The organism is uncultured Sulfitobacter sp. (assembly GCF_947497275.1).
GTDB lineage: Bacteria > Pseudomonadota > Alphaproteobacteria > Rhodobacterales > Rhodobacteraceae > Sulfitobacter.
This window is the reverse complement of the sequence record NZ_CANMFS010000002.1, coordinates 1-55,777: the sequence shown is the minus strand read 5'-3', so window position 1 is coordinate 55,777 and position 55,777 is coordinate 1. Positions and strand designations below refer to the sequence as shown.

Sequence of the window (55,777 nt, the reverse complement as noted above, 5' to 3'; positions counted from 1 at the left end):
AAAAGAGAAGCAGATTATTGTGCATCCTGCACCGTGCAATCCGTCTGTGCAGCGTTCAGATCGACAACCGTGCGGCGTGGCTGCCGCGTTCGCGGTAGGGTGTTGTTTCGTAATGCGCGCGGTAGCATTTCGAAAAGTGCGAGGGCGACGCAAATCCGCAGGCGAGGGCGACGTTGATCACGCTCATATCCGTCTGCATCAACAGGTTGCGCGCTTTTTGCAGGCGCAGTTCCATATAGTACCGCTTGGGGCTGCGGTTGAGATAGCGGCGGAACAGGCGTTCGAGTTGCCGTGTCGACATGCCGACATCCTGTGCGAGCGTCGCCGGGCTGATCGGTTCCTCGATGTTGTTCTCCATGATCTGGATGACCTGGCTCAACTTGGGATGCCGCACCCCGATGCGTGTCGGCACGCTGAGCCGCTGGGTGTCCTGATCGGTGCGGATCGAGGAATAGATAAGCTGGTCGGCGACCGCATTGGCAAGATCCTCGCCCCGATCGTCCGCGATAATCTTGAGCATCAGGTCGATCGAAGAGGTGCCGCCGGCCGTCGTCATCCGGTTGTTGTCCACGACGAACACCGATTTGGTCAGGATGACTTCCTCGAACTCCTCGGCAAAGCTGTCCTGATTTTCCCAGTGGATCGTCGCGCGCTTGCCGTCAAGCAGACCCGCCTTGGCCAAGGTATAGGCGCCGGTACACAGTCCGCCCACGACAAGGCCCTTGCGGGCCTCGCGGCGGAGCCACGACAACATCTTTTTCGTCGTCGCCGCCTGCACATCGAGGCCCGAGCAGACCATTACGGTATCGTCACGGCCAAGCTCGCACAAATCGTCGTCAAGCTGGAATACCGTGCCCGCCGAACAAGCGGCCTGCGCGCCGCCTTCGCCAATGACAGTCCACTCGTAGAGTTTCTTTCCCGCCATCCGGTTGGCGATCCGCAGGCTTTCGAGAGCTGTGGCAAAGCAAAGCAGGCTGAAATTATCGAGCAATACAAAAACGAAGCGGCGCGGCTTGTCCGCGGCGCGTGGGTTGCGCTGAGCGTGGGGAGCATTGCCCATTGCGTCGTATTCCGATCCGGTTGGCAGAACTGTGTTTCAAGGTATCAGAAACGTAAGCTCAAGACACGCGAGTTTTCCCCGAGGCACGCGGGGAGGTCAAGCGACCAAATTCAGTTATGGTCACATCGCCAGAGTTTTTGTATACGGGCGTCCAGACCTGCGTTTGCGCTACCGTTGCGGGCGCGACGCCTTGACCGGAGATCGAAGACCATGACCCATTGGACCAAATCAAGCTGGCGCAGCAAGCCACGGATCCAGATGCCTGATTATCCCGATCAGGCCGCACTCAACGGTGTCGAGGCGCAGCTTGCGCGCTATCCGGTCCTGGTCTTTGCGGGAGAGGCGCGGCGCCTGCGCAAACAGCTCGCGGCTGCGGGGCGGGGCGACGCGTTTTTGCTACAGGGCGGTGATTGTGCCGAAAGTTTCGAGCAATTCTCGTCCGACATGATCCGCGATACCTTCAAGGTGATGTTGCAGATGGCGATCGTGCTGACGCATGGCGCCAAGGTGCCGGTGATCAAGGTCGGGCGGATGGCGGGGCAATTCGCCAAGCCACGTTCGGCGCCTATGGAAACGGTCGACGGGGTCGAGCTGCCCAGCTACCGGGGCGATATCATCAACGATCTGGCGTTCACGCCGGAATCGCGTATCCCCAATCCTGACAACATGCTGCGCGCCTACACCCAATCGGCGGCGACGCTGAACCTGTTGCGCGCCTTTTCGACTGGTGGTTACGCGGATATTCACAAGGTGCACGGCTGGACGCTGGGTTTCACAGATGGCGAGAAGGCGGAAAAATATCGCGACATCGCCGCACGTATCTCGGACACGCTTGACTTCATGGCCGCTGCCGGTGTGACATCCGATACCGCGCATTCGCTGCAATCGGTCAATTTCTACACCAGTCACGAGGCGTTGCTGCTCGAATACGAAGAGGCGCTTTGCCGTCAGGAAGCCGAGACCGGCAAATGGCTTGCGGGTTCCGGTCACATGATCTGGATCGGCGATCGCACACGGCAGCCCGACGGCGCCCATGTGGAATTTGCCAGTGGAGTGCAAAACCCCATCGGCCTGAAATGCGGCCCCACGATGGAGGCGGATGACCTCAAGAAGCTCATGACAAAGCTCAACCCCGACAACGAAGAAGGGCGTCTGACGCTCATCGCGCGGTTCGGGGCGGGTTCGGTGGGTGATCATCTGTCGCGTTTGATCCGGACCGTCAAGGAAGAGGGCGCGAATGTCGTGTGGACCTGCGATCCCATGCACGGGAACACCATCAAATCCTCGAGTGGCTACAAGACCCGACCATTTGATTCAGTCCTGCGCGAAGTGCGCGAATTTTTCGAAGTACACAGCGCCGAAAACACCGTGCCCGGTGGCGTGCACTTCGAGATGACCGGTCAGGATGTCACGGAATGCACCGGCGGCGTGCGGGCAGTATCGGACGAGGATCTCTCGGACCGGTATCACACGGCCTGCGATCCACGGCTCAACGCAAGCCAGTCGCTCGAACTGGCGTTTCTGGTGGCCGAAGAGCTGTCGGCGCGCCGCACGTCCAACACTGTTCAGGCGGCAGGCTGAACTGAATGGCGCATGGCGGGCGTTTTCAGCCTCGCCCTGCGCTTATCCGCCTAATCGCTCGATTTGATCAGGCGTAGGTAGGGAGGGCGCTTCTTCGTTGTATCCGCATGGCCGAACGGCGACGCGGAGTCTTCGAAACCGCTGTGTTGCTTGGAATCTGTGTCCGCCGCCGGCAATAGGCGACGCGGTGCGGTGTCCAGCGCACGCACGGTGGCGCTGCGCAGGGTCAGCCGCCGTGGTGCCTGCCCGATGTCACCCTTGCTCATCAGACAGCCCAGTATCCTGCTCACGTCGCCAAGGTCGCTTTTGAGCGGCAGGAGGATCATCCGCGCGTCAAGCGGGGACCCCGCGCCGCCTGTCATGGAAAGCTGGGCCGTGGCGGGCGTTTGAAAAACTTCTTCGAGCATGTCGCTGATGCGCTGGCGGTCATCGGACCGAAAGAACGAGGTCAGCGGCATGCCGCGCGCCTCCATCCCCATCAGCATGTGCAGATGATGTCCCGCGATCCGCATGCGGGCCACACCCGGTGCCACCCGTTCGAGAATGAATGCGAATTCCAATGCGCTCTCGATCCCGCGCGGATCGATGTCGGCGCGTCTGGGCATGTCACGCCCCGCGCGCAGGGCTTCCCAATAGGCCTCCACCTGAGCCAGCGGAGCGTGCCCGCTATGGGTTTGATAATCTGACATGGTTAAAACATTCTGGTTGGTTTTATGCATCTTGTCCATCAAAGCTCTCGTCGAATGCGATGCCCGACTGCGCTGCAGCGGCGGAAATCCGCGCGGCGCCCGGAGGGGCAGAGGCTGGTTGAAGGGAAAGGCGCGTTCTGCTGCACGTGGCGAATATGTGTTCAATTTATCAGATCGCAACACAATGTGGCCTCTTTTCGGGCCATTTGGTTAATGCGCTCATGGGGGTACAGCACGGGCTTTTCACTTGCAGCACCGGTGGGAAAAACCCTATCCCACTGGCAGGCATGGCATGGTGCGGTCGGGGTGAGGGTCCAGGTATGATCAGATCAATGACAGGGTTCGCGACGCGCAGCGGGGCTTTGGGGCCCCATAGCTGGACCTGGGAGTTGCGGGCGGTCAACGGCAAGGGGCTTGATCTGCGGATCCGGGTGCCGGACTGGATCCCCGGTCTTGAGGCGAATTTGCGCAAGAACCTCGCGGCCAGCGTCGCGCGCGGCAACATAACCCTAGGCCTGCGCGTGATACGCGAAGAGGGCGGCGGCGCGTTGGCGGTGAACGCGGCGCAGCTGGCGACCGTGCTGGACGCGCTTGGCCAGATCGAAGCGGCAGCGATGGATGCGGGGGTCTCACTCGCGCCCTCCAAGGCGACCGATATCGTGACAATGCGCGGGGTGCTGGAGCAATCCGTGCAAGAGGATGACAACGCGGCGTTGGCGCAGGCACTGGTCGCCGAATTCGGCGCGGTTCTGGCGGAGTTCAATGTGATGCGCACGGCAGAAGGGGCAGCATTGCATACCGTCGTGATCACGCAGCTGGACAGGATCGCCGAGTTGACGAAAGAGGCATCCGTGCAGGCAGAGGCCCGCCGCGTCGATGCCGCTGCTGCCCTGCGCCGCAATCTGGCGAAAGTGGTGGAGACCGTAGACGATGTAGATGAGACCCGGATCGCACAGGAGCTTGCCCTGATCGCCGTGAAATCCGACATCACCGAAGAAATCGACCGCCTGCACGCCCATGTCGACGCGGCGCGCGCGCTGGTGCAAGGGGACGGCCCGGTCGGGCGCAAGCTGGATTTCCTGATGCAGGAGTTCAACCGCGAAGCGAATACGCTGTGCTCAAAAGCGCAAAGCGTCGATTTGACGCGAACCGGTCTGGCGCTGAAAGCGGTGATCGACCAGCTGCGCGAGCAGATCCAGAATGTGGAGTGACGGATGAATACGGCAGACAGACGCGGGCTTTTGATCATTCTATCCTCGCCCTCGGGTGCCGGGAAAAGCACGTTGGCAAAACGATTGATGACGTGGGATCCGAGCCTTCAGTTCAGCGTTTCCGCCACGACGCGGCCCGCGCGGGCGGGTGAGGTCGATGGCAAGGATTACCTTTTTGTCACCGAAGAGAAGTTTCGCGGCTGGGTCAAGGACGGCGATATGTTGGAGCACGCCCATGTGTTCGGCAACTTCTATGGCTCGCCCAAAGCGCCGGTACAGCAGGCGATCGACGCAGGCCGTGACGTGATTTTTGACATCGACTGGCAGGGTGCGCAGCAGATCCGCAATTCGGCCCTGGGCCGCTATACCCTGTCGATTTTCATCCTGCCGCCCTCGATCCCGGAGCTGCGCCGCCGACTGGTGTCACGCGGTCAGGACGATGACGAGACGATCGCCAAGCGGATGCAGAAAAGCTGGGACGAGATCAGCCACTGGGACGGGTATGATTATGTATTGATCAACGATGACCTGAACGTGACCGAAGAACGGTTGAAGACGATCATCATGGCCGAGAGGCTGAAGTTTCACCAGCAACCGGGCCTGAGCGCCCAGGTTCGCCGACTGCAAAACGAATTCGAGGATTTATCATGACCATCTATGCACTTGCGGACAAGGCACCCGAAATTGATCCAACAGCCTGGGTCGCGCCCGACGCCAACGTCATCGGCACGGTCGCACTTTATGCCAAAAGCTCGGTCTGGTTCGGTACCACGCTGCGCGGCGATAACGAGATGATCACCGTGGGCGCGGGATCTAACGTGCAGGAGAACTGTGTGTTCCACACCGATCTGGGCTTTCCGCTGACAATCGGCGTGAACTGCACCATCGGTCACAAGGTCATGCTGCACGGCTGCACGATCGGCGACAATTCACTTGTGGGTATGGGTGCTACGATTCTCAATGGTGCAAAGATCGGAAAGAACTGCCTGATCGGGGCAGGGGCTCTGATCACAGAGAACAAGGTGATCCCGGACGGAAGTTTGGTGATGGGGGCTCCCGGCAAGGTTGTCCGCGACCTGGACGCACCGGCCATCGCACGGCTAGAAGCCAGCGCGCGCCTGTATCAGGACAATGCCGCGCGTTTTGCCAAAGACCTCTCGGAAATCTGAACCGGTGAATCCGCTGCTGCCGGTTTCCGAGATGATCGCGGCGCTGCCGTTGGCCGCGCTGGCCGTCGGACCTACCGAGCAGGTGATTGCGATCAATGGGGCGGGCTGCAAACTTTTCGGAGACGGCGTCGTCGGACGGCATTTCATCACCGTTTTGCGCCAGCCCTCCGTTGCCGAAGCAATAGAGACTTGCCTGGGCGGCGGCCCGCCGACAACTGCAAGGTATCTTGCCCGCGAGAACGGGCAGGACGTTGACTATGATGTCTCCGCGGGTTGCATCGGAAGCTCGGGCATCGTGCTGCTGACGTTCGTGGACGTGACGGACGTAACAGCCGCAGGGCAGATGCGCCGGGACTTTGTTGCGAATGTCAGCCATGAATTGCGCACGCCGCTTACCGCGTTGATGGGCTTCATCGAAACGCTGCAGGGCCCTGCGCGCGATGATGCCGTCGCGCGCGCGCGTTTCCTGTCGATCATGAGGGATGAGGCAGAGCGGATGAACCGCCTTGTCGGCGAGCTGCTGACCCTGAGCCGGGTAGAGGCGTCGCAAAGGGTGCGCCCGAAAGACACTGTCGATCTGGGTGCCGTGCTGGGCACCACCGTGCGTACCCTCGACGCAATCGCGCAGGCCGCGAACGTGACTCTGGCGATCGAGACGCCGGATGAGGCGTTGACGGTTCTGGCGGACAAGGATCAGCTGGTACAGGTTTTCACGAACCTCATCGAGAACGCGATAAAATACGGGGGCAGGGATCGCACCGTCCATGTCGATCTGACGCGGACCACTGACGGCACCGTATCGCGCGGTCCGTACGCTCAGGTACGGGTCCGTGACGAGGGGCCGGGTATCGATCCCGTGCACCTGCCGCGCCTGACAGAGCGTTTCTACCGCGTCGACAGTCACCGCAGCCGGGCTTTGGGCGGGACGGGGCTTGGCCTCGCGATAGCGAAACACATACTGAACAGGCACCGCGGATATCTGAAAATTGCTTCCAGATTGGGAGAGGGTGCTGAATTCACCGTGTTTATCCCCGTCGCTGAGGAATAGAACCTGCAGGCCGCTCCGATTTACTTACGAAAACACCGGATGTCATGAAACTGTAACGTAACTGTCACAAAAGCACAGCAGGCCCGCCCTAGACCATGCGGGAGATCACCATGGGGGTGGTTTCAAATGACTGCTGACAGGAGACTTCGATGTCTTTCGTAAAACTCACGACTTCCGCGCTGGCGATCGCCGCCGTGTCTGCAACTGCCGCTGCCGCGCGCGATCAGGTACAGGTCGCTGGTTCCTCAACCGTGCTGCCTTATGCGTCCATCGTCGCCGAAGCCTTTGGCGAGAATTTCGACTATCCCACGCCGGTCGTCGAATCCGGTGGCTCCTCTGCGGGTCTGAAGCGTTTCTGCGAAGGCGTGGGCGAAAACACGATCGACATCGCCAATGCCTCGCGCCAGATCAAATCCTCCGAAGTTAACGCATGTGCGGCCAATGGTGTGACCGACATCATCGAGGTGCGGATCGGATACGACGGGATCGTCTTCGCCTCGGACATCGATGGCGAGACATTTCAATTTACGCCTGTCGACTGGTACCGCGCGCTTTCCGAGCAGGTCATGGTGGACGGTGAGATCGTGAACAACCCGTTTGCTACATGGAACGAAGTGAACCCCGATTTGCCCGCTCAGCCGATCCAGGCATTCGTTCCGGGCACCAAGCACGGGACACGGGAGGTTTTCGAGGAAAAGGTGATCTTGGCGGGGTGTGAGGAAGCCGGCGATTTCGAGGCGTACCTGGCGGCCAACAACGACGACAAGAAGGCCGCGGAAAAGGCCTGCATCGCGCTGCGTACCGATGGCAAGTCCGTGGACATTGATGGCGACTACACGGAAACCCTCGCACGCATCGAAAGCAACGACGACGGCATCGGCGTGTTCGGCCTCGCCTTTTACGAGAACAACACCGACAAACTGCAGGTAGCGGACATGTCCGGTGTCGTGCCCTCGACCGAAACCATCGCGTCAGGCGAATATCCGGTGTCACGCCCGCTGTTCTTCTACGTCAAGAAAGCGCACATCGGCGTAATCCCGGGCCTCAAGGAATACGCGGAGTTCTTTGTCATGGATGAAATCGCCGGCCCCGACGGCCCCTTGGCCGAGTACGGTCTGGTAGCCGACCCTGAGCTTACGGAAACACAGACCGTCGTGGCGGACGAATCGGTGCTCGGTGGCGGCTCCTGATCCGTTCGGACTGAGACTGAATACATGGGGCCGCTCGGTGCAGCGGCCCCTCATTCTTGACGCCAGAGCGAAGTCGATACTTCTATGAACCTCTCTTTTCTGCAAAACCCGCTTGTGCTGGTGGCGCTCGTCCTGATCAACGCCGCAGTCGGGTACGTCCTGGCACGCAGGCATGCGATGGCGCGGGCCGGCGGCGATGCGCGCAAACTGCATTCGCTGCCCAATTATTACGGAATGACGGCGGCAATGGCGGCGGGCATCCCTGCGTTGGGGGTGCTGGCGATCTGGCTGCTGGCACAACCGATGCTGATCCAGAGCGCGCTGCTGCCGCTGTTGCCCGCAGATGTGGTTGCGGACAGCGGGCGTACCAGTCTCGTGCTCAGTGATGTTTCGAGGGTCGCGGACGGGTTGGACCGGGCCGTCGCGGCAGGTGTGCTGGACGCACAACGCATCGCGGCGCTGCACACCGATCCCGCCGGCCTGCGCGATACGTTGGGAGATGTCGGCGTGGCGCTTGGCGCCGAGGTCGAGGTTTATGTGCTGGCGGCGGCGGAAAAGTCGCGCAGTCTGGACGCCCGCGCGGATCTCCTGCGTGCGGGGGTCGTTTTGATTGTTGCACTCGCCGGTATGGCTCTGGCTGTGCGTGCGGCTTCTCCGACCTTCCGGGCGCGCAACGTGGTCGAGCGCGGAATGCTCGCGCTGTTGATCTTCGCGGCATCTTTGGCGATCCTCACGACCGTCGGCATCGTGTTTTCGATGCTGTTCGAGTCACTCAATTTCTTCCGGCTGCATCCGTGGCAGGACTTCTTTCTGGGGGCAAGCTGGTCTCCGAACTTTCGCGGTGACAGCGATCTGTCGATCCTGCCGCTCTTGTGGGGCACTTTGTATATCTCGTTCATCGCCTTGCTTGTGGCGGTGCCGATCGGGTTGTTCGCGGCAATCTATCTGAGCGAATACGCAGGTCCGAGATTGCGCGCCGTTGCGAAGCCGCTGCTCGAAATCCTCGCAGGGATCCCGACGATCGTTTACGGTCTGTTCGCGCTGCTGACGGTCGGGCCGTTTCTGGTCGACGTGTTCGGGGCCGGTGGGCCCCTCAGCATGGAGGGGCTGCGCGGCGGGGATCCCCTAATGGCGGGGGCGACGGCGGTGATGACGGCGGGTCTGGTGATGGGCATCATGCTGATCCCCTTCGTGTCATCATTGTCCGACGACATCATCAACGCGGTTCCGCAAAGCTTGCGCGACGGCTCCTACGGGCTGGGTGCGACGCCTTCCGAGACCATTCGTCAGGTGGTCTTGCCGGCCGCCTTGCCGGGTATTGTGGGTGCGATCCTTTTAGCGGCATCTCGCGCCATCGGGGAGACGATGATCGTGGTGCTGGGGGCAGGGGCCATTGCCCGCTTTTCCGGCAATCCATTCGAGGCGATGACGACCATCACCACCCGCATCGTCAGCCAGCTGACCGGTGACACCGATTTCGCCAGCCCCGAGACGCTGGTCGCCTTTGCTCTGGGACTGACCCTCTTTGTCCTTACACTGGGGCTTAATGTTCTGGCGCTTTATATCGTGCGCCGATACCGGGAGCAGTACGAATGACAGACACCCGCCACATGTCCTTGCTGGTGCGTGACACCCGCACCGCCCGTCGCAACCGTGCCGAGACGCGTTTTCGGATCTACGGGCTTGCCGCCATTGCCATCGGGTTGACGATGCTCGTCATCCTCCTGGTCACCATCGTCGGCAGGGGCAGCGGTGCCTTCCAGCAAACCTACCTGTCAGTGCCTGTCACCTTGATCGAGGCCAAACTCGACAAGAACGGCAACCGCGATCCAGCCGATCTCAAGAAGGTGACCACATTCGGTTATGGACCTTTGCTGCGCTCCGCGTTCGAGCAGATGGTCGATGATGGTACGATCCGCACCGATCTTCCGGCAAAGAAGATCGCGGGCATCGTGTCGGATGGCGCCGAGGCGCAGGTGCGCGATGCTGTTCTGGCGGACCCCTCTCTGATCGGTCAGACGGTCACGTTCGAATTCCTCGCCTCCGGCAGGGTCGATGGCTATCTCAAGGGACGCGTAAGCCGCGAGAGCATCGCGAACGACAAGAATATCAGTGCCGAACAGCTCGATATCGTGGATCAATTGCGCACCGCCGGGCTTTTGGAGAAACGCTTCAATCTTGCCTTCATCACCGGTGCGGATGCATCAGACGCGCGCCCCGAAGCGGCGGGGATGGGCGTATCGATGGTCGGATCCCTGTTCATGATGCTGGTGGTGCTTGTGCTGGCGCTTCCCATCGGCGTCGCGGCCTCGATCTATCTTGAGGAATTCGCGCCCAAGAACTGGATCACCGACATCATCGAGGTCAATATTTCTAACCTCGCTGCGGTGCCGTCAATCGTGTTCGGCATCCTCGGCCTTGCGGTGTTCATCAATTACATGCACTTGCCCAACTCCGCGCCGCTGGTGGGGGGGCTCGTGCTGACCCTGATGACGCTGCCGACGATCATCATCTCCACCCGTGCCTCGCTCAAATCCGTGCCGCCTTCGATCCGCGATGCGGCCTTGGGGGTCGGGGCCTCGAAGATGCAGTCGGTGTTTCATCATGTATTGCCACTGGCCGCACCCGGCATTTTGACCGGCACCATCATCGGTCTCGCACAGGCGCTCGGCGAGACGGCGCCCCTGCTGCTCATCGGGATGGTCGGTTTTATTGCGTCCAACGGCCCCGACAGCCTCGGCGAGGGGCTGCTCAGCCCCAACTCCGCCATGCCCGCACAAATCTATGAATGGGCCAAGCGGGCCGATCCCGCCTTTTACGAGCGGGCCTGGGGGGGCATCATCATCTTGCTGGTGTTCCTGATCACGATGAATGCCGTCGCCGTCCTTTTGCGACGCCGGTTCGAACGGCGCTGGTAGGGGGGGCAGGAATATGTTCGACAACACAACCAAACCGGAGGCACTCGTGTCCAAGACTTCGAAAATCTCGACCCGCAATGTGCAGGTCTATTACGGTGAGACCCACGCCATCAAGGACGTGAACGTCGAGATCGAGGACAAGACCGTTACCGCCTTCATCGGGCCGTCGGGCTGTGGAAAATCCACCTTTCTGCGCTGCATCAACCGGATGAACGACACCATCGAAAGTTGCCGTGTCAAAGGCGATATCCGGATCGACGGCGAGGACATCTATGATCCAAAGGTCGATCCGGTGCAGCTGCGCGCCAAGGTCGGCATGGTATTTCAAAAGCCCAATCCATTCCCGAAATCCATCTATGACAACGTGGCCTACGGCCCGCGCATCCATGGCCTCTCGCGCAACAAGGCCGAGTTGGATGGGATCGTGGAGCGCGCGCTGCGCCGCGCTGCGATCTGGAACGAGGTCAAGGACCGGCTGCAGGCCCCCGGAACGGGTCTGTCGGGCGGGCAGCAGCAGCGGCTATGCATCGCGCGGGCCGTCGCGACAGAGCCGGAAGTGCTCTTGATGGACGAGCCGTGTTCGGCGCTCGACCCGATTGCGACCGCTCAGGTTGAAGAACTGATCGACGAGTTGCGCCAGCAGTATTCCGTGGTGATCGTCACCCACTCGATGCAGCAGGCCGCACGGGTGAGCCAGCGAACCGCGTTTTTTCACCTCGGCCATCTGGTCGAATTCGGCGACACGGACAGGATCTTCACGTCGCCCGAGGACCCCCGCACGGAAAGCTACATAACCGGAAGGATCGGTTGATATCATGGAAGAACAACACCACATCGCATCGGCGTTCGACCGTGACCTTGAAAAGGTACAGGCGCAGATCATAAAGATGGGCGGCTTGGTCGAAGAGGCAATCTTGCTTGCCGCCAAAAGTCTCGAAACCCGTGACGAAGAGTTGGCCGAGAAAGTGCGGGCGGCCGACCGGGTGATCGACACACTGGAAAGCGACATCAATGAACAGGCTGCCCGCGTCATCGCCCTGCGCGCGCCTACCGCGATCGACCTTCGAGTGATCCTCAGCGTGATCAAGATCTCCGCCAATCTGGAGCGGATCGGCGACTATGCCAAGAACATGGCGAAACGCACCAGCGTGTTGGCGCAGATGTCGCCGGTAAACGACAGCGCCGGGGGCATCCGGCGGATGGCGCGGCAGGCCGAGGAAATGCTCAGGGATGCGCTGGACGCCTACATCCGGCGCGATGTGCCGCTGGCGGCGCAGGTCATCGCGCGCGATGAGGACCTGGACCAGATGTACAATGCGTTGTTTCGCGAGTTTCTGACCTTCATGCTCGAGGACCCGCGCAACATCACCGCCTGTATGCACCTGCATTTCATAGCCAAGAACATCGAAAGGATGGGTGATCTGTGCACGGCAATGGCAGAGCAGGTCATCTATCTGGTAACGGGCGAGCACCCGGAGGATAACCGGCCAAAGGCGGACGAAACATCGCTCGCCGTCGATCCGTAACCTGCCTGAAGGGGAGCTGAGAGATGTCGATACAACCGGTGCAGGTTTTGCTGGTCGAGGATGAACCCGCGCAGCGCGAAGTGTTGGCCTATAATCTGGAGGCGGAGGGGTATGTCGTGCGCCGTGCCGAAAACGGGGAGGAGGCGATGATGATGGTTCGCGAAGCCGCGCCGGACATCATCATCCTCGACTGGATGATGCCCTTGCTTTCCGGTATCGAAGTCTGTCGACAGGTCAAGTCCGCAGCGCAGACGCGCGAGATTCCTGTGATCATGCTGAGCGCGCGGTCCGAAGAGGTGGACGCGATCCGCGGGTTGGACACCGGTGCGGATGACTATGTCACCAAACCGTACAATCTGCGCGAGCTGATGGCGCGGGTGCGTGGGCAGTTACGACGGACCCGCCCGACGGCGTCGGGTGAAGAGGTGGCATTCGAGGATATTGTTTTGAATTCCGCCACGCACCGCGTTACCCGCGACGGGACCGAGATCAAACTTGGCCCGACCGAATACAGGTTGCTTCTGACCCTGATGGAAAAGCCCGGGCGCGTGTTCACCCGCGACCAGCTTCTTGATCATGTCTGGGGGCGCGACATCTACGTCGACACCCGTACCGTGGACGTTCATGTCGCGCGGCTGCGCAAGGCATTGACCGGGCAGGGGGGCGCCGACCCCATCCGCACCGTGCGCGGTACTGGCTACGCCCTCGGCTGAACGTGTTTGCTTTCGTAACTCTTGCCCCCTTTTTCTTAGGGTTTGTTACCCGGCTATCCCTGATGTGAAATGGTAGAGCAGCGGCGGGCTTGGACCTCTGTCCTGTTTAATCAGTGATGGATCGTGTTCAATCCAATGCGGCGGCTCTTTGGGAAGTGTTTAGCGATATCATCGGCTATCTGATCATAGGGAAGACAGTCGATGCGGTCGAGGACAAAGGCGCCCAGCATGGTATCAAGGATGGACGCGCGGTTATGGTCATGTCGGCCCATTTTAGCGCCTCATATAGCTGCTTGAGGGATCGTTGCGACCGTCACGTCCGTGATCCACATGCGTCGCGTTGTGGCGGCAACCTATATGCCCTGTGCATAAAGGCACTTCGCCAGCTATGCATTTGCCCGCGGGACGCGATACATCATGGGCAGTGTCCGAGCCAGCGCCGCCGCGTGTTTGGTGTCTAGGTGTTGAGTCCCGCCATTTGGTGTATCGAATCTAAGCTGAATCGATCTGGTTCTGAAGTCCAGATTTTGCAGATGTATTCGTAGGGCCTGAGACCGTTGAGGATCTTTGGTCTGCGTGTGAAGTTTTTTGCGTCCATGAAGTCGGTGAGGTGCGTGCGTATGGGGTATCGCTTGAACTTCTGTCGCTTCGGCTTGCCCATTGCCCGGCAACACCTGCCTGCACGTGTGAGAGGGGCCATCGACATCTGGCAAGCGAGAGATGCCATGCCTGTAAATGCGCCGATGTAGTGCCGACCGGGCCAGATGTGGGATCGACGGTTGAAGGCATAGAGGCAGTCGTCCAGCGGTAAGAGCGTGTGCCGTCGGAACCCCACGATCGTGGCGTCCTCTTCTTCGTTGAGACACGTTGAGCACGGCTCCTTTAGACCGGTCTTGTGATCCTCGACCGTCCGGCGCTTGCGCCACTTGGCGGCTGTCTTGGGATCAAAGACCTAGCAGATCACAAATGACGTCGACTGGGATCGAAAAACTGTTCTGGACTGGAGGGTTGTATGCGATCGGACAAGAAAACAGCGCATGAGATACTACCGCGTATTATCGAGCAGCATGCGCCCGCAGCCTTGCACCAATAGGCCGCCCGATGAAAGACACGCTCGTTCTTGAAGCGAAGACACCTGCGGATCTGATGGATGCACGACGGCTGCTCGAGCCACAGGTCGCGACAGCCGCAGCGATGCAACGCATTCAGGATGACATTGTCCTTCTACGCCGTCGGGTAATTGAGGGCCGCGCGGCACGCCATCGCGCAGCGTGCGGACGACGCCTTTCACCAAGCAATCGCGCAACCCACTCCTGATCGCCCTTCTGCACCATTTCTCCGGCGCCCACTGCCGTGCGGATTGGCAAAGGAAATGGGATCGCAGCTACCGCCGTATGGGTGTGAAGGAGTTCACGAAGGTGCATAGCGATTATCACGCACAAGTCGTGGACGCGATCGCAAAGGGCGACGGTCCTGCCGCGCGCTGTGTGATGGACTGTCACCTTGAGCGGTCAGCATCGACATGGGTGTCCTGGGATCAGAGACGCTGTCCTGATCGCCCAATCACCGTGGCCGTATTCGGCGACTTCTGTGGCCCATCGGTTCCAAGGATGCTGGCGCGCGTGATCGCTCGCGCAGGACGACGTAGAGACCGGAGGTGAGAATGATCGCAATTCCGGTCCAGGTCATTGCATCAGGAAAATCTCCGAAGACCAGGAAGCCGGCAGCGGTGGCGCCGATGATCTCGAGATACTGAAACGGGGCAAGCAGGCTCGCTTCGGCACGGCGGAAGGCCTCGGCGATCAACACATAGCTTGCCGCAGCAAAGGCTCCGCTTCCCAGCATGAGTGCCCAGGCTGACGCGGGAAGGGTGTCAGGGTCCGGTGTGACGACGCCTGTCTCCCGAAGTCCGAACGACAACACGATCATGCCGATGCTGGCATAGATCGTGGCACCGCACTGGATGGTAAGACCGGACCGAGTGCGCGAGGCGCGGCGCAGAACGATCATATTGAGCGCATAGGAGGCGGCTGCGAGAAGCGGCAATAGTGCTGCAATCTCAAACTCTGCCCCCGGCCGGATCACGATCAACGCGCCCACCAACCCCACTCCAACGGCAGCGAGACGTCGCGGCCCTACGGTCTCACCGAGCAAAGGACCGGCCAGCACTGTGAGGAACAGCGGTTCGACGAAGAAGATGGCAATCGCCGTGGCAATCGGCATGACCGCAAACGCGCCGATCAGGCAGATCAGCGTAATCACGACAAGTAGACCCGACAGCGCCACGACTGGCGAGAACATCGCTCCTCTGAGGCGTTTTCGCAGCAACGCCGCCGCAGGCAGCAGGAAGGCCGCCTGCGCAAGCACGCGCCCGGTTGTCACCTCGATCGGGTTCAGATTCTCGGTCAGCAGCTTCGACAGCGTATCGCCAAGTGGCAGCAAAACCATCGCTGCGGCCATGGCGCTCATTCCCGCGAGCGAACCGGTCCAGATGGCGCGCGGCTTGTAGGGCAAGGTAAAGGTCATGACACCTCCTCATAACTTCAGAACCCGCATTGATCGTGCGGAGGAAGTCCGGGCGTCCAGGACAGTGGTTGCGAGTTTGGAACAGCGACAGCGGGAAATGCGACGCCATCGCGCGCTGCCCTGCACTCCCACATAAGAGCGTCGGGCGGTTTCGTCCAACCGCCGCGATAATGTCGCATCCCGATACCTGGATCGCATTGAATTGCCAGGCTACGCGGATGCCGAACCTTCAACGGCGTCCTGTGCCACTCGCAAAACGGTGAGCACACGCCTCTGCCCGTCTCGGGTATCCCAATCGAGTGAGGCACCCTCGGCCAGACCGATCAGCGCGACGCCGATGGGAGTCAGGATCGAAATCCGACCGTCTGCGATGTCGGCGTCCTCGGGAAAGACCGGGATCACGGTCTTCTCCTGCTTTGTGGTCTCGTCGCGATAGGTGACCGCCCGGCCAATCGCCACCACGTTCGCGGGCAGCTTTGCCATCGGGACGATGCGGGCCCGTCCGATCTCGCCCAGCAACCTGTCGGCGAGGTCCGGATTGCGTCGCATTGCGCCCTCTGCGAGGGCTTCGAGCCTGGTCAGGCATTCGGTGCTGATGACCATCTTGGGTCGCCTGCCTGTTGCGCGCGGGATGGATTGGTGCTTGTTCATCTGGTTCTCCGTTCCGCCTTCTTGGGGCGTGACTGCAAAGTGGGTCTGAAACTCTCCTGTTTCATCAGGACGAGATGACGGTCAGGCCGCATCGTGGGCGGGCGTAGGGCTTACATCCAGAACGACGAGCGTGTCGATCTGCCCGTCGTCCCGCAATAGCGGTACTTTCTGAAGCTTGCGCATCCCGATGAGGGTTGCGCCGAGCAGCGATGCAACGAGAATGTGGCCGGGGATCGGAGCCGGGTTCATCGTCAGCACGCCCGCACGCGTCCCTTCGCCACTGATCATGTAGGAGACATGGGACCCGGCTACGACAATTTCGGACGTGGCCGGTTCGGGGACGCCGCGGGAAATCCGCAGCTTGTGGCGCAGAAGTCCGTTCAGAAGTGGCGGATTCGGCGCATAATCGATCACGCGCCGCCGCAGCAAACGCTCGATGCCGACCCTATCCTCAACTGTGAGGACGAAGCCGGTCTGCATGGCAGATCGTTCGAACAGCGATCGAAAGTCACTGCCCGCAGGCAGAGGAGTGATTCTGGTGATGGTCATGATGGTTCTCCCGGGGCGGCGAAGCCCTCGTTCTCAATGCAAGGATGTGAGAGGCCCCGGGTGGTCGAAGACGCGGTTAAGCGCAGACCGCCCGGGGCGCCGGGCGGTTCAGAAGCAGAAACCGGAATAAGTTTTCATTTGTGACCATCAGGCGAGCGTAGCCATTGGGGCAATGCTGTCAATCTCAAATAATAACACCGATCTGGAACAGCGGGAGATAGCCCGGTGTTGAAAAGAGAAAGGAGACTGACAGATGGCAAAATATTCGAAAGGCGATCACGTAAGCTGGAATTCCGAAGCCGGTCGCGTCAGCGGCCACATCGTGAAGATCCATGAGACGGATTTCGACTACAAGGGCCACCGCCGACGCGCGTCGAAGGACGCGCCGCAATACGAAATCGAAAGTGACAAGACCGACCACATCGCGGCGCACAAGGAGGATGCGTTGACCAAGCTCAAGTCATGAGCGGCGGGTTCGCGACAATCGGATATTCGAACCGGCCGTCGCAGACGGTCATCGACATGCTGCTGGAGGCCGGGATCGGAGTGGTAGTAGACGTTCGGTCCTTCCCCAAGTCAAAAAACAATCCCGAATTCAATGTCGACGTATTCCCCGAAAGGCTGGCCGAGCATCAGATCGCCTACCGGCACGTTTTGGCGCTCGGGGGGCGTCGTTCGAAGCAACCCGGTGTCGATGACGATCTGAACGCTTTCTGGCGGGTGCAAAGCTTCCACAATTACGCCGACTATACCCAAGGCTCCGACTTCCGGGTCGCCTTCGAAGAGTTGGTTGTTCTTGGCCGGGAACGGTCTTTGGCCATGATGTGCTCGGAAGCCGTCTGGTGGCGCTGTCATCGCCGGATCATCACCGACTGGCTGCTGCTCCGCGGCCATGAAGTGCGGCATCTGATGGCGCTAGGTCGCATAGACAAGAATGCGGGAGCTTTAATAGCGACGATCAATCGCAACCTCACCGCATCAAAAAGCTGGGATGGATCGAAATGAATCCAGTTTTGCAAATAGAGAAGACCGGAATGAAGGAAAGCCTGCCGGACATCGTCCTCCCCACAGATGAGGCTATCCAAATGCTGGAACGGCGCGCACCGGGCACCCTCTGCTTCTTCCGGGTCTTCCTCGACGCAACCGGAGGCCGGGTTGCAGAGATGGCGATGACCCAATGGGCGGATTTGAAAGGCATCGGCAATGTTGGTTTTTGACCCAAACTGACCCCGGCCGATGAAAGCCCTATCCGAAACGGCGCGGCTATTGTCGTTCGGGGAAGGGCGCAACGGGCATTGGCCAAGCGAAATTTGGCAGTGTCACGGTTTAATCGGTGCATGCGGTGACGCAACAACACGGCAAAGCATGCCGACTTTGGGTCTTTTCACGACACCCGCCCGGCATGTTAGCGAAGCTAATTAGGTAGGTATCATCATCTGAATTCAGTAGCTTAGTGGCGGAGAGACAGGGATTCGAACCCTGGGAAGGCTTGCACCCTCAACGGTTTTCGAGACCGCCCCGTTCGACCACTCCGGCACCTCTCCGCGGGGGTCTGGTGCGCTCGTTTAGTCGGGATCGCGGTTAAGAACAAGCCCTGCCGCGCGCATCTTTGCCACGCTGCTGATTTTCCATTGCAGCGGCAGGGAGAAGGCTTAGGTTATTGGCCACAGCCCGAAAGGAATTCCAATGCGATTGATACAGCAGCTTCTCGTCGTACCTGCCATCGTGGTGATGGCGGCAGTGCCTGCCAAGGCGGCCGAACGCGCGAATGTCGAAGCGTTTCTGGAGGTGACCGGTTTCGACGTCGCGCTTGAGAGTATCCGGCTATCGGCGGATGCGGCGCCCCAGATGCTGGGCATCGCGGCTGAGGATTTCGGATCGGAATGGCAGCGTCTGGTACGCGAGGTTTTCGATACGGATCTCATGCACGACATGGCCATCGATATCCTGCAAGAGGCGCTCGACTCGACGCTTCTTGAACATGCGGCAGATTTCTATGCCACGGACCTTGGCCAGCGATTGGTCGAGGCCGAGAACCGCTCACACATGATCGAGGAAGAAGGGCTGAAATCCGACAGTGGCGGCCAGATCATTGAGGGTCTGCACAGTATCTCTTCTCCACGCATCGCGATTCTGGAGCGTCTGAACACCGCCAGCGGAAGCGAGGACGCCTCTGTGCAGGCCATACAGGAGGTGCAGATCCGCTTTCTCACGGCGGCTGCCGCGGCGGGGGTGATCGAGATGCAGATGGACGAGCCGGACCTGCGTGAAGCGTTGCGGACACAGGAAGCGGAACTGCGCGCCAGCCTGCGGCAAAGCGCGCTGGAAGGCTCCGCCTATACCTATCAGGCGTTTTCCGATGACGAATTGGTAACTTACGCCGAGGCGCTCGAAGATCCCAGGATGCAGAAGGTCTATGCGCTGATGAATGCGGTGCAATATGAAATAATGGCAAACCGGTACGAAGCCGTGGCCGACCGGCTCAGGGACATGCAGCCGAGTCAGGATTTGTGATGCGCCGTGTCGTCGCCGCCTGCCTGATGGTACTGATCGCGCTGCCGGTGTGGGCCAACGCGCGCCATACGGTGCTGATGGATGTGCTCGAGATACGCCAGTTGAGCGGGATCCTGCACACCGAAGGGCTGAACTTTGGCGCGACGCTCGACCGGGAATGGCTGGACGGGCAGGGCGGAGCCGCCTGGCAGCAACAGGTGGCCCGAATCTATGACGCGGAACGCATCCATGAAGCGATCCGCGCAGGAGTGGAGCCTGCCTTGCAAGGCGATCTGCTCGAAGAGACGATTACGTTCTTCGCAACCGATGCGGGCCGGCGGATCATCATGCTCGAAAACTCCGCCCGCGCGGCGCTGGCCGATCCTGACGTAGAACAGGCAGCCCGCGACAGGTTTGCCGCGTTGCAAGGCAGCGACCCCCGCCTTGCCCGGATCGAGCGAATGATCGACGCGGGTGATTTGATCAACCGCAACGTCACCTCGGCGCTCAATTCCAACTACCAGTTCCTGCGCGCCCTGGTTGATGGCGGCGTCTACGATATGACCGACACCGAAATCCTCGACGATGTGATGTCCGAGCGCGAAAACATTGCGCTCGACACCGAGGCGTGGTTGGGAGCCTTCATGCTGTTGGCCTATAGTCCGCTGGACGCTGACGCGCTGGAGACCTACGTGAGGTTCTCGGAAAGCAGTGCAGGTACCGCGCTCAACGCCGGTCTCTTTGCCGGTTTCGATCCGCTTTACGAAGACATTTCTTATGCGTTAGGGCGCGCGATGGCTCTGAACATGGCGGCGGAGGAGCTTTAGCGCAGGGGACGCAAGATCAGTTGCACGCTTGCGCTTGACTTGCCCATACGATGCAGACATAAGCCCCCCACTGCACGGGAATCTTCCCGGCGCAGAGATATGTCAATGACGCCCAAGGGCGCGCTGTTCGACGGTGAAGCACGGCTTCGCGAACGCCCGGAAACCGGGGGCCACAGGACGCGGAAAATGTGAAGGAAGACCTATGTTTGCGGTCCTGAAAACAGGCGGTAAGCAATATAAAGTACATGCCGGCGATATGCTGCGCGTGGAACGTATTGCGGCATCTGCCGGTGAAACCGTTCAATTCAACGATGTTCTGATGCTGGGCGGCGACGATCCGAAGGTCGGCGCGCCTCTGATTGAAGATGCTGGTGTTCAGGCGGAAGTCGTCGACCAGATCAAGGGCGAAAAAGTCATCCACTTCGTCAAGCGCCGGCGCAAGCACTCGTCCAAGCGCACCAAAGGCCACCGCCAGAAGCTGACTCTGGTCAAGATTACCGAAATCATGGCGTCGGGCGCGGGCAAATCCGGTGTAACGGCGGCTGTCGGCACGGGATCCGTCAGTTCCGCAGCGGTTGCGGCGATCGAAGAGCGTTACACCTTCAACAAGGGTGAGCAGGCCGAGATGGCCAAACGCGTGAACGAAGGCGAGGCAAAGGCAAAATCCGCCAAGCCCGCGAAGAAAGCCGAAGCCGGAAACGCCGCCGGCAAGGACGTGACGAAGAAAGAAGACAAACCAGCAGCGGCTACATCTGATGACAAGGCTGCCAAAGGCGAAAGCGATGATCTGAGCAAGATTTCCGGGATTGGCCCGGTGATCGTCGGCAAGCTGAACGACGTGGGCATCACCACATTCGCGCAGATCGCGGCATGGACCGAAGCGGACGTCGAAGAGATCGAAGAGAAACTGTCGTTCAAGGGTCGTGTCGGTCGTGAAGACTGGATCGCACAGGCCAAAGAACTGGCTAAAGGCTAAGGAGAGACCAGATGGCACATAAAAAAGCAGGCGGTTCATCCCGTAACGGGCGCGACTCGGCTGGTCGTCGCCTTGGCGTGAAGAAATACGGCGGCGAAGTCGTTGTTCCCGGCAACATCATCGTGCGCCAGCGCGGGACCAAGTTCTGGCCCGGCGAAGGCGTGGGCATGGGTAAGGATCACACCATCTTTGCGACAGTCGACGGCAATGTATCGTTCCACAAGGGGCTGAAAAAGCGCACGTTCATCTCGATCGTCCCGGCAGCGGAAGCCGCCGAGTAAGCCGTACCCGAAGATAAAGCACTTTCAGGGACCGGCGGAAACGCCGGTCCTTTTTTTTGGCTCTTGCCTTGTCGCCACAACTCCGAAAAGGAGTGGCCCTTTGAATCTTTCCAGTGCAAGCGTGCGCTACGCATGAGCGTCGCGATAGTTCCTCTCACCATCTTCGCCGCCAGTCAGGTGGGGACACCGGGACCGGCGAACATGGCCCTTCTGGCCACCGGCGCACGCTTCGGCTTTCGCGCGGCGTTGCCGTTCGTGGCCGGTGTCGCCTTGGGCAAGCAGTTCATCATCTGGCCGGTCGGATTCGGATTGATGGAGCTTGCGCAATCGGCACCGCAGGTCTTCGCGATCCTCAAATACGCGTCGGCGGCGTATATCATCTGGCTTGCCTGGAAGGTGGCAAACCTGCGCCTCGACGGGCATGATGCGGAAGCTGTAGCGCCCGGTTTTCTCGCCGGTTTGATTGTGCACCTACTTAACCCAAAGGCCTGGGCGATGATCGTCGGCAGCTTCACGGCCTTTGTCGGGCCGGGCACCTCGCCCTTTGCCGCAACCGCCATTGTCGCTGCGATTCTGCTTATATGCCAGCTTGTCATGCATCCGCTCTGGACTTTGGGCGGGCAGGCGATCGCAAGCACCGTTGCGGGCACCCGTGCGGAACCCTATCTGATGTGGACACTTGCCGCCTTGACTGTGGCGTCGGTGCTGTTTGTTCTTTTCGCGGGTGGGTCACTATAATGCAGCAGATTTTTCGTCAGCCAACACTGACAACCGACCGTTTCGTACTGCGCCCCGTGCGCCGCTCCGACCTGACGCGGATCGAATATTACGCGGCCGACATCCGCGTCGCCGCCAGCACGGTACGGATCCCGCATCCGTTGCCCCCAGGGGTAATCGAAGGGTTCATCGAACGCGCGATGAAGTCCGAACGCGAAGAAGACGTATGGGTGATGGACGGCGGCGGTCCAAACGGGTCGGAGGTGATGGGGGTGATCAGCTTGGTCCGGCTGGACCGCAACCAGTGCGAAGTCGGCTATTGGGTGGCACCGCCGTTCTGGGGCACGCATGTCGCCTCCGATGCGGTCCATGCGCTAGTTACGCGAAACCCGCTGGGGCACGACACAATGTTCGCATCTGTCTTCCATGATAATCCCGCTTCTGCAAAAGTACTGATCAACGCGGGGTTTCACTATCTGGGGGATGCCGAGACATTTTGCCTTGCGCGCGATACAACCGTACCCACCTGGACCTATAGCAGAAAACTGCTGCGCTAGAATACTTTAGGATTAATTATGAAATTTCTCGACCTTGCCAAAGTCTATATCCGCTCCGGTGCCGGCGGCGGCGGCTGTGTGTCGTTTCGCCGCGAGAAATATATCGAGTTCGGGGGCCCCGACGGCGGCGACGGCGGCGGCGGCGGCTCCGTCTGGGCCGAGGCCGTCGATGGACTGAACACGCTGATCGATTTCCGCTATCAGCAGCACTTTTTCGCCAAGAATGGCCAGCCCGGTATGGGCAAGCAACGGACCGGCAAGGACGGAGAAGACATCGTCCTGCGCGTGCCCGTCGGCACAGAGATCCTCGACGAGGATCAGGAGACCGTGATCGCGGACATGACCGAGCTGGGCCAACGGGTTGAACTTGCTCGCGGCGGCAATGGTGGTTGGGGCAATCTGCATTTCAAGTCCGCGACAAATCAGGCGCCGCGCCGCTCGAACCCCGGTCAGGACGGGGTCGAACGGACGCTCTGGCTGCGGCTCAAGCTGATCGCGGACGTCGGCCTATTGGGCCTGCCGAATGCGGGCAAGTCGACGTTTCTGACGGCCACATCGAATGCGCGGCCAAAGATCGCCGATTACCCATTCACGACATTGCACCCGAACCTCGGTGTTGTGGGCGTCGACAATACCGAATTTGTCGTGGCGGATATACCTGGTTTGATCGCCGGTGCCCATGAAGGGCGCGGAATTGGTGACCGGTTTCTCGGCCACGTCGAGCGCTGCGCAGTTCTGCTGCATCTCGTCGATGGCACCTCGGAAAAGGTGGCGCAGGACTATCAAACCATTATCACGGAGCTTGAAGCCTACGGCGGAGAGCTTGCCGACAAACCGCGGATCACAGTGCTCAACAAGATTGACGCATTGGATGAAGAGGAGCTTGCAAGTGCTCGATCTGAATTGGAAAATTCCTGCGGCGAAGAGGTGATGCTGATGTCGGGGGTGGCCGGGACCAACACCACCGAGGTGCTGCGCGCGTTGCGTGCCCAGATCGACGATGACCGTATCCGTCACAAGCCCGCTGCGGAAGACGTGCCTTGGCAACCCTGACGGACGCAGGACGCCTCGTCATCAAGATCGGCTCTGCGCTGCTGGTGGACCGGACAACGGGTGCGCTGCGGGCGGCGTGGCTGGGATCATTGGCGCAGGATGTCGCATGGCTCAAAGGGCAGGGGGTTGATGTGGTGCTTGTGTCCTCTGGCTCCATCGCCCTGGGCCGGGAGGTGCTTGGCCTCGGACGCGGTCCTTTGGCGCTGGAACAGTCGCAGGCTGCCGCCGCCGTCGGCCAGATCCGGCTGGCGCGCGCCTATGAGGAGGTATTGGCCCCTCATGGCATTACGACCGCGCAGGTACTTGTGACGCTTGAGGACAGTGCGAACCGGCGCCGGTACCTCAACAGCCGCGCGACACTTGAAACGCTGATCGGTCTCGGTGCCGTACCGATCGTCAACGAGAACGACACAGTGGCCACCGATGAGATCCGGTTTGGCGACAATGACCGGCTTGCGGCTCAGATCGCGGTAACGGTCGGCGCAGATCAGTTGATTCTGCTGTCCGATGTAGATGGATTTTATTCGGCTAACCCGTCGTGTGATCCCGACGCGAAACGGTTCGAGGTGATCGACCGTGTCACACCGCAGATCGAGGCGATGGCGGGAGACGCGGGTTCCGGGCTGAGCAAGGGCGGCATGAAAACCAAGTTGATGGCCGCGAAGACCGCTGTATCCGCGGGATGCGCAATGGCGATCACGGAAGGCTCTGTAATGCGTCCGCTGCTCGCGCTTGCGGCGGGGGCCAACGCGACCTGGTTTACGCCACACACGGACCCGCAAGCCGCACGCAAAAGATGGATTGCGGCGATGAAACCGATTGGTACAGTTACGCTGGACGCGGGGGCGGTGATGGCACTTGGACGCGGGAACAGCCTGTTGCCTGCCGGTATCACCGCTGTCACGGGCCCTTTCGAGCGTGGGGATGCCATCGCTCTGCTCGGTCCCAACGGCGCCACGATCGGCTCCGGCCTGAGCAGATACAACGCTGAAGAGGCCACTCGGATCAAGGGCCACAAAAGCACTGAAATCGAAGCTTTGCTTGGCTACCCCGGCCGGGCCGCATTTGTGCACCGCGATGATATGGCGCTTTAGGATCGGCAGATAGGCCGCTGATAATCATGGATATAATTAAATTCATGGAGCTCAATACCACGACCACTACGGGCAATGGCACCGCTTGAAAGCAGCAAAGGATGAACCTCGCACTGCCAGCCGGCGCAGCACCCGGCAGTATCAGATCGTGATCACGATCCTCGTCTCCTCACTCGACACGCGAACCTTGCGCCCTTCGTCCGATGCGATCACCGGCAGCAGACCGAACTGAACATGTGCGGGAACGAGCGCCGCACCCTCCGGACCACCGCTGAGCCGCGTCCAAAGAGCTTCATCGATGTTAAGTTTGTCCGCATGTCCGGTAAGAATGACGGTTTCCTGTTGCAGCGTGATTTCCACGCGCCCGCCATACGGCATCCCCGTTTCGAGACAGAGCAGCGCAAGGAACGCCAGTTTGACGTATGTGCGTTGCAAACCGTCAGACGGCTGCCAGACAATTTTCAGGCGGCCGCTTGCGTACACGTCTTCGAGGATCGACACGACTTCGGCACGGCTGACCATCTGTTCGCCTGCCGCGCCGAAAGCGATACGGAAAAACCGGATACGCGCGCTGGCACTGCTGACGCTTTCGCTGATCAAGGCGAGTTCCGGGCTTCCCGCCGGATTGCTCATTTCGATCAATTCCAGACCATTGTTGATCGCGCCAATGGGCGATATCAGATCATGGCAGATGCGGCTTCCGATGAGAGTGGCAAAAGCTGTATCTCGGTCCATATTCTGAACTCCTTGAGGCGAAGGGAACGACAGTGGATGATCTGAACGCGATTTTGACTCCCGGCATGCTGGTCAAGCATCCCGGTCAACCCGATTGGGGCGTCGGCCAAGTTCAAAGCAACATTGGCGGGAAGGTCACTGTGAATTTCCGCGATTGTGGCAAGATGGTCATTGATAGCTCCCGTGTGGCACTTCTTCCTGTGTTTGAGGGTTAAGCATCCCACAATACTTGTTAATAAATGGTAACGCGCTGATTTAATCCGATTGGATAACCATAGGTAGTATGCGTCAAGGGTCGAGCGTTGCTTTTATACGGTGCGCGGCGTAACTGTCGCACCGGGACATGGCGGAAGGTCCGATGGCACATCACAGCAGAGCAGATTTTGCGGTCAAACTTGCCGAAACGGATGCCGAACTGCATGCCGCCCAACGCCTGCGATACGCCGTTTTCATCCGCGAGCTGGGTGGCACCGGCGATATGGTCGATCACGCAGACCAGCTTGAACAGGACAGGTTTGATCCGTTTTTCGATCATCTGATCCTGACCGAGCGCGGCAGCAGCGATGTGATTGGCGTGTATCGTTTGCTGCGCGCGGACCGCGCGGTCGCGGCAGGGGGCTTCTATTCGGAAGGCGAATATGACCTCGGTCCGTTAAAATCGTCCGGTCGCCGGTTGCTCGAGCTTGGCCGCTCGTGTCTGCATCCTGCGTACCGCGGCGGTTCGGCCATGCACGCGCTTTGGTCCGGATTGGCCGATTATGCGGCGCAGTACCGGATCGAGGTGCTTTTCGGAGTGGCCAGTTTTCACGGAACCGATGCTGCTGCTTTGGCCGCGCCACTGTCGCTCTTGCATCACCGCTATCTCGCGCCTCCTGCCCTGAGGGTGCGGGCGTCCGAAAAATCCTTCCAAAGAATGGACTTGATCGACGAAGCTCATCTGGAACGCCGCGCCGCGATGGTCCAGATCCCAAGCCTGATCAAAGCCTATCTGCGGCTCGGTGGATGCGTGGGCGAAGGTGCGTTCATTGATCATGCCTTCAATACCACCGACGTATGCCTTTTGATGGACACCGCCATGTTGAACGAGCGCCAGTCGAAGATTTACACGCGCGGTGCGTCTTGAGCACGCCTTGGCACGCCGCCTCCTATCCACCGCGTCCAAAGCTGACGGGCGCCGCTTTTGTTCTCGTGCCCATGCGAGCCCTTGCATTGTCCATTCTGGTCTTTGGATGTCTCGTGCTTTTGCTATTGATCCGTGCGGTCGAACGGCCCGTCTACGGCATGGCGCGGCCAATAACCCCGCATATCACGCGGTTTGTCTGCCGAAACGCGCTGCGCATTCTCGGGCTTCGTCTGCGGCAAACTGGATCCCCGATGACACATAACGGTGCGATTGTCGCAAATCACAGCAGTTGGCTCGACATCTTCACGCTGAATGCGCGCCAGTCCTTCTATTTCGTGTCGAAGTCCGAAGTCGCGCGCTGGCCCGGCATCGGGTGGCTGGCCCGAGCCACAGGCACCGTATTTATTGAACGCAATCCGGCGCGCGCGCGCGCGCAGACGCTTCTGTTTCAGGAACGGCTCATGGCAGGCCATCGGCTCTTGTTCTTTCCCGAAGGAACGAGCACGGATGGAATGCAGGTTCTTCCATTTAAAACAACGCTCTTTGAGGCATTCTTTGCACCTCAGATCAAGGATGATATCTGGATCCAGCCTGTCGCCGTCGTCTACCATCCACCTGCGCGACAGGACCGGCGGTTCTACGGCTGGTGGGGCGACATGGATTTCGCAAGCCACCTTTTGACAACGCTGATGCCGGTGCGGCAAGGTTCGGTCGAAACGATCTTCTGCGCGCCTGTCCGTGTTAGCGGCACCGCCCACCGCAAGGATCTTGCCGCTACCTGTGAACGATCCATTCGGGAGGCACACCGCGCGGCCCTTGATCCAACCGACCGGCATCGCTGACACACCAACCGGCCGGGCAGGGCGCATGGTTTGCGCTTTCGTGCTTGCAGTAAGGCGCGCTTCGGTGTATCCGCGCCCCACTTAATCCCGCAGTCGGGGATTGGGACACGCGGGAGAGACATCCCCGCTGTTCCGCCGGTTGGCCCGCATTCCGCAGGTCAGACCCCCGACGAGGCTAAACCGGAAAGGTATAACGACATGGCTCTTCCAGAGTTCTCCATGCGCCAGTTGCTCGAAGCAGGCGTACACTTCGGCCACCAGACGCAGCGTTGGAACCCCCGTATGGGTCCCTACATCTATGGCGCGCGCAACGGCATTCACATCATGGATCTGACGCAGACCGTTCCGATGCTGGACGAGGCACTGAAGATCATCCGTGACACCGTCGCCAAGGGCGGCAGTATTCTTTTCGTCGGCACCAAGCGTCAGGCGGCACAGCCCGTCGCGGATGCGGCCGAGAAATGCGCACAGTATTACATGAACCACCGCTGGCTTGGCGGCACGCTGACCAACTGGCAGACCGTGTCGAAGTCCATCCAGCGCCTCAAGCACATCGACGAGCAGTCCGAGCAGGGCTTTGGCGGTCTGACCAAGAAAGAGCGCCTGGGCATGGAGCGTGACCAGATGAAACTGGAAGCATCGCTCGGCGGTATCCGTGAAATGGGCGGCCGTCCCGACCTGTTGTTCGTCATCGACGTGCGCAAGGAACAATTGGCGATTGCCGAAGCGAACAAGCTGGGCATTCCGGTTGTTGCTGTCGTGGACACCAACTGCTCGCCGGACGGCATCGACTATATCATCCCCGGAAACGATGACGCGGCCCGTGCGATCGCGCTCTATTGCGATCTGGCATCGCGCGCCGCACTCGACGGTATGTCAGCCCAGCTGGGTGCCGCTGGCGTCGACATCGGTGCGATGGAAGAATCGCCCGAGGAAGAGGCCGTTTCGACCGGCGTCGAAATCGGCAATGCGTCCGACGAAACCGTTTCCAACGACGCAATGTCCAAGGATGCGCCGCTGGACATCGAGTCCAAGCAGGAAACAGTTGAAAAAGCGAACAATTGATCGCTATGGCGGCGGGGATTCCCTGCCGCCAGTCACACTGCCGATACTTGCGGGGCGCATGGTCGCGCCCAGTTGACCCTATATTTTTGAGGAGAACCAGAGCGATGGCAATCACAGCATCCATGGTCAAAGAACTGCGCGACACGACCGGCGCGGGCATGATGGACGCCAAGAAGGCGCTGACAGAAACAGACGGCGACATGGAAGCAGCCGTTGACTGGCTGCGCACCAAAGGCCTCGCGAAGGCAGCCAAGAAATCCGGCCGCACCGCAGCCGAGGGCCTTGTCGCCGTCAAGGTCGATGGCGGTCGTGGTGTTGCAGTCGAGGTGAATTCCGAAACCGATTTCGTTGGCAAGAACGCGGATTTCCAGAAAATGGTCGCCGGCATCGCGGATGTTGCGGTCACTCAGCGTGACATCGAAACGCTTAAGACAGCGGACATGGGCGGCAAAACCGTCGAGCAGACCGTGACAGACGCGGTCGCAGTGATCGGTGAAAACATGTCCGTCCGGCGGATGCAGGCGCTCGAAGGGGAGACCGTTGTATCCTACGTTCACAACGCAGCAGCACCGGGCATGGGCAAGATCGGCGTTTTGGTCGCTATGACCGGTGGCGACGAAGCGTTTGGCAAGCAGGTCGCGATGCACATCGCAGCCGTGAATCCTGCGTCGCTTTCCGAAGACGACCTTGATCCAGCTGTCGTAGACAAGGAAAAGCAGGTCCAGATGGACATCGCGCGTGAATCCGGCAAACCCGAAGGCGTGATCGAGAAAATGATTACCGGTCGCATGCAGAAGTACATGTCCGAAGTGACGTTGCTGAACCAGTCGTTCGTGATCAATCCAGATCTTACCGTCGGCGCCGCTGCAAAAGAAGCGGGCGCTACGATCACCGGATTCGTTCGCCTCGAAGTGGGCGAAGGCATCGAGGTGGTAAAGGAAGATTTTGCCGCTGAAGTCGCGAAGGCCGCAAAAGGCTGAACCGGCTACGGTTCCGATGTAGAAAACGGCGTTGTCTCGGCAGCGCCGTTTTTGTTTGCGCATCGGTGCTCGATCGAGCGTCGGAGCGGCCGCCGGGACAGCGACCGCTCCGGATCTGGATCCACATTGGTTGCACGACACCATCCGGGGAGAACGTGGACCCGGAATAGGCCCGGTCAGCAAGGTTTAATATTGGACCTTCTGGATCCGGCGATCTGGCAGAGCTCTGAAATCTCGGAGTTTTCCAAACCGTTTGCCAGATCAGCTTAGCCTTAAGACCCGACCTGAACAGCATGCAGCGAATGGGTCTTTCTGAAAAGTATGGGATTCCTTACCTAAGGTCACTTCCTGGCCGATCCCGGGCATCCAGAACGAACATCTGATTGGCGAAAGCCGCCTTCAAAACCGCTTGCGCCGTGGTCTCGACCTGCAACGCATCACGGGCCAACCGCAGGTGCTTTTCCACTGTCGGGACTGTCAGCCCCATCAGCATCGCGATATCGCTGGAGTTCTTGCCGTCGCCGACCCATTCCAAAGCCTCGCGTTGCCTATGTGTAAGCGCGCGGGTGCTCGTGGCATAGGGCAGGGTGATGATCTTCAGGTGGACGATGTTATTGATCAGGTAGATGTCGTCGCCATGTTCGGACCAGATCTCGTCAATGTCCGACTGTTCGACGCCGGCGGCCCCGGTCAAGGCAATCGCCCCCTTCGTGCGCGAAGAAACGGACCGAAAACTAATGGTATAGCCCGCAGTCACACCCTTGTCGCGATTGAATTCAAGAACCTGCCGGGCTTGCGGGCTCAGCTCTTTCTCGCGCTCCATCTCATAAATCATACGCCAGCTTTTGGCGCCATCGTTCTCGAGCGCCCATTGAACCATTGGCGCATGCAACAACAGACCGCCACCGAGAAAGAAATCGGTATAGCTCCGATCATGGTTCGTCAGCACGACGAAATCGTCGGGATCGCCAAGCGATGTAGCGGTCCGGTAGCGTGTGTAGCCGTACAGCAGCCGGTCAAACCCATACTCAGCCATCTTCGACACATGCCCATCCCAGAGTTCTTCAAGGCTCTGGCAATCGACCACGGCCAAGAGATATTCTCTCAGGCTCATTTTGGATTAATCCGCAGTGCCAGCGCATCAAGCGCCATCATATAGCCGTGTGCACCAAACCCGCAGATCTGACCTATGGCCACGGGTGCGATGTAGGAGACATGGCGGAAAGGTTCACGCGCATGAATGTTGCTCAGGTGGATTTCCACAGTCGGCAGTTCGACGGACGCGATCGCGTCCATCAGAGCAATGGAGGTGTGCGTGTAGGCACCGGCGTTGATCACGATCCCCGCGTGCGTTTCCCTGGCCTCATGAACGGCCTCAATCAACGCGCCCTCGTAATTGGACTGAACAAACACAACGTCGATCCCGATTTTCGAAGCGTGAACGCGACACATGTCTTCGATATCGCGAAGCGTTGTCGTCCCGTAGACATCGGGCTGACGGGTGCCGAGCAGATTGAGATTGGGACCGTTCAACACGAGAACCGAAGCCATGGCGCACCTTGATAACTTGTCTGTACTTTTTGGCATCCATGCGTCGTTGTGTCCACCGCGGTGCGGACCATAACACGCCACAAGACGCAAAGCGCGATTATCCTGCATCACTCGGGCGGCGCTGGCTGAATAGTATTCCTACAGATCCGGATCAACTTGGCGGTTCAAACCGTTGCTCTTATGGTATTTAACCTTCTGGGATAGCTCGCGCCGCGCCTCACTATTTATAACATAATACTGATTATAATACTAACCTTCGTTCACAAGGATTGATCGTTAGTCCTGATACCGCCAGCGCACGGCGCTCCGCCGCTATTGCCATTGACCCCATTGCACAGACGTTGAAACTTGGGACGTGTCCAACCATTCCAACGTCCGGAGCTTTCAATGGATCGCGCAGCAATCGTACACGAGAATTTCCTGCGACGCATGCGCGCCGATGATCTGCCGGATGGCGCGCCAGCAGACGCTGCGATCCAACCGTCGAAACTTGTCGAGATGTTTCGCAGTCAAACCCTCAGCCGCCACCTCGACCGCACCAGTCGCGCGATGCAAAAGCTAGGTAAAGGCTTCTACACCATCGGCTCGTCGGGCCACGAAGGCATGGCCGCCGTAGCCGAAGCGTTGCGTCCGTCCGACATGGCGTTTCTGCATTACCGCGATGCCGCGTTCCAGATCCAGCGCGCCGCCCAAGTGCCTGGCCATCAACCAGTTTGGGACATGTTGCTTAGCTTTCGCGCTGCGGCAAGTGATCCTATTTCGGGCGGACGCCACAAGGTACTGGGGTCGCGCGCTTTGAACATCCCGCCGCAAACCTCGACAATCGCCAGCCATTTGCCCAAGGCCGTTGGTGCTGCCTACTCTCTCGGCCTCGCGCGCCGTTGTCCGCCGGAGCATCAGTGTCTGCCTCCCGACAGCATCGTGATCTGCAGTTTCGGGGACGCCTCATCCAATCATTCCACCGCCCAAGGCGCATTCAACACCGCCTGTTGGACCAGCTATCAATCGGTGCCGATGCCCATTCTTTTCGTGTGCGAAGACAATGGTATAGGGATTTCTGTTCCCACCCCGCGCGGTTGGGTCGCGGCGAATTTTGCGGCGCGTCCGGGGCTGAAATACTTCGCCTGTGACGGTCTGGATATGGCGCAGACGCTGCGCGTTTCGCAAGTCGCCGCCGATTACGTCCGAAGCACGCGCAAACCCGCGTTTCTCCACATTACAACTGTGCGTCTTTATGGCCATGCTGGCTCGGACGTGGAACTTACCTATCGCGACAAGACCGCCGTCGAAGCCGGTGAAGCAAACGATCCTCTTTTGCACTCGGTGCGCCTGATGCGCGACGCTGGCGCGTGTTCTTCAGAAGAAGCGCTTGATATCTATACGGAAACCGAAGCCACCTGCCTGCGTGTCGCGCAGCAGGTCATGCAACAACCGACGCTTGTCACCGCCTCCGATGTGATGACGAGCATCGTGCCGCCTGCCCGCAAGTCCGCGCCCTCAAACGGACCGTCGCAAGAGGTGCGTGCAGATATCTTTGGTAATGACATCAAACAGATGGATCAACCGCAACCGATGAGCCGGCTGATCGGCTGGGCGTTGGCAGATCTAATGCTGACGCACCCCGAAGTGGTCGTCGCCGGTGAGGATGTAGGCCGCAAGGGTGGCGTTTACGGTGTCACGCAAAAGCTGCTCAATCGGTTCGGTCCCTCGCGGGTGGTCGATACCCTGCTGGATGAACAGTCCATCCTCGGCCTCGCAATCGGCATGGCGCATAACGGTTTTGTACCGGTGCCGGAAATCCAGTTTCTGGCCTATCTGCACAACGCAGAAGACCAGTTGCGCGGAGAGGCGGCGACACTGAGCTTTTTCTCAAACGGCCAGTATACCAATCCGATGGTGCTGCGCATTGCGGGGCTTGGATATCAGAAGGGTTTTGGCGGTCATTTCCACAACGACAATTCGCTAGCGGTGCTGCGCGACATTCCGGGGCTCGTCATCGCGTGCCCGTCGAACGGCGCAGATGCCGCGATGATGTTGCGCGAGGCAGTGCGCCTTGCGCGCGAGGAACAGCGCGTCGTGGTATTCATCGAACCGATCGCGCTATACCCTATGCGTGATCTACATACGGAGGGCGACGGTGAATGGCTGCACAGCTACCCTGCCCCCGACAAGACCGTTTCTCTCGGAGAGATCAACGTAGAAGGCTCCGGTACCGATCTCGCCATCATCAGCTATGCCAACGGGTATTACCTTTCGACACAGGCTGCCAAGACGTTGAAAGAAGGTGGAATGGCCCTGCGGGTAATTGACATGAGATGGCTCGCACCCCTGCCATCCGATACCTTGCTCGATGCCACAAAAGACTGCCGCAACATCCTGATCGTCGACGAATGCCGGCGCACCGGCAGCCAGTCTGAGGCGTTGATGTCGCTCTTTACCGAAGCCGGGCGGGATAGAATCGCACGCGTGACGGCCGAGGACAGCTTTATCGCCACCGGTCCCGCTTACGCCGCCACCCTGCCCTCGTCCGACGGCATCGTTGCAGCGGCACGTGCGTTGGTGGGCCGGTCATGACGCTGCGCCCCACAGCCGTTCTTATCTGCCCCGGACGCGGCACTTACAACAAGGCCGAGCTTGGCACCCTTGGCCGTTTCCATGCCGGCAATCCGCTGATCGCCACATGGGACGCAATGCGGGCGGATGCGGGCCAGCAGACACTGACGGCGCTGGACAGTGCCCAGCACTTTGCGCCCGGGCGCCACACGACGGGTGACAACGCATCGGCGCTGATCTACGCCTGCAGCTATCTTGATGCCCAAGCGGCGCTACAAAGCCATGACGTCAAGGCTGTCACCGGCAATTCGCTGGGTTGGTACATCGCCCTGGCGGCGGGGGGCAGCACGGATGCGATCGGAGGCCTCACCATCGTGAACACGATGGGAACGCTCATGCACCGGCATGGCGCGGGCGGGCAGATCCTCTATCCATTTGTCGACGAGGACTGGCGCCCGATTGGGGAAACCGAAGCGGAAATCATGGATTTGATCGCGCGCATTGACGGGCGCCCAGATCATCGGCTCGCCCTGTCAATCCATTTGGGGGGTATGCTGGTCGTAGCTGGCAATGATGCAGGTCTCGATGCTTTCGCAGACTCGGTGCCATCAAAGGACGGACGCTACCCCCTGCGCCTGCCCAACCATGCCGCCTTTCATACGGATATGCTTGCGCAGGTGGCCGAAATGGGCCGCGCGGCGTTGGGACCTGATCTGTTTTGTGACCCGCACCTGCCGCTGATCGACGGGCGCGGTTCAGTCTGGTGGCCGAAATCAAGCGACATCGGCGCGCTCCGCGGCTACACTTTGGACACGCAGATCACGCGAACTTGTGATTTTACCGCTGCGATACAGTCCGCCGCACGCAATTTCGCGCCCTACCGTTTCATCGTCACCGGTCCCGGTACGACGTTGGGCAGCGCCGTGGCCCAATCCCTGATCGCGATCAATTGGCAAGGCATCGACAGCAAGGCCGCGTTCATGGCCCGTCAGGCGCGCGATCCGCTGGTCGTCAGCATGGGTCGCCCCGATCAGCGCCCGCTTGTTCTAGGCGATTTCACAACTGTTGAACCGGCGTAATTTTACACATCCAAGAAATCATTTTGAAGTGGTCCCACCTCTTTGGACAGTTTTACAGCGTTTCTATGGTGCATTGTCGATCAACGCTTCGACGCAGAAGCCGGCATACATCGTGTTGGACAGCCGCCAGCTGAGCACCTTCCGTGTCACACGTCTCATCCTTCTCGTCCGGGATACACCTTTGCTGACTGCTCGGTTTCCTGGGACCATTTCAAGTCTCGGCATGCGCCAAGCCTCGCCTGATGCCCTTTCAGCATCCCAAAGATCTGTCCTTCGCTGAAACGGATTCTCTTCATCGGTTGTCTCCTTAGTTAGAGAACAGACTAACCCTAATCGCCGGACATTTAAGGTGAGCAGGTCAGCCGCGCCAAGGTCGGGAGGTCCAGGTCATCAGCTATTCGGCAACATTCCGAAACACCACAGTGTCTCACGCCGCCCTTTACCGCCCCTTGATTCGGATGGAGAATTGGCGCTGCGCGCCTGCGGGCGGTCGCGGGAACGGTGCAGCTTGGCGGATCAGACGGACTGCGGCCTCGTCCAGTGCGGCAGAGCCGGAACTGCGGACCACGCTGACGCTACCCAGCCCGCCGCTCGAGGAGATCGAGAACGAGATCATCGCGGTACCACGTGCATTTACGCGGGGTTTGCCAACCCGCGAAATGCGGCGCATGACCTGACCGGGATAGTTCGCAGCAGCGGCGCTGCCAGCCTGCGTCGCGGCTGCTGCTGTCTTGCCGGTTGTGCGCGCCGGTGCCTCTGCGCGTGTGTCAGCCTGCGCGCCTTTGGTGTTGTTCCGGTCCGCATTCCCGCGCGTGGTCCTGGCCGGTGCGGATTTACGGACCGCAGGTTTCGCCGCCGCGCGGCGCGCGCGTTCGGCTTTTTCCTGTGCTTCCGCTACGTCGGCAGCCAGTTCGGTGTTCTTGCGCTGCGGGCGCCGCGAAAGCGTCGGCGCTTCGCTGTCGGGATCTTGGGCGGCAATCGTGTTAGCGGAAGGCTGCGGCTCCAGTACGGCCACGGGGGCCGCAGGCGCGCTCGGGACCTCACTGGTCACAGGAACCGCAGCAAGCGGGACAGCAGACGGCGCGGCTATGGCGCTGGTCGGTGACTGTACGGCTTCGACTGCTGCGGGCCGCGCGGCCATCGGGGCCCGTTCGGTTTGCGCAGCAGGCTCCGGCGGCGCAGGTTGTGCGACTGGGATCAGCGTATCAACAGGTGCCAACGCGGTCAGCGTACCTGACGCCATATCCTCAAACCGTGATCCCATCTTTGCCTCGGCTGGTGTGCCACCACCATCAATCTCGATCGTGCTGCGTGGCACGCTCCACTGTACCGCCACCGCGACCACGGAAGTGGCGAGGATCAGCGAGACAGCCTTCGCTACAGGTGAAGGCGCGATCATTCCAATGCCCTTTGCGTCACCAGCACAACCCGTTGCGCGCCCGCTGCCAGCAGATCACGGGTCAGCGCCACAAGCGATTGTGCAGGCAATGCACGGTCCGGCACCAGCCGCACCATATGGCGCTCTTCCTCGGGGAGCGTTGCTACGAATGTGGCCGCATCGCTCTGGGCCTGCCCCTCATAGGCAAGTCGCCCGTCAGGATAGACTACCAGCGCACGAGGGGGCGTATTGCCATCCAGTGTGCGCGTTTCCACCAACGTGAGCACAGGATCCAACGGCCGCGATAGGGTACCAGCAACCATGAAGAACACCAGCATCAGAAAAACGATATTGATCAATGCGATAGTCGGTTCGCGGTGCGGCCTTGCTTTTTCAGGACGGCGCATCCCCTACCCTCCCAAAACCGAGACGTTGAGCGCCGGCAAACCGCGCAGCGCCACCAGTAGATCGGTCAGCCGCTGTGCGTCGACACCGGCCCCCAGCGAGACCAGCACCGTCGTACCTGGTTTAGCCCCCGCCAGTGTGGTCTGCGCCAGCGCGCCGAGCAGCACATCCTCGCCATTCAGACGCAGGCTATCGGTGCCAAGCTGAAGAAACAGCGGCTTGGTCGTACTGTCAGCAGCGGTACCTGACCCTGCAGCGGCAAGTTCGACCTCGGCAAATTTGGTGAAAGTCGAGGTCAGCATGAAAAACAGCAGTAGCAAGAAGATAACGTCGATCAGCGACGTCATCGACAGCCTGCGCCGCCGCCTGCGGACCCTAGCCATAGGCGGCCACCATCTGCGATGTTGGCTGTGCTTGCTGCATTGCGCCCACTGTGGGATGCAGAACCGTCAGGATGGCTTTATCAGCCAGCACGCGCTCGGTTTCCATGCGCTGCTCGAACCAGCTCAGGATCAGTGCGGTCGGCATCGCCACCACCAACCCCACCGCAGTGGTCAGCAAAGCAACCCAGATCCCGCCCGCCAGAATCGACGGGTCGACCTGCGATCCTGCCGCCTGCAGCGACTGGAACGCCTCGATCATGCCAAGCACGGTACCGAACAGCCCCAGCAGCGGAGCAAGTTGCGCCACGGAGTCCAGAAGCCTAAATCCGCGCTCAAGCTTGGCAAACCGTGTCTCGGCCTCGGCCTGAAGACGTGCGGCATCTACCGGTTGCGCTGTCATCGCCATCTCGATCACCGGTGCGAGATAACTGCGCGACTGCTCCAGCGTGGCGCGTGCACCCTCCCTGTCGCCGCTATCCCAGTTTGCGACCGCTTGTGACAGCGCCTGGTGTCGCCCCACTGCCGTTATCCAGAATTGCCAGCATTTGTAGATCGCCACCGCCAGCGTCAGAACGGCTACTGCCATTAGCAGGACGACAACCGGCCCCCCCGTTTCGGCGATCCGGCGAAATGAGGCTATCAAAGCTGTAAAATCCAACATCAGCCAGATACCTCGATACCTGTTCGCGATGTGGCCAACAGACCGGTTTCGCAGACAGCCGCCTCAACTTCGGCGCCTTCGCAGCTGTTTGCCCCATTGAACAAAACCCGCGACAAACCTTCGCAGGTCAGTTTCGGCACCACAAACTGGCGTACACGTGGGCGTGCTTGTGGTAATGCGCCGAAATCAAAAAGAGTTAATCTGTTCACCTGTCCGTCTGCATCGAAAAGGACTGCTTCATAGACAACCGTGTCAATCGGCTGCTCCAGCCCGTTGGTGATCAAAAACGTCAATTTGCAAGACGTCTCAATCGTCTCGGCGGCATTCAGTTCAACCGACACCCGCCCGTCGATATCGGTCTCTTGTGCCGCACCAGCTTGAGACAGCACCACCAAAGACGGCAATATTAGAAGGCACTTCCACCCCAGCATAACAACTCCTGTATAACAGTTGGTTTTTTGGCTGAGGCACATCAGCGCCTTTGGCTTTGCACATGATCACGGCTGGTCAACACACCCCGTCATCACCCGCATTCTTGTACCGGTTAACAATTCATGGATCTTTATGCAATCCTGACTTTAATGATCAGATATTTTGGCGGGGTTGAAGACCTTTGTCGAAAAATCGGGTGCAGGGCGTTCTCTTCCTATCATTAAGCGCAATTCCGCGCAGCCTTCTACGGGCGCTCGTGGCGAGGGGCCGGTCCGCCGTCATACCGTTTTGCGCATGAGCGAACTGCGTTTGGTCAGAACCTGGTGATCAATGACTGTCTCAGCATAACGGTCCGATCTCGGTTCCGTCTGCGATCGAATGAACTTGCCAAAAACCGGGGTGCGGCGTGCCAGAGACTACTGCATTCTCAGGGGCGAAAATCGGATAGCCGTTGTTCAGTCCTGCTAACGTCTTCTCCTCATGCCATTCCCAGTGCCGTCATCCAAACGAGGCGCCCCCGTCTCTTCCAATCTGACGCCGACGCCTTGTCTGTAGGCCACTTTCCCAAATCGCGGGTTTCGGTCATTATCGGCTTAGCGCCTATGTCGGAAGGGCGACCTTCGTTGCGCGCACCAATCAAGGTCATTAGACAGGTGAACAAGAATCTTCGTGGCGGTGCAATGTCCACTTGCAGAAGCAAATTGCCGATTTGGTGACACGGGATAAACTATGGTTATGGGGAGATCAGTGAAATGAACTCAATCTATTGTGGGCCACCTCCGCTTCCCGTTGACCTTTGGACAAGCTGGAATTTTGACCCCGCCGTTCTGACTGCGCTGGTTGTATTAATCTTTCTGATGCGCCGTGAACCTGCCGGGCTTGTCGCGGTCGCAATTTTGGCTGTCGCCTTTGTGTCACCACTTTGCGCACTCTCCTCAGCGTTGTTCTCGGCGCGGGTTGTTCATCATGTAATTCTCATCGCTGGGGCGGCACCCTTGCTTGCGATGGTGTTACGTCAACGAAAATCGCGAAGTATGGCCCTGCCCCTTGCGGTGTCGAGCTTCATTCTATGGATGTGGCACCTTCCGGCAGCATATGACCTCGCCCTGTCGAACATACCGGTTTACTGGCTTATGCAGCTTAGCCTGTTGGGCAGCGCCGTCTGGTTCTGGCAGACAGTCTTCAGTGCAAACGACGCCCCCGTCGAAAGGATTATTTATGTCATTGCAAGTTTTGCGCAGATGGGACTGCTTGGCGCGATCCTGACATTTGCGCCAACGGCACTATATGCGGCTCACGTTGTGGCCCCTTTCGAATGGGCTCTGACCCCGCTTGGCGACCAGCAACTGGGCGGGTTAATCATGTGGGTGCCTTCGGGTCTGCCCTACGGTGCCGCTGCCGTTCTTCTGGCACGGCGCAGTTGGACCCTACTGACGGGCAATGCAGTGTGTTAGACTGGTTTATCCTGACCATACCGATTTTCAAGGTCATCCATATCGCTGCATTGGTGATGTGGTGTGGCGGGCTCCTTGCAATGCCCTTGATGTTGTCGCGCCATGATCCTGCGATGTTGGAAGAAGACTATCGTCTAATCCGGCAAGCGACCCATCTAACCTATACGTTATGCGTAACACCTGCTGCAGTAACTGCGGTGATCGCGGGGACATGGTTGATTTTTATGCGCGGTACTTTTGTGCCATGGTTTTTCGCCAAGCTGGCATTTGTCGCGCTGCTTGTCTTCGCGCATGCATGGATCGGTCATATTCTCACGCAGGTTGCCGAAGAGCCCGGGGATCACAAGCCTCCGCACACGCTGTTTCCGGTCACTGCCGTATTGATCCCGATGGTTGTGGTCCTCACCCTCGTCCTTGCCAAACCCACTCTGGACTGGATCGTTTTTCCCAACTGGTTAATTGAGCCTCGGGGGGGTCAGCTCCCCTTCGATGTGCCCAGCCGATAGTCGAAAACGAGCTTGCCACCATGCCATCCTGTGAAACTCACAACCAGCACACACAGCGCCGACAGCAGAATGCCGTAGGGCAATACGGCCTGTTCGTAACCGAAAAGCCGGTAGCCCCAGTTTGTCCCCAGAAGCGCCAGCAGCGTAACGGCGATGATGAAATGGGTCCATGCAGGGGCGCGCTTGCGAATGCCGGGAACAAGCAAAATCTCGGCGGTCCCGGAAAATCCCGCAAGCATTCCAAAGAGGAATCCTGTTCCCGCAGCCCACAAAGCAGCCCGCGCCCAGAACTCGTCACCGGTCCACCAATACAGTGCGTCCGCGCCAAAGACACAGAACGTCAACGCAACGGGAAACGCGACAGACATCGCGTGGATGGGGTGGCCATGAACCGCAATACGCGACTCCGTCTCGTGGAACCCCGGCAGTTGGCTGATCGGATCTACCAAATCGGCAGGCGCATCGTTCTTGTCTTCTGTCGCCATGTCTCTGCACTCCTCAGACCGATCTTTCCCGCACTCGCATTCCTAACACTTACAGGCTGCGAGGGCGTGCTTTCAACCGTCGATCCAGCCGGCCCCGCAGCACAGACCATCGCGACGTTGTGGTGGGTCATGCTGGCGGGTGCATCGCTCATTTTCGCCCTGGTGATGGTCTTGCTGGTGCTGGCGTTCCGCAGGAAGAACGCGGGCGATGATGCGGGACGCGTGCGTGCCTGGATCGTTGGCCTTGGTCTTGTGTTTCCAATGACGGTGCTCGCCGCGCTGCTTGCCTACGGGCTGATCGTGGGGGAGCGGTTGTTGCCGCGCGAGGGACCGGATATCGTGAAGGTCGGCGCAGAAGGTCGCCTGTCAGCATGGACATTTACTTACGAAGACGCGCCGTCATTCAGTACCGACGGCACGCTGCATATTCCTGCGGGCCGTCCCGTCGACGTGGCAGTCACTACAGCCGATGTCATCCACAGCTTCTGGGTGCCACGTCTTGCTGGCAAACTTGACGCAATTCCCGGCCGAACCAACATCCTGCGCATCGAAGCAGACGAGGCAGGCACCTATACCGGCGTCAGCGCGGAATTCAGCGGCACCGGTTATGACAGTTTCACGTTCTACGTCATCGCCCATGATGCGGCCAACTGGGATGCATTTTTGAACGGAGACTTCGAATGAATGCGCTGGGACGTCACCGCAAGCTGACCGCGATTTGGGCGTCCGAGCCGGGGTTCAAGGGCTGGTTCTCGACCGTGAACCATACCGATCTGGGGCGGATGTTCCTTGCCACCGCGTTCTTCTTCTTCTTCATCGGCGGCCTTCTGGCGATGCTGATACGCGCACAGCTCGCGACGCCGCATTCGGCCTTTGCCGGCCCGGATATCTACAACCAGATTTTCACGATGCACGGGACCATCATGATGTTCCTCTTCGCCATCCCCACGTTTGAAGGGCTGGCGGTTTATTTGCTGCCCAAGATGCTCGGCACCCGTGATCTGGCTTTTCCGCGCTTAACCGCCTACGGATTCTGGTGTTATGCCTTTGGCGGATCGATGATGTTGGTCTCGATGGTGTTCGGCATTGCCCCTGACGGCGGCTGGTTCATGTATCCGCCGCTCTCCGGCGCGATCCACTCACCCGGCATCAACACCGATTTTTGGCTGATCGGCATCACTTTTGTCGAGATTTCGGCCATTGCTGCTGCAGTCGAGATCACTGTGTCGATCCTGAAATACCGCGCACCCGGCATGTCGCTGGATAAAATGCCGATCTTCGCGTGGTATGCGCTGATCACTGCGTTGATGATCCTGACAGGGTTTCCGCCGCTGATCCTCGGTTCGATCCTGCTGGAGGTCGAACGCGCATTCGGCTTTCCGTTCTTTCAGGCCGAGTTGGGCGGTGATAGTCTGTTGTGGCAGCACCTGTTCTGGTTGTTCGGCCATCCGGAAGTTTACATCATCTTCCTGCCAGCTGCAGGCGTTATATCCACCGTTCTGCCCGTGATGTGCCGGACGCCCCTGCTGGGTTATGGCTGGATCGTCGCGGCGGCGCTGGCGCTGGCGTTCCTGTCATTTGGGCTTTGGGTCCACCATATGTTCACCACCGGCATCCCCCATATGGGGCTGGCCTTCTTCTCGGCCGCGTCCACTCTGGTGGCTGTGCCGACGGGCATGCAGATATTCGCCTGGATCGGGACCATGTGGAAAGGCCGCCCTGAACTACATTTACCGATGCTGCACCTTCTGGGATTCTTCTTTACCTTCGTCATTGGCGGTCTGACCGGCGTCATGGTCGCCGTGGTGCCTTTTGACTGGCAAGCGCATGATACCGCCTTTATCACGGCGCACCTGCACTATGTCTTGTTCGGCGGTTTTGTCTTTCCGATCTTTGCGGGAATCTATTACTGGATGCCGCATTTCACAGGGCGAAAGCGGTTCTTTTATCTGGGTGAGTTCGCCTTCGCCCTTGTCTTTATCGGCTTTCACGTCACGTTTTTGGCGATGCACTGGGTTGGGTTACTTGGCCAGAGGCGACGCATTTCGACCTATGCACCGGAGGACGGGTGGACCGCGATCAACCTCATCTCGTCGGTCGGCAGCTTCGTTCTTGCCATCGGTATCGCGATGATCCTGATTGACGTGTTCCTGCACGCGCTGACCGCGAGTCGCGGACGACGCAATCCGTGGCGGGCCGGGACGCTGGAATGGGCCATGATCACCCCGGCCCCCGCTTACAACTTTGCCAGCCTGCCGCATGTGACGGATCGCAATCCATTAACAATTGAACCCGACCTCGCCGTGCAATTGGCAAAAGGTGAAGGGTATCTCGGGACGCCACGCAATACTTGGCGCGAGACGCTGACGGTCGAAGTGGCAAGCGGCAAACCGGACATGCATGTGATCTATCCGGCCAACACCCGCCTGCCGATTCTGATGTCGGCGGTGACAGGCATTTTCTTTTTATCGCTGCTGCTGAAGTTCTACTGGACAGTGCCGGTGGCGGTCGTCGGAGTTGCCATTCTCGCCTGGAAATGGGTTTGGTCAATTGGGCGTCAGGATGACATGGATACCGTGCCAGTCGGCCAAGACATCCATCTGCCAAACTTCGCCATGACCGACCGTCCTCCGGGGTGGTGGGGTTCAGTTTTTCTGCTGACGGCGAACGCTACGTTGTTCGGGTCGCTGCTGTTCGGCTTTGCGTTTTTGTGGACCGTGGCGCCGGGTTGGCCTCCGCCGGACTGGTTCCCGCCGTCGGTGAGCGCGTTGGCGCTGGGGATCATCGGCGCGGGGCTTGGACCAATCGCCATGCGTTATGCGACACAAAAGAACCGCAATGGCGGCACGCCATTGGCCAGCCTAGCCCTCACCTTGGCAGGTGCAGTGCTTGTTGCAGTAGCGTGCGCGGCAATGATGGTCCACACCCCTGCCCCGACCCGTCACGCTTACGCGGCGACGCTGTTCGTGCTGGGCAGCTATGGGCTTTTTCACGCGGCGCTCGGTATACTGATGGTTTGCTTTTTGATCGCGCGGGTCCGGTGCGGATTTACCTCCTCTGCGCGGCGGGCGGAATTTCCCATTGTCAGGCTTTGGATTGACTATCTCTCAGTGGTCAGCGTGCTGATCTTGGTCGTGGCACACCTGCCGGGCTTAATGGGATGAGAGACATTATTCGCATCCTGATCGCACCGCTCGTCTGGTTGGCCACATTCAGCGCCATTTACGGGCTACACGGACTTCTCTGTGGACACGGCATCAACGGCACGGCGTTCGGCCTGCCGATAGAACGTGTCCTGCTCGGTGCGGCCTTTCTATTCGCAATCCTGCTACAAACCGCATTGCTCTTCGCACTTTACCACCCATCCCTTGCTGCTTCTTCGGAGTTTAGCCGGTTCGTCAGCCGCGCGACTGGCTGGGTTGGACTTGTCGCCACGCTTTGGTCACTGTCTCCCGTTGTCTTAACCACCTATTGCGTTTGACGTTAGTGTCCATTGAGTGGTTTTTTGTCGGACCAACGTGAACTAACCGCCGTTTTGTTCGTTGAGTCTGCCGAAGCAGCGCGCATGGGGCTTAATGACAGAAATACGAAAACCGGTTGTTTTAATCACGGGGGCTGCCGGTAATATCGGCAGCGCACTCACTAGCAAACTGTCAGACGATTACCGTGTGGTCGGGTTTGACCTACCCGACGCCTGTGAAGGCCGCAGCGATTTAATCGGATGTGACATCACGGATGAACGCTCGACAGCGAATGCAATCGACGAGTTGCGCGACACCTTAAATGGTGACAGCCTTGCCTCAGTTATCCACCTCGCGGCCTATTTCGATTTCAGCGGCGAGGAGCGGCCACAGTATAAAGCCGTCAACGAGGACGGTACGCGGAACTTGCTTCGCGCGCTGAAAGAGGTCGATGTTAAACAATTCGTCTATTCCGGCACAATGCTGGTCCATCAGCCTGGCGTCCCGGGTGAGCGTATCACCGAGGACACGCCTCTCGCCCCCGGTTGGGCCTATCCGCAATCCAAGGCCCGCACAGAAGAGATCATTCGTAAAGAAGCAGGTGACACCGCGACCGTGTTCCTCCATCTGGCTGGACTGTATGACGACCTGACCGCCGTTCCGACCCTGAGCCATCAAATTGCACGAATCTACGAACGCGCCTTCAAGGCCCATGTCTTCTCTGGTGATACCCACGCGGGACAGGCGTTTATTCATGTGGATGACATGCTTGCACTGTTCAAACGTGTGGTGGACCGCCGCGCCGATATCGCCAGCGGCGAAGTGATCCTCGGCGGTGAACCGGACACGTTAAGTTACGATGCCTTGCAAAACCGCATTGGCAAGTTGATCCACGGAGAGGAAACGTGGGACACACTTGTCCTGCCTGCCCCCATTGCCAAACTGGGCGCAAAACTGGAGACAGACGCCGAACCGGTGGTGCCCGATGCACTTGATCAGGGCGAACGACCCTTCATCCGTCCGTTCATGATCGACATGTCATCCGATCACTACGCGCTCGACATTTCCAAGGCGCGGCGGTTGCTGGACTGGGAGCCGGAGCATGACATTTCCGAAAAATTACCTGTACTCATTGACGCGCTCAAGGATGATCCGCTGGCGTGGTATCAGGCCAATGGCATCACGCCCCCCCCTTGGCTGGAGGCTGCGAACGCCCGTGTTAACGATCCCGAATCTCTGCGGCATCGCCATGAAACCGAATACCGCAAACAGCACCGCGCGAGCCTTTGGGCCGGGTGGGCCAACGCGGGACTGGGTCTTTGGTTACTGACTTCTCCGCCGTTACTCGGTCACGACCATATGGGCATGATCATCAGCGATGTCGTAGCAGGGGTTCTGCTATTTGTCGCCGGAATGTTGTCGTTGTCATGGCGCATGCCGTGGGCGCGGTTTGGTGCCGCTGCCGTGGGATGTTGGATTATGTTTGCCCCCCTCGTCTTTTGGACAGACAACGGTGCGGCCTACCTCAATTCAACGGTCGTCGGTCTGTTGGCGGTGGCCTTCGCGCTTTGCCTCAAACCGGTTCCGGGCATTTCACCGGTGGCCGCGCAAACCGGGCCAACCGTTCCCAAGGGGTGGGATTACTCCCCCTCGGACTGGTTCCAACGCCTTCCCGTCATCTTTCTGGCTATCATCGGCTTACTAATCTCGCGCTATCTGACGGGCTATCAGTTGGAGACGATAGACCACGTTTGGGAACCCATTTTTTCCGGCACGGACGGCAAGAACGGCACCGAACAAATTATCACCTCGGACGTGTCCAAGGCGTGGCCTGTGCCCGATGCGGGCATCGGCGCGCTGGTGTACGGTCTGGAAATTCTGATTGGCGTCATCGGAACATCGCAACGCTGGCGCACAATGCCGTGGCTTGTCGTTCTGTTCGGCATCATGATTGTACCCCTTGGTGCGATCTCCATCTTCTTTATCGTGATCCAGCCTATCGTAATCGGCACCTATTCCACACTCGCTTTAATTGCCGCCGCCGCGATGGTCTGGCAGATCCCTTATTCGCTGGACGAGTTGGTTGCGTCGTTCCAGTTTCTGCGTCGACGTCACCGCGCCGGACAGCCATGGTTGCGGGTGTTCTTTACCGGGGACACCGATGAGGGGCCGGACGAATACATAATTGACAATTTCGAGCGCACTCCCCGCGCTATTGTCGCGGATATGTTGAGCGGCGGCATGACCTTCCCGTGGACGCTGATGGCATCTATGGGGGTTGGTGTTCTGCTTATGCTTTCACCGTTAGTGTTCCCGTGGGGCAGCGGCGTGGCGGCAACGAACCACATCGTCGGGGCGCTTGTCATAACGTTCTCGGTCGCAGCGCTTGCGCCGGTGGCACGTCTTGGCCGATTTCTGAATGCACTATTGGGGATCGTACTGATATTCGCGCCGATGGTGACGGGCGCTGGTTTGGCAGGCCTATCGTTTTCCGCGATATGCGGGATTGTTTTAATCGGCCTGAGCGTTCCGCGCGGGTCCGTCGGTAGCAGTTTTGGTAGTTGGGACCAGTTCATCAAATAGCAAAATGAAGAAACTGCCGCCCACCGGTCCCTCTATCACCCGGCAAAACCAAATTGCCAGATCGCAACGGGAAGCCCCAGCAGAACTACGAATGAAATGATCACAAGCACGCCATCCCGCGTGAGCAACCCGGCCGCAAACAACGCAATCACGGCAGATGCGATGGATCCCGAGGTCGGCACGATCTCCATAAACGGCATGAACAGTGTGAGGCACAAGATTAGAACCAACGGTAGCCAAATCCATGGCCGATGAAACAGAAATGTCAGCCGCGGCCTGAGGAACCGTTCAATAAATCGGACTGGCTTGCGCAGCCAGCCGATACCTTTGCAAAGGGCGGTGCTCGACATTTTGCGGTGAGTGATAAAACCCGGCAGCCAAACGGAATCGCGTCCGGCAATCATCTGCACGATCAGCATGAAAACAATGACCGCGACGGCAGCTGTTATACCCGGGATCGCACTTGCAGGTGAACTGGAAATAAGCGTGAAGACGAGCATCAGAGACGCGAAAGACCTACGTCCAAGTTGGTCTACCACTTCGCCGATCACAATGTGGTCGCCGCTTATCGAGTCTTCCAATTGATCAAGGACATCGCTAAGAGCGCGGTTGTTGTCCTGCGTCATATTTTGACTCCCTTTCGGATTCTTTGCCTGTGTATCTGCCGGTCTGCTTTTCCGGAATGCGCAGGACAGCGACGATCAGACAAGTGAGGACCGCGGTCATGCCGGCGACCACCCATTCCCCCAATGCGCAAGGACCGTCACACCACCTGTCACCGTTTAAAAGATACGCAACAACGCGCGGTAGGTACATCTGGATTGCATCGCCGAATTCCGAAGCGCGTGCGGTCAAGGCAAGCGTCAACAGTGAATAACCACACGCGGCCAGACCAATCAACATGTGAATTCTCGCACCAGCCGGAAGCTGCGCGGTTTCACGTTCCAGGCCGATGATGCCGCAAAAAACGATTGTCGGCATCGTGAGCGCAGCAATCAAATAAATCGCCAGCCAAGCGCGAATGTGAATTCTTCGACCCGGATTTCGGAAATCGGGTCTTCCCCGTCATAGTTCAGACAATCAACGTACGCCTTGCACTTTGGTCCCGTGACGGGCGTCTGGTTTCGTCACTGTTGCATGCGAGGATCAGGTCCCAAAATCAAAGTCGGCAGTTTGGCACTGGAACCTAAATCCGATGCAATGCGTTTACCACTTGGGGATATAGTTCATGACCAATTTTCGCGCACGCACCATCACCAGACCGATCCACAAATGGGCGAAGGGTGTTCTACCTGCCCTCTCCGAAACGGAGAGCGAGGCTCTTAACGCAGGTGAAGTCTGGTGGGAGGCGGAGCTTTTCTCGGGCAATCCGGACTGGTCAAAGCTCCACGATGTAAAAGCACCGAAACTATCGCCGGAGGAGCAAGCTTTTTTTGACGGTCCTTTGCAGGAGCTCTGTGGTATGATCGACGATTGGCAGATCAACCATCAGATTGGTGATCTGGCACCCGAAGTCTGGCAGTTCCTGCGCGACAAACGGTTCTTTGGTATGATCATCCCCAAAGAACACGGCGGGTTGGCATTTTCTGCTTTCGCCCATTCGGAAATCATACGTTACATTTCGACCCGTTCAGTTGCTGCTGCTGTCACCGTGATGGTGCCAAACTCGCTTGGGCCGGGCGAGTTGCTGCACATGTTCGGCACCGATGATCAAAAACATTACTGGTTGCCCCGCCTTGCCGACGGTCGCGAGCTGCCGGCGTTTGGTTTGACCAGCGCCGAGGCCGGGTCAGACGCAGGCGCAATGACCGACACCGGGGTCGTATGCAAGGGCGACTGGAACGGCAAAGAGGTGCTGGGCATCCGTCTGAACTGGGCAAAGCGGTACATCACCCTGTCGCCCGTCTGCACCGTTTTGGGATTGGCATTCAAGATGCAAGATCCTGAAGGGTTGCTCGGCGACGTCGAGGATATCGGCATTACCTGCGCGCTTGTTCCTACCGATCTTCAAGGTGTTGAAACGGGCCGTCGCCACATTCCTTCCTCCACGATGTTCATGAATGGCCCAACCACCGGCAAGGACGTATTCGTTCCTATTGATCACATCATCGGCGGTCCGGAATTTGCCGGTAAGGGCTGGATGATGTTGATGTCCGCATTGGCCGCTGGGCGGGGCATTTCGCTGCCGTCAATGGGCTGTGCCGCAATCGCACTTGCCGCGCATACGACGGGAGCCTACTCCCGCATCCGCCAGCAATTCAACCTGCCCATCGGCAAGTTTGGCGGTATTCAGACACGGCTGGGACGATTGGCCGCTGACGCCTATTGCATGGACGCCGCGCGCCGTTTGACCTGCGCAGGTCTGGACGAAGGTCGCGCACTGTCAGTGATTTCGGCAATCATGAAAGCGCACGCGACAATCCGCATGCGCGAGGCGCTGGATGATGCGATGGACGTGCATTCCGGTAAGGCGGTGATTGACGGACCGTCCAACTATCTGTTGCCGCTTTATCGGGCCGTACCTATCGGTATCACGGTGGAAGGCGCAAATATCGTCACCCGCAGCCTGATCATTTTCGGACAGGGCTCGATCCGAGCGCACCCGCATATGCTGGACAACGTTTTGGCCTTGCAAGAAGACGACCCCGAAACATCGCTGGCAAAGTTCGACAAATCCTTCTGGGCGCACGTCGGTCACACGACGAAAACGACCTTCCGCGCTTTCGGGAGGGCCATTACAGGCGGACGCTTTGCACCGGCACCCGATGCCGGTCAGGTGACGCCGATTTACCGTCAACTGTCGCGATGGTCTGCGGCCTATGCTTTGACCGCCGATGTCTTGTTCCTGACACTGGGCGGCGCGCTCAAGCGCAAAGAGATGATTTCGGGTCGGATGGGCGACATTCTGTCTGACATGTACATCCTGTCCGCCACGCTGAAGCGGTGGGAAGACGAAGGACGGCAAGAGGCCGACCTGCCCGTGCTGAACTATGTCGCGGCCGATGCGTTCCACAGCATCCAGACAGCGCTGGACGAAGTGATCGCAAACATGCCCGCCCGTTGGGCCGCGTGGATCCTGCGTGCGATCACCTTGCCTGGCATGCAACAGCGCAAGCCGGACGACCGGTTGGTCGCCGACTGTAGCGATCTGCTGTACTCCCCGTCAGAAACCCGCACCCGGATCACCGGTCAGTTGCATCAGGGATGTCACCGCGATGGCGTTCAGGTGCTAAATGAATGCTATGCCAAAGTCATTGAACTGGCTCCCGTCATGAAACGCCTGCGCGATGCGCGCAAAACCCCGCAACAAGCATTGAAAAGCGGTATCCTGAGCGATGCCGAGATGGCCGAAATATCGACCATGCAAAAGTTGGTCGATCAGGTGATTGCTGTGGACGAATATTCGCGCGAAGACTTCGCCGCGTTGTTCCCGGCTGCCAATGCGGATGACTATTTGCCCAAGGAGGCCGCCGAATGACCGATCCGAAGAATCAACGCGTATACCTCGTTGACGGCGCGCGCACACCATTCCTCAAGGCGCGATCCGGTCCCGGACCGTTCACGCCGGTAGACCTTGCAGTGCAATGCGGCCGCCCCGTTCTGGCGCGTCAAACTTTTGACCGCACCGCGTTCGATCTTGTTATTCTCGGCTGCGTCAATGTAATTGCCGATGAAATGAACCCCGCCCGCGTGGCCGCGCTGCGGCTAGGTCTGCCAGAAGAAACGGTCGCGTTTTCGGTGCAGATCAACTGTGGATCGGGCATGCAAAGCATTGATACCGCCTACCGCTATATTCGCGACGGCTCGCACCAGATGATCCTTGCGGGCGGGACGGAGGCGCTTAGCCATGCACCACTTACCCTGCGATCTTCGGCTGTGGAATGGTTCGGCAAAATGAATACCGCTAAGGGACCGCTGGATCAGGCCAAAGCGATGTCGGGTATTCGGCCTGAATTCTTCAACCCGGTCGTGGGGCTGGAACGCGGGCTTACCGATCCGATCACGACGTTAAGCATGGGACAGACCGCCGAGGTCCTTGCGCAACACTTCAACATCGACCGAAAGACAGCGGATGCCTACGCGATGCAAAGTCATCACCGCCTCGCGGCTGCCCAATCCGAAGGACGCCTGCGCGATGAATTGATGCCTGCATTTGACCGTGACGGTAACGTTTACGATCACGACGACGGTGTGCGCCCTGATAGCGATATGGAAGGGCTGGCAAAACCAAAGCCGGTGTTCGAACCGCCCTACGGCCAAGTCACGGCAGGCAATTCCAGCCAGATCACCGACGGTGCCAGCTGGTGCATCCTCGCCTCACAACGGGCCGTAGATCAGCACGGTCTGGAACCGCTGGCCGAGATCACCGATAGCCAATGGGCGGGGCTTGACCCGTCGATCATGGGTCTTGGTCCGGTCATGGCTGCGACACCGATTGCGCAACGTCACGGGTTCGGGGTGGATGACATTGATCTTTGGGAACTGAACGAGGCCTTTGCGGCGCAGGTGTTATCTTGCCTTGCTGCTTGGAATGACGACGCTTTTTGCCGCGACGTGCTGGGCCTGGACAAAGCGTTCGGACGCATTGACCGCGACCGATTGAACGTCGACGGGGGCGCGATTTCGCTTGGTCATCCCGTTGGGACAAGCGGCAACCGTATCGTGTTGCACCTTGCCAATGCCATGAAACAACGCGGTGCGAAACGCGGGATTGCCACGGAATGTATCGGTGGCGGTCTGGGCGGTGCGATGTTGTTGGAGGCAGTATAATGACCGGACATGTCTTAAAATATCTCGGTGAAACCAAGCTGGAACTGGGGCCGGTAGGCGACGCAGACGGCAATTGGCGCACGGGCCGCGATGATGCCGACGTGCTTTGGTTGGTTTTGGACAAGCAAAACACTAACATGAACACAATTTCGAAGGATGTGATCCGGGAGTTGGATCAACACATCATTGCTGCCGAAAAGAACTTGCCCACCGCGATAGTGATCCGTTCCGCCAAGAAGGCAGGTTTTGCCGCAGGCGCGGACATCTCCGATTTCGAGGCTATGACAGAAGATGGCGCCGCCGATCTACTGCAACAGGCACACGACGTCCTTGACCGGATCGAGGCGCTCAACTGTCCCACAATCTGCATCGTGCATGGTGCGGCCCTTGGTGCGGGTTTTGAAATTGCACTCGCCTGCGATTACCGCATTGCCATCCCCGGCGCGTCTTTCGGGTTCCCCGAGGTTCAGCTTGGCTTGCATCCCGGCCTTGGCGGAACCTTCCGGCTGCCCGCTTTGATCGGCCCGACCGACGCGATGACGATGATGCTGACCGGCAAAACCGCGCACACCAAGCGCGCCAAGTCACAAGGGATCGTCGATGCCGTGGTTGAAGAGCGCCACATCGCAGCAGCCGTCACCGCAGCAGTAGAAGGCAAGATCGACAAGCATGAACCGGGCGTGACCTCTCGTGCGTTCGGGTTTGACCAAGCCCGGAGTCTAGCTGCGCGGAAAATGCGCAGTGAAACCGAGAAAAAGGCCCCGAAACAGCATTATCCCGCACCGCATGCGCTGATTGATCTGTGGGTCGAACACGGCGACAACCGCGACGCTATGCAAAAAGCCGAGATCCAAAGTTTCGCCCGTCTGCTGCGCTCAGACACCTCAAAGAACCTGCGCCGTGTCTTTTTCCTGCGGCAGAACCTTAAGGACGAGGGGCGCGGCGACGACGGGGTATCGCATGTCCATGTGATTGGCGCGGGTGCCATGGGTACCGAAATCGCTGCGATTGCCGCAATCAAAGGAAAAATCGTAACTTTGGGCGATATCGAAACCGAAGCACTGGGGCGTGCAATCGGCACGGCCGCGAAAATCTGCGAGGACAAACACCTCAGCGATATCGAAATGCGTGACGCGCTCGACCGGCTGATGCCCGATCCGCGGGGATACGGTCTGGCGCAAGCCGATTTGGTAATCGAAGCCGCAACTGAGCGCGAAGACCTGAAAGAGAAGATTTTCAAAGGATTGAAGGGCAAGTTAAAAAAATCTGCGATCCTGGTGTCCAACACCTCCAGCCTGTCCGTTGATGATCTGGCCACTTCCGCACCATCCAAAACCCGTTTTGCAGGGTTGCATTTCTTCAACCCGGTGTCGCGTATTGATCTGGTGGAAGTTGTAAAGGGCGATGCCACCAGTGCCGAAACGGCCGCGAGCCTCGCCGCGTTTTGCGGTGCCATCGGCAAACTGCCCGTTACGGTCGCCGATTACCCCGGCTTTGTGGTGAACCGCGCGCTGGTCCCCTACATGCTGGAAGCGATGGTGTTGATGGATGAAGGCGTGAGCAAGGAGGTCATTGATACAGCCGCCCTGCGGTTCGGGATGCCGATGGGACCCGTCACACTGGCCGATCAGGTCGGGCTGGATGTGGGACTGCACGTGGCGCAAAGCCTTTCGGAAAACCTGAAAACGTCGATGCCCCCGATCAGTGATGACTTGCGCGAACGGGTCGATGCGGGCGACTTGGGCAAAAAGTCAGGCAAGGGTTTTTATGATTGGTCTGACGGAACACCGCACCCCGATGCGGACCTTGACGAGGCCCCCGATGATCTAACCGACCGACTGATCCTACCGATGCTGAACGCCTGCGCCGAAGTCCTGCGAGAGGGCGTAGCGCAAAGCCCTGATCAGATCGACGCCGCAATGATCTTTGCCACCGGCTGGGCCCCGTTTCGCGGCGGCCCCATGCACTACGCCAAACAACGCGGCGTAGACGACGTGATCGCAAGACTGCGCGAATTGCAAGAGGCCCATGGCCCGCGCTTCACCGCAGATGATGGCTGGTCTGGTCTTGCCTGACGAACCGGAAATCTACACGGACGCCGACACAATGGCGCAGGCGATTTTTGACAAGGCAGATGGGGAAATTCGCCTCGCCCTCCCCTTGGGGCTGGGAAAGCCCGTCACTTTGGTCAATGCCTTGGTGCGGGTTGCAGCGGCGGACAGGTCCCTGAAACTAAGTGTTTTTACCGCCCTGACACTGCGCCGCCCGACGCCATCGTCGGATATGGAAAAACGGTTTCTTGGGCCCGCGATGGACCGACTGTTCGGCACTGCGCCATCTTTGCTTTATGCCGACATGATCGCCGAGGGCAGTCTGCCCGACAACATCGAAGTTTCGGAGTTTTTCTTTCAGGCGGGGTCATGGCTCGGCAACGAATACGCCCAACGCCACTACATTTCCGCAAACTACACGCACGCCCGCGACGTGTTGCTAGCACAAAAGCCGAATGTGCTGGCCCAACTTATGCCACGCGACGGCGACCTGTTCAGTATGTCGTGCAACACTGATATATCGGCGGACTTGTTTTCCATGCGCGCCAAGGGGCAGATGGATTTCATCGCCGTCGTCGAAGTGAACGACGCCCTGCCCTTCATGGCGGGCGATGCGATTGTTGATAGCAAGTACCTGGATATGGTCTTGGACCCTGCCGAACAGATTGACCTGTTCTCGGTTGTCCGCCGCCCAGTTTCGAAGGCCCAGCATGCCATAAGTTTGCATGTCTCGCGGTTGATACCGGACGGCGGCACCTTGCAGATCGGGATCGGTGCGATTGGCGACGCTGTGGCAAACGCGCTACTGCTGCGGAACCGCGCGGCATTGAACCCTATTTGGGACGCGGCCCCCCTTCCCTTGACCGGCACCGAGACAAAGCCGTTTGAGGTCGGGTTGTATGCGGTCACGGAAATGCTTGTCGGCGGATTGCTCGCTTTGTTTGAAGGCGACGTCGTCCGACGAGAGGTTGATGGTGCCACGATCCATGCAGGGTTTTTCGTCGAGGCGCGCGACACGTATGAGCGTTTGCGCAAGATGCCGGTGAGTCAGCGCGCCAAGATCCAGATGAAGCCCGTCAGCTTTACCAATGCGCTTTATGGGGACGAGCAGGCCAAACGTGCCGCCCGGGTTAATGCGCGGTTTGTGAATGGCGCGATGCAAGTCAGCTTACTGGGCGATGCAATGTCAGATGCTGCCAAACCTGGTCAGGTCGTCAGTGGGGTCGGCGGTCAATTCGACTTTTTCGAACAGGCCTTTGCACTGAAAGACAGCCACGCCGTGCTGACGCTGCCTGCCACACGAACCAGCGGGGGCAAGGTGTCTTCGAACATTGTCTGGCAGTTGGCAGTCACGACAGTCCCACGGCATATGCGTGATATTGTAGTTACTGAATACGGTGCGGCCGCCTTGCGTGGACAATCTGATGAGGAGGTTATCAAACGCCTGATCTGCATCGCAGATAGCCGATTTCAGGACGAACTGGTGGCTAAGTCCAAAGCAGAGAACAAACTGTCAAAGGATTGGCAGATACCCGAAGAACATCGCAGCAATACGCCGGATATGATCAACGATTGGTTATCGCCATTCGTTGCACCGCTATTACCGGACTTTCCCCTTGGAACGGATTTTTCACAGATTGAAAAGATTTTGCTTCCTGCTCTGGCGGAGCTGTCGAACGCGGCCGGGTCTAAAACGGGACTTGCCAAGTTGCTCTGGGCGTCCGTTGCGCGCGCTCCGCATCCACATGAAAGCGAGGCAATGGACAGGATCGGATATGCGCCCGTCCCCAAACTGGTCGACCCGCTACAGGCTCGTGCCTTGCGTGGAGCTTTACGCAGGGTCTCGCCGCGTCGCAAGGTCTAGGGTCAGCGCGTGCGATGCCTGAGAGAAAGATCTTCGGGCTTCGGTCGTAACGGGTTGGCACGCGCCTCGCGTCCTTCAAGTGCCCGAACATGATCTCGATCACTGACCGGCAGTGCACTGCGCGGCAACGTCACGAGAGGGGCGGTAGCGGCGCGTGTCGTATTTGACGGGCTTATCACGTGATTTTCGGCAAGAGATGCTGGGCGTTAATTTCTTGTCGATAAGGGCCTCGCGGAACCAGCCCGCGTCGTATCCGCGGTTGCCCAGCAGCGAGTTGGCGGCGGGCAGACTATTCACCGGCGGTATTGTCGCTGACCCGACCAGCCGCCATCAAAAGCCGGATAGGACGCCCACGTGCGTTGTTTGATCCCAAGGTTTGACGGTATGGTCCTTTCTCAGGAATGGACGGAAGCCTTATGGAACAAGTTCGTCACGGGAGCGCCACGCACTGTTACCCGGCAGGCGATTTGCAAGGCAGATCTGCCGAGAGGGCACGTACGCCGTCAGAGTTGCAATACAGCGATCCACTGGCCGGCAGTCGTTTGCAAAGCAAACGATGAGAGGCGCGGGCTTCGCTCTTGGAATTG

Annotated in this window: 56 protein-coding genes, 1 tRNA gene and 2 pseudogenes; 40 read left to right on the top strand and 19 right to left on the bottom strand. The window is 59.2% G+C overall.

The window, feature by feature from the left end; genetic code table 11:
• Window positions 1–55 precede the first annotated feature (55 nt).
• Complete coding sequence (locus tag Q1A06_RS04230; RefSeq protein ID WP_299559042.1) at window positions 56–1,060, bottom strand: GlxA family transcriptional regulator; 1,005 nt, start codon at window positions 1,058–1,060, stop codon at window positions 56–58.
• Window positions 1,061–1,270: 210 nt separating this feature from the next.
• Between Q1A06_RS04230 and Q1A06_RS04225 the strand changes: the two genes are divergently transcribed.
• On the top strand, window positions 1,271–2,641 hold the full coding sequence (locus tag Q1A06_RS04225; RefSeq protein ID WP_299559039.1) for a class II 3-deoxy-7-phosphoheptulonate synthase: 1,371 nt from the start codon (window positions 1,271–1,273) through the stop codon (window positions 2,639–2,641).
• A gap of 50 nt (window positions 2,642–2,691) precedes the next feature.
• Here Q1A06_RS04225 and Q1A06_RS04220 read toward each other — a convergent pair whose 3' ends face one another.
• Entirely contained in the window at window positions 2,692–3,330 is a 639-nt protein-coding gene (locus tag Q1A06_RS04220) for a PAS domain-containing protein (RefSeq protein ID WP_299559036.1), read from the bottom strand.
• Between the two features lie 320 nt (window positions 3,331–3,650).
• Between Q1A06_RS04220 and Q1A06_RS04215 the strand changes: the two genes are divergently transcribed.
• From Q1A06_RS04215 to phoB, 10 genes are all read left to right on the top strand, one after another.
• Complete coding sequence (locus Q1A06_RS04215; RefSeq protein ID WP_299559033.1) at window positions 3,651–4,541, top strand: YicC/YloC family endoribonuclease; 891 nt, start codon at window positions 3,651–3,653, stop codon at window positions 4,539–4,541.
• A 3-nt stretch (window positions 4,542–4,544) separates the two neighbouring features.
• Window positions 4,545–5,192: a guanylate kinase gene (gene gmk / locus Q1A06_RS04210; protein ID WP_299559030.1), complete on the top strand. Its 648-nt coding sequence runs from the start codon at window positions 4,545–4,547 to the stop codon at window positions 5,190–5,192.
• Window positions 5,189–5,710: a gamma carbonic anhydrase family protein gene (locus Q1A06_RS04205; RefSeq protein ID WP_299559027.1), complete on the top strand. Its 522-nt coding sequence runs from the start codon at window positions 5,189–5,191 to the stop codon at window positions 5,708–5,710. The genes gmk and Q1A06_RS04205 overlap by 4 nt, the downstream gene beginning before the upstream one ends.
• Before the next feature lie 31 nt (window positions 5,711–5,741).
• Window positions 5,742–6,758: an ATP-binding protein gene (locus tag Q1A06_RS04200; RefSeq protein WP_299560497.1), complete on the top strand. Its 1,017-nt coding sequence runs from the start codon at window positions 5,742–5,744 to the stop codon at window positions 6,756–6,758.
• Between the two features lie 149 nt (window positions 6,759–6,907).
• Window positions 6,908–7,948, top strand: a complete 1,041-nt coding sequence (locus Q1A06_RS04195) for a substrate-binding domain-containing protein (protein ID WP_299559024.1) — start codon at window positions 6,908–6,910, stop codon at window positions 7,946–7,948.
• A gap of 84 nt (window positions 7,949–8,032) precedes the next feature.
• The gene (gene pstC, locus Q1A06_RS04190; RefSeq protein ID WP_299559021.1) at window positions 8,033–9,544 is read left to right on the top strand and encodes a phosphate ABC transporter permease subunit PstC; all 1,512 of its coding nucleotides are present in this window, start codon (window positions 8,033–8,035) and stop codon (window positions 9,542–9,544) included.
• Window positions 9,541–10,866, top strand: coding sequence for a phosphate ABC transporter permease PstA (pstA, locus tag Q1A06_RS04185; RefSeq protein ID WP_299559018.1), 1,326 nt, complete (start codon window positions 9,541–9,543; stop codon window positions 10,864–10,866). Before pstC ends, pstA begins: the two co-directional genes overlap by 4 nt.
• Window positions 10,867–10,879: 13 nt before the next feature.
• The gene (gene pstB / locus Q1A06_RS04180; protein ID WP_299559015.1) at window positions 10,880–11,677 is read left to right on the top strand and encodes a phosphate ABC transporter ATP-binding protein PstB; all 798 of its coding nucleotides are present in this window, start codon (window positions 10,880–10,882) and stop codon (window positions 11,675–11,677) included.
• A 4-nt stretch (window positions 11,678–11,681) separates the two neighbouring features.
• A complete protein-coding gene (gene phoU, locus Q1A06_RS04175; protein WP_299559012.1) occupies window positions 11,682–12,392 on the top strand; it encodes a phosphate signaling complex protein PhoU in 711 nt (236 codons plus the stop codon).
• Window positions 12,393–12,415: 23 nt separating this feature from the next.
• A complete protein-coding gene (gene phoB, locus Q1A06_RS04170; protein WP_299559009.1) occupies window positions 12,416–13,105 on the top strand; it encodes a phosphate regulon transcriptional regulator PhoB in 690 nt (229 codons plus the stop codon).
• Between the two features lie 457 nt (window positions 13,106–13,562).
• Here the strand turns inward: phoB and Q1A06_RS04165 are convergent.
• Window positions 13,563–14,033, bottom strand: a pseudogene (locus Q1A06_RS04165) (hypothetical protein); the annotation flags it as partial.
• A 343-nt stretch (window positions 14,034–14,376) separates the two neighbouring features.
• Between Q1A06_RS04165 and Q1A06_RS21005 the strand changes: the two are divergent.
• Window positions 14,377–14,766, top strand: a complete 390-nt coding sequence (locus Q1A06_RS21005; protein WP_366523490.1) for an FCD domain-containing protein — start codon at window positions 14,377–14,379, stop codon at window positions 14,764–14,766.
• Here the strand turns inward: Q1A06_RS21005 and Q1A06_RS04160 are convergent.
• From Q1A06_RS04160 to Q1A06_RS04150, 3 genes are all read right to left on the bottom strand, one after another.
• Window positions 14,669–15,631: a DMT family transporter gene (locus Q1A06_RS04160; protein ID WP_299559006.1), complete on the bottom strand. Its 963-nt coding sequence runs from the start codon at window positions 15,629–15,631 to the stop codon at window positions 14,669–14,671. The genes Q1A06_RS21005 and Q1A06_RS04160 overlap by 98 nt on opposite strands.
• 210 nt (window positions 15,632–15,841) lie before the next feature.
• Window positions 15,842–16,282 (bottom strand): nucleoside diphosphate kinase regulator, encoded by a 441-nt coding sequence (gene rnk / locus Q1A06_RS04155; RefSeq protein WP_299559003.1) that lies wholly within the window; start codon window positions 16,280–16,282, stop codon window positions 15,842–15,844.
• 81 nt (window positions 16,283–16,363) lie between these two features.
• Complete coding sequence (locus Q1A06_RS04150; RefSeq protein WP_299559000.1) at window positions 16,364–16,831, bottom strand: hypothetical protein; 468 nt, start codon at window positions 16,829–16,831, stop codon at window positions 16,364–16,366.
• Between the two features lie 253 nt (window positions 16,832–17,084).
• On the opposite strand from Q1A06_RS04150, the gene Q1A06_RS04145 reads away from it, so the two are divergent.
• Genes Q1A06_RS04145 through Q1A06_RS04135 form a run of 3 tightly spaced genes read left to right on the top strand, consistent with a single transcriptional unit; the run spans window position 17,085 to window position 18,048 of the window.
• Window positions 17,085–17,297, top strand: a complete 213-nt coding sequence (locus Q1A06_RS04145) for a DUF2945 domain-containing protein (protein WP_299558997.1) — start codon at window positions 17,085–17,087, stop codon at window positions 17,295–17,297.
• The gene (locus Q1A06_RS04140; RefSeq protein WP_299558994.1) at window positions 17,294–17,836 is read left to right on the top strand and encodes a DUF488 domain-containing protein; all 543 of its coding nucleotides are present in this window, start codon (window positions 17,294–17,296) and stop codon (window positions 17,834–17,836) included. The genes Q1A06_RS04145 and Q1A06_RS04140 overlap by 4 nt, the downstream gene beginning before the upstream one ends.
• On the top strand, window positions 17,833–18,048 hold the full coding sequence (locus tag Q1A06_RS04135) for a hypothetical protein (protein WP_299558992.1): 216 nt from the start codon (window positions 17,833–17,835) through the stop codon (window positions 18,046–18,048). Before Q1A06_RS04140 ends, Q1A06_RS04135 begins: the two co-directional genes overlap by 4 nt.
• Window positions 18,049–18,285: 237 nt before the next feature.
• Here Q1A06_RS04135 and Q1A06_RS04130 read toward each other — a convergent pair.
• A tRNA-Ser gene (locus tag Q1A06_RS04130) sits at window positions 18,286–18,375 on the bottom strand.
• Window positions 18,376–18,517: 142 nt separating this feature from the next.
• Between Q1A06_RS04130 and Q1A06_RS04125 the strand changes: the two genes are divergently transcribed.
• From Q1A06_RS04125 to proB, 8 genes are all read left to right on the top strand, one after another.
• Window positions 18,518–19,345, top strand: coding sequence for a DUF2059 domain-containing protein (locus Q1A06_RS04125; protein ID WP_299558989.1), 828 nt, complete (start codon window positions 18,518–18,520; stop codon window positions 19,343–19,345).
• Window positions 19,345–20,151 (top strand): hypothetical protein, encoded by an 807-nt coding sequence (locus Q1A06_RS04120; protein ID WP_299558986.1) that lies wholly within the window; start codon window positions 19,345–19,347, stop codon window positions 20,149–20,151. Before Q1A06_RS04125 ends, Q1A06_RS04120 begins: the two co-directional genes overlap by 1 nt.
• 202 nt (window positions 20,152–20,353) lie before the next feature.
• The gene (locus tag Q1A06_RS04115; RefSeq protein ID WP_299558983.1) at window positions 20,354–21,127 is read left to right on the top strand and encodes a 50S ribosomal protein L21; all 774 of its coding nucleotides are present in this window, start codon (window positions 20,354–20,356) and stop codon (window positions 21,125–21,127) included.
• An 11-nt stretch (window positions 21,128–21,138) separates the two neighbouring features.
• Window positions 21,139–21,408, top strand: a complete 270-nt coding sequence (rpmA, locus tag Q1A06_RS04110) for a 50S ribosomal protein L27 (protein ID WP_299558979.1) — start codon at window positions 21,139–21,141, stop codon at window positions 21,406–21,408.
• 132 nt (window positions 21,409–21,540) lie between these two features.
• A complete protein-coding gene (locus Q1A06_RS04105; RefSeq protein ID WP_299558976.1) occupies window positions 21,541–22,146 on the top strand; it encodes a LysE family translocator in 606 nt (201 codons plus the stop codon).
• On the top strand, window positions 22,146–22,682 hold the full coding sequence (locus tag Q1A06_RS04100; RefSeq protein ID WP_299558973.1) for a GNAT family protein: 537 nt from the start codon (window positions 22,146–22,148) through the stop codon (window positions 22,680–22,682). The genes Q1A06_RS04105 and Q1A06_RS04100 overlap by 1 nt, the downstream gene beginning before the upstream one ends.
• An 18-nt stretch (window positions 22,683–22,700) precedes the next feature.
• On the top strand, window positions 22,701–23,735 hold the full coding sequence (obgE, locus tag Q1A06_RS04095) for a GTPase ObgE (protein WP_299558971.1): 1,035 nt from the start codon (window positions 22,701–22,703) through the stop codon (window positions 23,733–23,735).
• Window positions 23,723–24,829 (top strand): glutamate 5-kinase, encoded by a 1,107-nt coding sequence (gene proB, locus Q1A06_RS04090; protein WP_299558968.1) that lies wholly within the window; start codon window positions 23,723–23,725, stop codon window positions 24,827–24,829. The genes obgE and proB overlap by 13 nt, the downstream gene beginning before the upstream one ends.
• Window positions 24,830–24,970: 141 nt before the next feature.
• Here proB and Q1A06_RS04085 read toward each other — a convergent pair whose 3' ends face one another.
• Window positions 24,971–25,564 carry a histidine phosphotransferase family protein gene (locus Q1A06_RS04085; protein ID WP_299558964.1) on the bottom strand — a complete coding sequence of 198 codons (594 nt, stop codon included), beginning with the start codon at window positions 25,562–25,564 and terminating at the stop codon, window positions 24,971–24,973.
• 32 nt (window positions 25,565–25,596) lie between these two features.
• Here Q1A06_RS04085 and Q1A06_RS04080 point away from each other — a divergent pair, with 32 nt between their 5' ends.
• From Q1A06_RS04080 to tsf, 5 genes are all read left to right on the top strand, one after another.
• On the top strand, window positions 25,597–25,779 hold the full coding sequence (locus Q1A06_RS04080) for a DUF3553 domain-containing protein (protein ID WP_299558961.1): 183 nt from the start codon (window positions 25,597–25,599) through the stop codon (window positions 25,777–25,779).
• Between the two features lie 143 nt (window positions 25,780–25,922).
• A complete protein-coding gene (locus tag Q1A06_RS04075; RefSeq protein WP_299558959.1) occupies window positions 25,923–26,687 on the top strand; it encodes a GNAT family N-acyltransferase in 765 nt (254 codons plus the stop codon).
• A complete protein-coding gene (locus Q1A06_RS04070; RefSeq protein WP_299558956.1) occupies window positions 26,684–27,529 on the top strand; it encodes a 1-acyl-sn-glycerol-3-phosphate acyltransferase in 846 nt (281 codons plus the stop codon). Before Q1A06_RS04075 ends, Q1A06_RS04070 begins: the two co-directional genes overlap by 4 nt.
• Window positions 27,530–27,727: 198 nt before the next feature.
• Window positions 27,728–28,594, top strand: coding sequence for a 30S ribosomal protein S2 (gene rpsB, locus Q1A06_RS04065; protein WP_299558953.1), 867 nt, complete (start codon window positions 27,728–27,730; stop codon window positions 28,592–28,594).
• Window positions 28,595–28,698: 104 nt separating this feature from the next.
• Window positions 28,699–29,574, top strand: a complete 876-nt coding sequence (tsf, locus tag Q1A06_RS04060) for a translation elongation factor Ts (protein ID WP_299558950.1) — start codon at window positions 28,699–28,701, stop codon at window positions 29,572–29,574.
• A 331-nt stretch (window positions 29,575–29,905) separates the two neighbouring features.
• Here tsf and Q1A06_RS04055 read toward each other — a convergent pair whose 3' ends face one another.
• Both Q1A06_RS04055 and aroQ read right to left on the bottom strand, forming a co-directional pair.
• Window positions 29,906–30,688: a LuxR family transcriptional regulator gene (locus Q1A06_RS04055; protein WP_299558947.1), complete on the bottom strand. Its 783-nt coding sequence runs from the start codon at window positions 30,686–30,688 to the stop codon at window positions 29,906–29,908.
• The gene (aroQ, locus tag Q1A06_RS04050) at window positions 30,685–31,125 is read right to left on the bottom strand and encodes a type II 3-dehydroquinate dehydratase (RefSeq protein WP_299558944.1); all 441 of its coding nucleotides are present in this window, start codon (window positions 31,123–31,125) and stop codon (window positions 30,685–30,687) included. Before aroQ ends, Q1A06_RS04055 begins: the two co-directional genes overlap by 4 nt.
• 387 nt (window positions 31,126–31,512) lie before the next feature.
• Here aroQ and Q1A06_RS04045 point away from each other — a divergent pair, with 387 nt between their 5' ends.
• Entirely contained in the window at window positions 31,513–33,699 is a 2,187-nt protein-coding gene (locus Q1A06_RS04045; RefSeq protein ID WP_299558941.1) for an alpha-ketoacid dehydrogenase subunit alpha/beta, read from the top strand.
• A complete protein-coding gene (locus Q1A06_RS04040; RefSeq protein WP_366523489.1) occupies window positions 33,696–34,757 on the top strand; it encodes an ACP S-malonyltransferase in 1,062 nt (353 codons plus the stop codon). The genes Q1A06_RS04045 and Q1A06_RS04040 overlap by 4 nt, the downstream gene beginning before the upstream one ends.
• Before the next feature lie 439 nt (window positions 34,758–35,196).
• Here Q1A06_RS04040 and Q1A06_RS04035 read toward each other — a convergent pair whose 3' ends face one another.
• Genes Q1A06_RS04035 through Q1A06_RS04015 form a run of 5 tightly spaced genes read right to left on the bottom strand, consistent with a single transcriptional unit; the run spans window position 35,197 to window position 38,015 of the window.
• Entirely contained in the window at window positions 35,197–36,156 is a 960-nt protein-coding gene (locus Q1A06_RS04035) for a TonB family protein (protein WP_299558938.1), read from the bottom strand.
• On the bottom strand, window positions 36,153–36,542 hold the full coding sequence (locus tag Q1A06_RS04030) for a biopolymer transporter ExbD (protein WP_299558935.1): 390 nt from the start codon (window positions 36,540–36,542) through the stop codon (window positions 36,153–36,155). Before Q1A06_RS04030 ends, Q1A06_RS04035 begins: the two co-directional genes overlap by 4 nt.
• Before the next feature lie 3 nt (window positions 36,543–36,545).
• Entirely contained in the window at window positions 36,546–36,923 is a 378-nt protein-coding gene (locus Q1A06_RS04025; RefSeq protein WP_299558933.1) for a biopolymer transporter ExbD, read from the bottom strand.
• Window positions 36,916–37,584, bottom strand: a complete 669-nt coding sequence (locus tag Q1A06_RS04020; RefSeq protein WP_299558930.1) for a MotA/TolQ/ExbB proton channel family protein — start codon at window positions 37,582–37,584, stop codon at window positions 36,916–36,918. The genes Q1A06_RS04025 and Q1A06_RS04020 overlap by 8 nt, the downstream gene beginning before the upstream one ends.
• Complete coding sequence (locus Q1A06_RS04015; protein WP_299558927.1) at window positions 37,584–38,015, bottom strand: hypothetical protein; 432 nt, start codon at window positions 38,013–38,015, stop codon at window positions 37,584–37,586. The genes Q1A06_RS04020 and Q1A06_RS04015 overlap by 1 nt, the downstream gene beginning before the upstream one ends.
• A 1,035-nt stretch (window positions 38,016–39,050) precedes the next feature.
• On the opposite strand from Q1A06_RS04015, the gene Q1A06_RS04010 reads away from it, so the two are divergent.
• Window positions 39,051–39,470, top strand: a complete 420-nt coding sequence (locus Q1A06_RS04010; RefSeq protein WP_366523488.1) for a cytochrome c oxidase assembly protein — start codon at window positions 39,051–39,053, stop codon at window positions 39,468–39,470.
• Window positions 39,464–39,976 (top strand): CopD family protein, encoded by a 513-nt coding sequence (locus Q1A06_RS04005; RefSeq protein WP_299558924.1) that lies wholly within the window; start codon window positions 39,464–39,466, stop codon window positions 39,974–39,976. The genes Q1A06_RS04010 and Q1A06_RS04005 overlap by 7 nt, the downstream gene beginning before the upstream one ends.
• On the opposite strand, the gene Q1A06_RS04000 is transcribed toward Q1A06_RS04005, so the two are convergent.
• Entirely contained in the window at window positions 39,946–40,461 is a 516-nt protein-coding gene (locus tag Q1A06_RS04000) for a DUF2231 domain-containing protein (RefSeq protein WP_299558921.1), read from the bottom strand. The two genes, Q1A06_RS04005 and Q1A06_RS04000, sit on opposite strands and share 31 nt — an antisense overlap.
• 66 nt (window positions 40,462–40,527) lie before the next feature.
• Here Q1A06_RS04000 and Q1A06_RS03995 point away from each other — a divergent pair, with 66 nt between their 5' ends.
• The 4 genes from Q1A06_RS03995 (at window position 40,528) to Q1A06_RS03980 (ending at window position 46,505) form a co-directional block, all read left to right on the top strand.
• Complete coding sequence (locus Q1A06_RS03995) at window positions 40,528–41,145, top strand: cytochrome B (RefSeq protein ID WP_299558918.1); 618 nt, start codon at window positions 40,528–40,530, stop codon at window positions 41,143–41,145.
• Window positions 41,142–43,625 (top strand): cytochrome c oxidase subunit I, encoded by a 2,484-nt coding sequence (gene ctaD / locus Q1A06_RS03990; RefSeq protein ID WP_299558915.1) that lies wholly within the window; start codon window positions 41,142–41,144, stop codon window positions 43,623–43,625. The genes Q1A06_RS03995 and ctaD overlap by 4 nt, the downstream gene beginning before the upstream one ends.
• Window positions 43,622–43,942, top strand: coding sequence for a hypothetical protein (locus tag Q1A06_RS03985; RefSeq protein WP_299558912.1), 321 nt, complete (start codon window positions 43,622–43,624; stop codon window positions 43,940–43,942). Before ctaD ends, Q1A06_RS03985 begins: the two co-directional genes overlap by 4 nt.
• A 94-nt stretch (window positions 43,943–44,036) precedes the next feature.
• Window positions 44,037–46,505 (top strand): NAD-dependent epimerase/dehydratase family protein, encoded by a 2,469-nt coding sequence (locus Q1A06_RS03980; RefSeq protein WP_299558909.1) that lies wholly within the window; start codon window positions 44,037–44,039, stop codon window positions 46,503–46,505.
• Window positions 46,506–46,540: 35 nt separating this feature from the next.
• Here Q1A06_RS03980 and Q1A06_RS03975 read toward each other — a convergent pair whose 3' ends face one another.
• Both Q1A06_RS03975 and Q1A06_RS03970 read right to left on the bottom strand, forming a co-directional pair.
• Window positions 46,541–47,131, bottom strand: coding sequence for an exopolysaccharide biosynthesis protein (locus Q1A06_RS03975; protein ID WP_299558906.1), 591 nt, complete (start codon window positions 47,129–47,131; stop codon window positions 46,541–46,543).
• The gene (locus Q1A06_RS03970) at window positions 47,103–47,486 is read right to left on the bottom strand and encodes an MgtC/SapB family protein (protein ID WP_299558903.1); all 384 of its coding nucleotides are present in this window, start codon (window positions 47,484–47,486) and stop codon (window positions 47,103–47,105) included. The genes Q1A06_RS03975 and Q1A06_RS03970 overlap by 29 nt, the downstream gene beginning before the upstream one ends.
• Before the next feature lie 247 nt (window positions 47,487–47,733).
• Here Q1A06_RS03970 and Q1A06_RS03965 point away from each other — a divergent pair, with 247 nt between their 5' ends.
• From Q1A06_RS03965 to Q1A06_RS03950, 4 genes are read left to right on the top strand one after another with little or no spacing between them, the layout of a single operon-like run.
• Window positions 47,734–49,983 carry an acyl-CoA dehydrogenase gene (locus Q1A06_RS03965; protein WP_299558900.1) on the top strand — a complete coding sequence of 750 codons (2,250 nt, stop codon included), beginning with the start codon at window positions 47,734–47,736 and terminating at the stop codon, window positions 49,981–49,983.
• Window positions 49,980–51,275, top strand: a complete 1,296-nt coding sequence (locus tag Q1A06_RS03960) for an acetyl-CoA C-acetyltransferase (RefSeq protein WP_299558897.1) — start codon at window positions 49,980–49,982, stop codon at window positions 51,273–51,275. The genes Q1A06_RS03965 and Q1A06_RS03960 overlap by 4 nt, the downstream gene beginning before the upstream one ends.
• Window positions 51,275–53,350, top strand: a complete 2,076-nt coding sequence (locus Q1A06_RS03955) for a 3-hydroxyacyl-CoA dehydrogenase NAD-binding domain-containing protein (RefSeq protein WP_299558894.1) — start codon at window positions 51,275–51,277, stop codon at window positions 53,348–53,350. The genes Q1A06_RS03960 and Q1A06_RS03955 overlap by 1 nt, the downstream gene beginning before the upstream one ends.
• Entirely contained in the window at window positions 53,304–55,190 is a 1,887-nt protein-coding gene (locus tag Q1A06_RS03950; RefSeq protein ID WP_299558891.1) for an acetyl-CoA hydrolase/transferase C-terminal domain-containing protein, read from the top strand. The genes Q1A06_RS03955 and Q1A06_RS03950 overlap by 47 nt, the downstream gene beginning before the upstream one ends.
• A gap of 4 nt (window positions 55,191–55,194) precedes the next feature.
• On the opposite strand, the pseudogene Q1A06_RS03945 reads toward Q1A06_RS03950, so the two are convergent.
• A pseudogene (locus Q1A06_RS03945) lies at window positions 55,195–55,551 on the bottom strand (IS5/IS1182 family transposase); the annotation flags it as partial.
• Window positions 55,552–55,777: the final 226 nt, after the last annotated feature.

Excerpts from the sequence above, each read along its gene's own strand:
- Q1A06_RS04020 (WP_299558930.1), bottom strand. The coding sequence starts at position 37,584 with ATGTTGGATTTTACAGCTTTGATAGCCTCATTTCGCCGGATCGCCGAA.
- Q1A06_RS04035 (WP_299558938.1), bottom strand. The coding sequence starts at position 36,156 with ATGATCGCGCCTTCACCTGTAGCGAAGGCTGTCTCGCTGATCCTCGCC.
- rpmA (WP_299558979.1), top strand. The coding sequence starts at position 21,139 with ATGGCACATAAAAAAGCAGGCGGTTCATCCCGTAACGGGCGCGACTCG.
- Q1A06_RS04135 (WP_299558992.1), top strand. The coding sequence starts at position 17,833 with ATGAATCCAGTTTTGCAAATAGAGAAGACCGGAATGAAGGAAAGCCTG.
- Q1A06_RS04105 (WP_299558976.1), top strand. The coding sequence starts at position 21,541 with ATGAGCGTCGCGATAGTTCCTCTCACCATCTTCGCCGCCAGTCAGGTG.
- Q1A06_RS04010 (WP_366523488.1), top strand. The coding sequence starts at position 39,051 with ATGGCCCTGCCCCTTGCGGTGTCGAGCTTCATTCTATGGATGTGGCAC.
- rpsB (WP_299558953.1), top strand. The coding sequence starts at position 27,728 with ATGGCTCTTCCAGAGTTCTCCATGCGCCAGTTGCTCGAAGCAGGCGTA.
- Q1A06_RS04085 (WP_299558964.1), bottom strand. The coding sequence starts at position 25,564 with ATGGACCGAGATACAGCTTTTGCCACTCTCATCGGAAGCCGCATCTGC.
- pstB (WP_299559015.1), top strand. The coding sequence starts at position 10,880 with ATGTTCGACAACACAACCAAACCGGAGGCACTCGTGTCCAAGACTTCG.
- Q1A06_RS04160 (WP_299559006.1), bottom strand. The coding sequence starts at position 15,631 with ATGACCTTTACCTTGCCCTACAAGCCGCGCGCCATCTGGACCGGTTCG.
- Q1A06_RS04220 (WP_299559036.1), bottom strand. The coding sequence starts at position 3,330 with ATGTCAGATTATCAAACCCATAGCGGGCACGCTCCGCTGGCTCAGGTG.
- gmk (WP_299559030.1), top strand. The coding sequence starts at position 4,545 with ATGAATACGGCAGACAGACGCGGGCTTTTGATCATTCTATCCTCGCCC.
- Q1A06_RS04025 (WP_299558933.1), bottom strand. The coding sequence starts at position 36,923 with ATGGCTAGGGTCCGCAGGCGGCGGCGCAGGCTGTCGATGACGTCGCTG.
- Q1A06_RS04150 (WP_299559000.1), bottom strand. The coding sequence starts at position 16,831 with ATGACCATCACCAGAATCACTCCTCTGCCTGCGGGCAGTGACTTTCGA.
- pstC (WP_299559021.1), top strand. The coding sequence starts at position 8,033 with ATGAACCTCTCTTTTCTGCAAAACCCGCTTGTGCTGGTGGCGCTCGTC.
- Q1A06_RS04230 (WP_299559042.1), bottom strand. The coding sequence starts at position 1,060 with ATGGGCAATGCTCCCCACGCTCAGCGCAACCCACGCGCCGCGGACAAG.
- Q1A06_RS03970 (WP_299558903.1), bottom strand. The coding sequence starts at position 47,486 with ATGCCGACAATCGTTTTTTGCGGCATCATCGGCCTGGAACGTGAAACC.
- Q1A06_RS04055 (WP_299558947.1), bottom strand. The coding sequence starts at position 30,688 with ATGAGCCTGAGAGAATATCTCTTGGCCGTGGTCGATTGCCAGAGCCTT.
- Q1A06_RS04120 (WP_299558986.1), top strand. The coding sequence starts at position 19,345 with ATGCGCCGTGTCGTCGCCGCCTGCCTGATGGTACTGATCGCGCTGCCG.
- Q1A06_RS04075 (WP_299558959.1), top strand. The coding sequence starts at position 25,923 with ATGGCACATCACAGCAGAGCAGATTTTGCGGTCAAACTTGCCGAAACG.
- phoU (WP_299559012.1), top strand. The coding sequence starts at position 11,682 with ATGGAAGAACAACACCACATCGCATCGGCGTTCGACCGTGACCTTGAA.
- Q1A06_RS03975 (WP_299558906.1), bottom strand. The coding sequence starts at position 47,131 with ATGACGCAGGACAACAACCGCGCTCTTAGCGATGTCCTTGATCAATTG.
- Q1A06_RS03960 (WP_299558897.1), top strand. The coding sequence starts at position 49,980 with ATGACCGATCCGAAGAATCAACGCGTATACCTCGTTGACGGCGCGCGC.
- Q1A06_RS04145 (WP_299558997.1), top strand. The coding sequence starts at position 17,085 with ATGGCAAAATATTCGAAAGGCGATCACGTAAGCTGGAATTCCGAAGCC.
- Q1A06_RS04045 (WP_299558941.1), top strand. The coding sequence starts at position 31,513 with ATGGATCGCGCAGCAATCGTACACGAGAATTTCCTGCGACGCATGCGC.
- Q1A06_RS04040 (WP_366523489.1), top strand. The coding sequence starts at position 33,696 with ATGACGCTGCGCCCCACAGCCGTTCTTATCTGCCCCGGACGCGGCACT.
- Q1A06_RS04225 (WP_299559039.1), top strand. The coding sequence starts at position 1,271 with ATGACCCATTGGACCAAATCAAGCTGGCGCAGCAAGCCACGGATCCAG.
- pstA (WP_299559018.1), top strand. The coding sequence starts at position 9,541 with ATGACAGACACCCGCCACATGTCCTTGCTGGTGCGTGACACCCGCACC.
- Q1A06_RS04015 (WP_299558927.1), bottom strand. The coding sequence starts at position 38,015 with ATGCTGGGGTGGAAGTGCCTTCTAATATTGCCGTCTTTGGTGGTGCTG.
- Q1A06_RS03985 (WP_299558912.1), top strand. The coding sequence starts at position 43,622 with ATGAGAGACATTATTCGCATCCTGATCGCACCGCTCGTCTGGTTGGCC.
- rnk (WP_299559003.1), bottom strand. The coding sequence starts at position 16,282 with ATGAACAAGCACCAATCCATCCCGCGCGCAACAGGCAGGCGACCCAAG.
- Q1A06_RS04000 (WP_299558921.1), bottom strand. The coding sequence starts at position 40,461 with ATGGCGACAGAAGACAAGAACGATGCGCCTGCCGATTTGGTAGATCCG.
- Q1A06_RS04205 (WP_299559027.1), top strand. The coding sequence starts at position 5,189 with ATGACCATCTATGCACTTGCGGACAAGGCACCCGAAATTGATCCAACA.
- Q1A06_RS04140 (WP_299558994.1), top strand. The coding sequence starts at position 17,294 with ATGAGCGGCGGGTTCGCGACAATCGGATATTCGAACCGGCCGTCGCAG.
- Q1A06_RS04115 (WP_299558983.1), top strand. The coding sequence starts at position 20,354 with ATGTTTGCGGTCCTGAAAACAGGCGGTAAGCAATATAAAGTACATGCC.
- Q1A06_RS04100 (WP_299558973.1), top strand. The coding sequence starts at position 22,146 with ATGCAGCAGATTTTTCGTCAGCCAACACTGACAACCGACCGTTTCGTA.
- ctaD (WP_299558915.1), top strand. The coding sequence starts at position 41,142 with ATGAATGCGCTGGGACGTCACCGCAAGCTGACCGCGATTTGGGCGTCC.
- Q1A06_RS04125 (WP_299558989.1), top strand. The coding sequence starts at position 18,518 with ATGCGATTGATACAGCAGCTTCTCGTCGTACCTGCCATCGTGGTGATG.
- Q1A06_RS03950 (WP_299558891.1), top strand. The coding sequence starts at position 53,304 with ATGGCCCGCGCTTCACCGCAGATGATGGCTGGTCTGGTCTTGCCTGAC.
- Q1A06_RS04195 (WP_299559024.1), top strand. The coding sequence starts at position 6,908 with ATGTCTTTCGTAAAACTCACGACTTCCGCGCTGGCGATCGCCGCCGTG.
- Q1A06_RS03980 (WP_299558909.1), top strand. The coding sequence starts at position 44,037 with ATGACAGAAATACGAAAACCGGTTGTTTTAATCACGGGGGCTGCCGGT.
- tsf (WP_299558950.1), top strand. The coding sequence starts at position 28,699 with ATGGCAATCACAGCATCCATGGTCAAAGAACTGCGCGACACGACCGGC.
- Q1A06_RS03965 (WP_299558900.1), top strand. The coding sequence starts at position 47,734 with ATGACCAATTTTCGCGCACGCACCATCACCAGACCGATCCACAAATGG.
- obgE (WP_299558971.1), top strand. The coding sequence starts at position 22,701 with ATGAAATTTCTCGACCTTGCCAAAGTCTATATCCGCTCCGGTGCCGGC.
- aroQ (WP_299558944.1), bottom strand. The coding sequence starts at position 31,125 with ATGGCTTCGGTTCTCGTGTTGAACGGTCCCAATCTCAATCTGCTCGGC.
- Q1A06_RS04030 (WP_299558935.1), bottom strand. The coding sequence starts at position 36,542 with ATGCGCCGTCCTGAAAAAGCAAGGCCGCACCGCGAACCGACTATCGCA.
- phoB (WP_299559009.1), top strand. The coding sequence starts at position 12,416 with ATGTCGATACAACCGGTGCAGGTTTTGCTGGTCGAGGATGAACCCGCG.
- Q1A06_RS04200 (WP_299560497.1), top strand. The coding sequence starts at position 5,742 with ATGATCGCGGCGCTGCCGTTGGCCGCGCTGGCCGTCGGACCTACCGAG.
- Q1A06_RS04215 (WP_299559033.1), top strand. The coding sequence starts at position 3,651 with ATGATCAGATCAATGACAGGGTTCGCGACGCGCAGCGGGGCTTTGGGG.
- Q1A06_RS03955 (WP_299558894.1), top strand. The coding sequence starts at position 51,275 with ATGACCGGACATGTCTTAAAATATCTCGGTGAAACCAAGCTGGAACTG.